57 protein-coding genes and 2 pseudogenes are annotated in these 57,508 nt (G+C 48.8%); 44 read left to right on the top strand and 15 right to left on the bottom strand.

Going from position 1 to position 57,508, the window contains the following annotated elements; all coding sequences use genetic code 11:
* A pseudogene (locus H8711_RS10460) lies at nt 1-678 on the top strand (hypothetical protein); the annotation flags it as partial.
* A gap of 119 nt (nt 679-797) precedes the next feature.
* Here the strand turns inward: H8711_RS10460 and tsaA are convergent.
* The 3 genes from tsaA to H8711_RS10445 all read right to left on the bottom strand — a co-directional run bounded on the left by tsaA (nt 798) and on the right by H8711_RS10445 (nt 2,973).
* Nucleotides 798-1,490 carry a tRNA (N6-threonylcarbamoyladenosine(37)-N6)-methyltransferase TrmO gene (tsaA, locus tag H8711_RS10455; RefSeq protein WP_249283390.1) on the bottom strand — a complete coding sequence of 231 codons (693 nt, stop codon included), beginning with the start codon at nt 1,488-1,490 and terminating at the stop codon, nt 798-800.
* Nucleotides 1,491-1,605: 115 nt separating this feature from the next.
* Nucleotides 1,606-2,679: a hypothetical protein gene (locus H8711_RS10450; RefSeq protein WP_249283389.1), complete on the bottom strand. Its 1,074-nt coding sequence runs from the start codon at nt 2,677-2,679 to the stop codon at nt 1,606-1,608.
* Between the two features lie 105 nt (nt 2,680-2,784).
* Nucleotides 2,785-2,973 carry a hypothetical protein gene (locus H8711_RS10445; protein ID WP_249283388.1) on the bottom strand — a complete coding sequence of 63 codons (189 nt, stop codon included), beginning with the start codon at nt 2,971-2,973 and terminating at the stop codon, nt 2,785-2,787.
* Between the two features lie 90 nt (nt 2,974-3,063).
* Between H8711_RS10445 and H8711_RS10440 the strand changes: the two genes are divergently transcribed.
* Nucleotides 3,064-3,288, top strand: coding sequence for a helix-turn-helix domain-containing protein (locus H8711_RS10440; RefSeq protein ID WP_249283387.1), 225 nt, complete (start codon nt 3,064-3,066; stop codon nt 3,286-3,288).
* A gap of 130 nt (nt 3,289-3,418) precedes the next feature.
* Here the strand turns inward: H8711_RS10440 and mfd are convergent, their stop codons facing one another.
* From mfd to glmU, 4 genes are all read right to left on the bottom strand, one after another.
* Nucleotides 3,419-6,880 (bottom strand): transcription-repair coupling factor, encoded by a 3,462-nt coding sequence (mfd, locus tag H8711_RS10435; RefSeq protein ID WP_249283386.1) that lies wholly within the window; start codon nt 6,878-6,880, stop codon nt 3,419-3,421.
* 29 nt (nt 6,881-6,909) lie between these two features.
* Entirely contained in the window at nt 6,910-7,548 is a 639-nt protein-coding gene (gene pth / locus H8711_RS10430; RefSeq protein ID WP_249283385.1) for an aminoacyl-tRNA hydrolase, read from the bottom strand.
* 81 nt (nt 7,549-7,629) lie between these two features.
* Nucleotides 7,630-8,589: a ribose-phosphate pyrophosphokinase gene (locus H8711_RS10425; protein ID WP_249283384.1), complete on the bottom strand. Its 960-nt coding sequence runs from the start codon at nt 8,587-8,589 to the stop codon at nt 7,630-7,632.
* A 60-nt stretch (nt 8,590-8,649) separates the two neighbouring features.
* Nucleotides 8,650-10,029 carry a bifunctional UDP-N-acetylglucosamine diphosphorylase/glucosamine-1-phosphate N-acetyltransferase GlmU gene (glmU, locus tag H8711_RS10420; protein ID WP_249283383.1) on the bottom strand — a complete coding sequence of 460 codons (1,380 nt, stop codon included), beginning with the start codon at nt 10,027-10,029 and terminating at the stop codon, nt 8,650-8,652.
* A 396-nt stretch (nt 10,030-10,425) separates the two neighbouring features.
* Here glmU and ppdK point away from each other — a divergent pair, with 396 nt between their 5' ends.
* From ppdK to H8711_RS10400, 4 genes are all read left to right on the top strand, one after another.
* Nucleotides 10,426-13,056, top strand: coding sequence for a pyruvate, phosphate dikinase (gene ppdK / locus H8711_RS10415; RefSeq protein ID WP_249283382.1), 2,631 nt, complete (start codon nt 10,426-10,428; stop codon nt 13,054-13,056).
* A 620-nt stretch (nt 13,057-13,676) separates the two neighbouring features.
* Nucleotides 13,677-13,922 (top strand): AbrB/MazE/SpoVT family DNA-binding domain-containing protein, encoded by a 246-nt coding sequence (locus H8711_RS10410; protein ID WP_249283381.1) that lies wholly within the window; start codon nt 13,677-13,679, stop codon nt 13,920-13,922.
* A gap of 298 nt (nt 13,923-14,220) precedes the next feature.
* Entirely contained in the window at nt 14,221-14,565 is a 345-nt protein-coding gene (locus tag H8711_RS10405; protein WP_249283380.1) for a Smr/MutS family protein, read from the top strand.
* Between the two features lie 107 nt (nt 14,566-14,672).
* A complete protein-coding gene (locus tag H8711_RS10400; protein WP_249283379.1) occupies nt 14,673-15,740 on the top strand; it encodes a DUF3810 family protein in 1,068 nt (355 codons plus the stop codon).
* 84 nt (nt 15,741-15,824) lie between these two features.
* Here the strand turns inward: H8711_RS10400 and H8711_RS10395 are convergent, their stop codons facing one another.
* On the bottom strand, nt 15,825-16,256 hold the full coding sequence (locus H8711_RS10395; protein ID WP_249283378.1) for an RrF2 family transcriptional regulator: 432 nt from the start codon (nt 16,254-16,256) through the stop codon (nt 15,825-15,827).
* Nucleotides 16,257-16,484: 228 nt separating this feature from the next.
* Between H8711_RS10395 and H8711_RS10390 the strand changes: the two genes are divergently transcribed.
* The 7 genes from H8711_RS10390 (at nt 16,485) to H8711_RS10360 (ending at nt 25,790) form a co-directional block, all read left to right on the top strand.
* Nucleotides 16,485-17,501: an alpha-hydroxy-acid oxidizing protein gene (locus H8711_RS10390; protein ID WP_249283377.1), complete on the top strand. Its 1,017-nt coding sequence runs from the start codon at nt 16,485-16,487 to the stop codon at nt 17,499-17,501.
* Nucleotides 17,502-18,033: 532 nt separating this feature from the next.
* Nucleotides 18,034-20,316 carry a 1,4-alpha-glucan branching protein GlgB gene (gene glgB / locus H8711_RS10385; RefSeq protein ID WP_249283376.1) on the top strand — a complete coding sequence of 761 codons (2,283 nt, stop codon included), beginning with the start codon at nt 18,034-18,036 and terminating at the stop codon, nt 20,314-20,316.
* A gap of 78 nt (nt 20,317-20,394) precedes the next feature.
* A complete protein-coding gene (locus H8711_RS10380) occupies nt 20,395-21,597 on the top strand; it encodes a glucose-1-phosphate adenylyltransferase (protein ID WP_249283375.1) in 1,203 nt (400 codons plus the stop codon).
* Nucleotides 21,598-21,613: 16 nt separating this feature from the next.
* A complete protein-coding gene (gene glgD / locus H8711_RS10375; RefSeq protein WP_249283374.1) occupies nt 21,614-22,735 on the top strand; it encodes a glucose-1-phosphate adenylyltransferase subunit GlgD in 1,122 nt (373 codons plus the stop codon).
* A 109-nt stretch (nt 22,736-22,844) separates the two neighbouring features.
* On the top strand, nt 22,845-24,269 hold the full coding sequence (gene glgA / locus H8711_RS10370) for a glycogen synthase GlgA (protein ID WP_249283373.1): 1,425 nt from the start codon (nt 22,845-22,847) through the stop codon (nt 24,267-24,269).
* A gap of 121 nt (nt 24,270-24,390) precedes the next feature.
* The gene (locus tag H8711_RS10365) at nt 24,391-25,344 is read left to right on the top strand and encodes an AEC family transporter (protein WP_249283372.1); all 954 of its coding nucleotides are present in this window, start codon (nt 24,391-24,393) and stop codon (nt 25,342-25,344) included.
* A 26-nt stretch (nt 25,345-25,370) separates the two neighbouring features.
* Nucleotides 25,371-25,790, top strand: a complete 420-nt coding sequence (locus H8711_RS10360; RefSeq protein WP_249283371.1) for a PPC domain-containing DNA-binding protein — start codon at nt 25,371-25,373, stop codon at nt 25,788-25,790.
* A 440-nt stretch (nt 25,791-26,230) separates the two neighbouring features.
* Here H8711_RS10360 and H8711_RS10355 read toward each other — a convergent pair whose 3' ends face one another.
* Both H8711_RS10355 and H8711_RS10350 read right to left on the bottom strand, forming a co-directional pair.
* A complete protein-coding gene (locus H8711_RS10355) occupies nt 26,231-26,440 on the bottom strand; it encodes a helix-turn-helix domain-containing protein (protein WP_249283370.1) in 210 nt (69 codons plus the stop codon).
* Complete coding sequence (locus H8711_RS10350; RefSeq protein WP_343274537.1) at nt 26,430-26,852, bottom strand: RNA polymerase sigma factor; 423 nt, start codon at nt 26,850-26,852, stop codon at nt 26,430-26,432. The genes H8711_RS10355 and H8711_RS10350 overlap by 11 nt, the downstream gene beginning before the upstream one ends.
* 809 nt (nt 26,853-27,661) lie before the next feature.
* Here H8711_RS10350 and H8711_RS10345 point away from each other — a divergent pair.
* The 25 genes from H8711_RS10345 to H8711_RS10220 all read left to right on the top strand — a co-directional run bounded on the left by H8711_RS10345 (nt 27,662) and on the right by H8711_RS10220 (nt 49,107).
* Entirely contained in the window at nt 27,662-30,712 is a 3,051-nt protein-coding gene (locus tag H8711_RS10345) for an SrtB-anchored collagen-binding adhesin (protein ID WP_003060618.1), read from the top strand.
* Nucleotides 30,713-30,947: 235 nt separating this feature from the next.
* A complete protein-coding gene (locus H8711_RS10340) occupies nt 30,948-31,274 on the top strand; it encodes a YdcP family protein (protein WP_003059926.1) in 327 nt (108 codons plus the stop codon).
* A 15-nt stretch (nt 31,275-31,289) separates the two neighbouring features.
* Nucleotides 31,290-31,673, top strand: a complete 384-nt coding sequence (locus H8711_RS10335) for a YdcP family protein (RefSeq protein ID WP_003062614.1) — start codon at nt 31,290-31,292, stop codon at nt 31,671-31,673.
* Nucleotides 31,674-31,841: 168 nt separating this feature from the next.
* Complete coding sequence (locus tag H8711_RS10330) at nt 31,842-32,429, top strand: helix-turn-helix domain-containing protein (protein ID WP_003061262.1); 588 nt, start codon at nt 31,842-31,844, stop codon at nt 32,427-32,429.
* Nucleotides 32,430-32,637: 208 nt separating this feature from the next.
* The gene (locus H8711_RS10325; protein ID WP_003062524.1) at nt 32,638-34,032 is read left to right on the top strand and encodes an FtsK/SpoIIIE domain-containing protein; all 1,395 of its coding nucleotides are present in this window, start codon (nt 32,638-32,640) and stop codon (nt 34,030-34,032) included.
* A 183-nt stretch (nt 34,033-34,215) separates the two neighbouring features.
* Nucleotides 34,216-35,412, top strand: a complete 1,197-nt coding sequence (gene mobT, locus H8711_RS10320) for a MobT family relaxase (RefSeq protein WP_003062030.1) — start codon at nt 34,216-34,218, stop codon at nt 35,410-35,412.
* 13 nt (nt 35,413-35,425) lie between these two features.
* A complete protein-coding gene (locus H8711_RS10315) occupies nt 35,426-35,560 on the top strand; it encodes a DUF3789 domain-containing protein (RefSeq protein WP_003061156.1) in 135 nt (44 codons plus the stop codon).
* A gap of 1 nt (nt 35,561) precedes the next feature.
* On the top strand, nt 35,562-35,783 hold the full coding sequence (locus H8711_RS10310; RefSeq protein ID WP_003060793.1) for a hypothetical protein: 222 nt from the start codon (nt 35,562-35,564) through the stop codon (nt 35,781-35,783).
* A 67-nt stretch (nt 35,784-35,850) separates the two neighbouring features.
* A complete protein-coding gene (locus H8711_RS10305) occupies nt 35,851-36,270 on the top strand; it encodes a nuclear transport factor 2 family protein (protein WP_003060053.1) in 420 nt (139 codons plus the stop codon).
* Nucleotides 36,271-36,575: 305 nt separating this feature from the next.
* The gene (locus H8711_RS10295; protein WP_003062492.1) at nt 36,576-37,079 is read left to right on the top strand and encodes an antirestriction protein ArdA; all 504 of its coding nucleotides are present in this window, start codon (nt 36,576-36,578) and stop codon (nt 37,077-37,079) included.
* A gap of 17 nt (nt 37,080-37,096) precedes the next feature.
* The gene (locus H8711_RS10290) at nt 37,097-37,600 is read left to right on the top strand and encodes an antirestriction protein ArdA (RefSeq protein WP_002323345.1); all 504 of its coding nucleotides are present in this window, start codon (nt 37,097-37,099) and stop codon (nt 37,598-37,600) included.
* A 107-nt stretch (nt 37,601-37,707) separates the two neighbouring features.
* Nucleotides 37,708-38,106, top strand: coding sequence for a conjugal transfer protein (locus H8711_RS10285; protein WP_003061368.1), 399 nt, complete (start codon nt 37,708-37,710; stop codon nt 38,104-38,106).
* Nucleotides 38,084-40,534, top strand: coding sequence for a conjugal transfer ATPase TcpF (tcpF, locus tag H8711_RS10280; RefSeq protein WP_003060327.1), 2,451 nt, complete (start codon nt 38,084-38,086; stop codon nt 40,532-40,534). The genes H8711_RS10285 and tcpF overlap by 23 nt, the downstream gene beginning before the upstream one ends.
* Nucleotides 40,534-42,744 (top strand): CD3337/EF1877 family mobilome membrane protein, encoded by a 2,211-nt coding sequence (locus H8711_RS10275; RefSeq protein ID WP_003060083.1) that lies wholly within the window; start codon nt 40,534-40,536, stop codon nt 42,742-42,744. Before tcpF ends, H8711_RS10275 begins: the two co-directional genes overlap by 1 nt.
* Nucleotides 42,741-43,748 (top strand): bifunctional lytic transglycosylase/C40 family peptidase, encoded by a 1,008-nt coding sequence (locus H8711_RS10270; RefSeq protein ID WP_003059774.1) that lies wholly within the window; start codon nt 42,741-42,743, stop codon nt 43,746-43,748. Before H8711_RS10275 ends, H8711_RS10270 begins: the two co-directional genes overlap by 4 nt.
* A gap of 16 nt (nt 43,749-43,764) precedes the next feature.
* On the top strand, nt 43,765-44,676 hold the full coding sequence (locus tag H8711_RS10265; RefSeq protein WP_003062215.1) for a conjugal transfer protein: 912 nt from the start codon (nt 43,765-43,767) through the stop codon (nt 44,674-44,676).
* 144 nt (nt 44,677-44,820) lie between these two features.
* Nucleotides 44,821-45,135, top strand: a complete 315-nt coding sequence (locus tag H8711_RS10260) for a DUF6442 family protein (protein ID WP_003061887.1) — start codon at nt 44,821-44,823, stop codon at nt 45,133-45,135.
* Between the two features lies 1 nt (nt 45,136).
* On the top strand, nt 45,137-45,346 hold the full coding sequence (locus H8711_RS10255) for a helix-turn-helix transcriptional regulator (RefSeq protein ID WP_007286202.1): 210 nt from the start codon (nt 45,137-45,139) through the stop codon (nt 45,344-45,346).
* Nucleotides 45,347-45,360: 14 nt separating this feature from the next.
* On the top strand, nt 45,361-45,690 hold the full coding sequence (locus H8711_RS10250) for a DUF3784 domain-containing protein (RefSeq protein ID WP_003061243.1): 330 nt from the start codon (nt 45,361-45,363) through the stop codon (nt 45,688-45,690).
* Between the two features lie 15 nt (nt 45,691-45,705).
* On the top strand, nt 45,706-45,936 hold the full coding sequence (locus tag H8711_RS10245) for a hypothetical protein (protein ID WP_003060191.1): 231 nt from the start codon (nt 45,706-45,708) through the stop codon (nt 45,934-45,936).
* A gap of 166 nt (nt 45,937-46,102) precedes the next feature.
* Nucleotides 46,103-46,873, top strand: coding sequence for an ABC transporter ATP-binding protein (locus H8711_RS10240; protein ID WP_003061398.1), 771 nt, complete (start codon nt 46,103-46,105; stop codon nt 46,871-46,873).
* Nucleotides 46,863-47,705, top strand: a complete 843-nt coding sequence (locus H8711_RS10235) for an FtsX-like permease family protein (protein ID WP_003060411.1) — start codon at nt 46,863-46,865, stop codon at nt 47,703-47,705. Before H8711_RS10240 ends, H8711_RS10235 begins: the two co-directional genes overlap by 11 nt.
* Nucleotides 47,706-47,725: 20 nt before the next feature.
* Nucleotides 47,726-47,809 carry a 23S rRNA methyltransferase attenuation leader peptide gene (locus H8711_RS10230; protein WP_001814874.1) on the top strand — a complete coding sequence of 28 codons (84 nt, stop codon included), beginning with the start codon at nt 47,726-47,728 and terminating at the stop codon, nt 47,807-47,809.
* 124 nt (nt 47,810-47,933) lie between these two features.
* Complete coding sequence (erm(B), locus tag H8711_RS10225) at nt 47,934-48,671, top strand: 23S rRNA (adenine(2058)-N(6))-methyltransferase Erm(B) (protein WP_001038795.1); 738 nt, start codon at nt 47,934-47,936, stop codon at nt 48,669-48,671.
* Between the two features lie 145 nt (nt 48,672-48,816).
* Nucleotides 48,817-49,107: a topoisomerase C-terminal repeat-containing protein gene (locus H8711_RS10220; RefSeq protein WP_139625495.1), complete on the top strand. Its 291-nt coding sequence runs from the start codon at nt 48,817-48,819 to the stop codon at nt 49,105-49,107.
* A gap of 75 nt (nt 49,108-49,182) precedes the next feature.
* Here H8711_RS10220 and ltrA read toward each other — a convergent pair whose 3' ends face one another.
* Nucleotides 49,183-50,448, bottom strand: a complete 1,266-nt coding sequence (gene ltrA / locus H8711_RS10215) for a group II intron reverse transcriptase/maturase (RefSeq protein WP_346728204.1) — start codon at nt 50,446-50,448, stop codon at nt 49,183-49,185.
* Nucleotides 50,449-51,252: 804 nt separating this feature from the next.
* Between ltrA and H8711_RS10210 the strand changes: the two genes are divergently transcribed.
* The 4 genes from H8711_RS10210 (at nt 51,253) to H8711_RS10195 (ending at nt 53,775) form a co-directional block, all read left to right on the top strand.
* Entirely contained in the window at nt 51,253-51,672 is a 420-nt protein-coding gene (locus tag H8711_RS10210; RefSeq protein WP_003061815.1) for an RNA polymerase sigma factor, read from the top strand.
* A gap of 3 nt (nt 51,673-51,675) precedes the next feature.
* The gene (locus tag H8711_RS10205; protein ID WP_002322727.1) at nt 51,676-51,930 is read left to right on the top strand and encodes a helix-turn-helix domain-containing protein; all 255 of its coding nucleotides are present in this window, start codon (nt 51,676-51,678) and stop codon (nt 51,928-51,930) included.
* A 373-nt stretch (nt 51,931-52,303) separates the two neighbouring features.
* Nucleotides 52,304-52,507 carry an excisionase gene (locus tag H8711_RS10200; RefSeq protein WP_002322728.1) on the top strand — a complete coding sequence of 68 codons (204 nt, stop codon included), beginning with the start codon at nt 52,304-52,306 and terminating at the stop codon, nt 52,505-52,507.
* 77 nt (nt 52,508-52,584) lie between these two features.
* Nucleotides 52,585-53,775 carry a site-specific integrase gene (locus H8711_RS10195; protein WP_003062094.1) on the top strand — a complete coding sequence of 397 codons (1,191 nt, stop codon included), beginning with the start codon at nt 52,585-52,587 and terminating at the stop codon, nt 53,773-53,775.
* Between the two features lie 162 nt (nt 53,776-53,937).
* Here the strand turns inward: H8711_RS10195 and H8711_RS10190 are convergent, their stop codons facing one another.
* The 4 genes from H8711_RS10190 to H8711_RS10175 are packed head-to-tail and all read right to left on the bottom strand — an operon-like array spanning nt 53,938 to nt 56,543.
* Entirely contained in the window at nt 53,938-55,188 is a 1,251-nt protein-coding gene (locus H8711_RS10190; protein ID WP_249283369.1) for a DUF6179 domain-containing protein, read from the bottom strand.
* A 1-nt stretch (nt 55,189) separates the two neighbouring features.
* Nucleotides 55,190-55,663: a DUF6323 family protein gene (locus tag H8711_RS10185; protein WP_249283368.1), complete on the bottom strand. Its 474-nt coding sequence runs from the start codon at nt 55,661-55,663 to the stop codon at nt 55,190-55,192.
* 47 nt (nt 55,664-55,710) lie between these two features.
* Nucleotides 55,711-55,899, bottom strand: coding sequence for a cysteine-rich KTR domain-containing protein (locus tag H8711_RS10180; protein ID WP_249283391.1), 189 nt, complete (start codon nt 55,897-55,899; stop codon nt 55,711-55,713).
* Nucleotides 55,899-56,543 (bottom strand): TetR/AcrR family transcriptional regulator, encoded by a 645-nt coding sequence (locus H8711_RS10175; protein WP_249283367.1) that lies wholly within the window; start codon nt 56,541-56,543, stop codon nt 55,899-55,901. Before H8711_RS10175 ends, H8711_RS10180 begins: the two co-directional genes overlap by 1 nt.
* A 284-nt stretch (nt 56,544-56,827) precedes the next feature.
* On the opposite strand from H8711_RS10175, the gene H8711_RS10170 reads away from it, so the two are divergent.
* Nucleotides 56,828-57,085 (top strand): transposon-encoded TnpW family protein, encoded by a 258-nt coding sequence (locus H8711_RS10170; RefSeq protein ID WP_249283366.1) that lies wholly within the window; start codon nt 56,828-56,830, stop codon nt 57,083-57,085.
* Between the two features lie 4 nt (nt 57,086-57,089).
* A pseudogene (locus H8711_RS10165) lies at nt 57,090-57,347 on the top strand (recombinase family protein); the annotation flags it as partial.
* Between the last annotated feature and the right edge of the window lie 161 nt (nt 57,348-57,508).

The raw sequence follows: 57,508 nt of genomic DNA, 5'->3' as shown, positions 1-57,508 counted from the left end.
ACGACTGCACAGAAGCTGGATAAGGCGGTAGATGCGCTGAAACTGGTGGACGACGACAAGCCGGTTGATCCTCCGAAGCCGAGCAAACCCAACAAGGGCAGCACGAGCCAGGTAGCGGATAGCGACTACTGGGCGGAAGTGGTCGAGAAGATCAATGCGACTGAAAAGGGCGGCAAAGTGAACGCGAAACTGGACGAGGGCGCGATGGTGCCCGCGACAGTGATCGACGCTCTGAAGGACAGAGGCGTGACTGGAATCTTCGGAATCGGCGGAGTGGATCATGCAGTGAACGGCGCGGGCGAGCTGAAGGGCTACAATGCGGCGGCTGTGTACTACACCTCCGACGAGATCAAGGCGATGGCCGGCGGCGCGCCTGCGGTGGTTGCACCGACAACGCCTGCTGCGAACAGCAACCCGGAGACGGGCGGCGAGGTTCCCGCGGCGGTAGCGCCTGCGGCACCCGAGGCGACGGTTCCTGTGGAGCCGGTCGTACCCGAGGCTCCCGCAGTGATCGAGCCTGTGGTTCCCGCTGCACCCGAGGCCCCCGCGGCTCAGGCTGAGGCTCCTGTCGAGACGGCGGAAGCTGGTATGCCGGCATGGGCGATCGTGGCGATTGTGATTGCGGCGGCAACTGTCATCGGCGGCGCTGTGCTGCTGGTTCGGAAACAGAGAAGATAACATATCCTCTCTCGTGGGGTAAGGCAAAGCGTTGCTGTTTCCGCCAACACAAAGATTAATATGGAAAAGGCCGCTGGCTCTCATGCCAGCGGCCTTTTTTGCGGTATCGAAGATTTTTATCAGGGCAGGCGCGTTACCTCGCGGACAGTGAGACACCCGCTTTCCACCGTGAAGCGCACCGCATATCCGGCAAAGTCCAGCCCATATACCCGATCGGGGGAGTTCTGATATGCGGGGCGGGGATCCTGCGCGAGCACAGCGAGCAGGCCGTCGCGCCGGTCCTCCGGGATCTGCTCGAGCAGCGCGGGTGGGAAATCCACCTGCAAGAGATCCTCCTGCCTGGGCAAAACAAAGCAGCTCGTGGCGTCCGGATGGGAATCGGTGTAGGGCAGATAGGGCTTGACGTCGTAGATCGGGCTGCTGTCCATCAGGTCGGCGCCCGAGATGTGCAGCAGCGGCCCCAGCTTGGTGTGCAGCTCGACCCCGTCCAGCCGCACCGAGGACAGCCCGATGGCGTTGGGCCGGAAAGGGGAACGGGTTGCGAACACGCCCATGCGCGCGTTGCCGCCCAGGCGCGGCGGCCGCACGGTGGGCGACCAGTCCTCCCGCATAGCCTTGGAGAACTGCCAGAGCAGCCAGATATGGGAGTACCCCTCCAGGCCGCGCAGGGCGTCGGGATTGCGGAACTCCGGCTCGAACACGACGGTCGCCTTGAGGGCGTCCACCAGGCCGCTTTGGCGGGGGATGCCGAATTTGGAGGGAAAATCGCTGTGGATGCGCGCGATAATCTTCATCGGAACGGTTTCAGGCATAAAGACACCTCACAACATGATATTTTGGCGCAAAAGTAGCGGGCGAATAAGCCGCTTTTACAAAAAGGCCCGGAACACTTGGCTGGTGTTCCGGGCCGTCGCTTTGATGCGGCGATCAGCTTTCGCTGGAGGAGCGCTTCACGGTGAGCTTGAGTTTTTCCGGTTTGTAGAAGTTTTTCGCTTCGGCGTTGTAGTCCACCGTGGTGGCGTCCGCCCAGCTCTGGATGGTGGCGTCAAACTCGTCGCCCTTGAGCATTTGCAGCACGCCGGTGCGGTAGGGCGACATGTCTTCAGCGGTGGTGGAGGAGATGTCCAGCTTTTGCAGGACATACACCATCGAATTCGAGGTGAGCACCTTGACCTCGTTGTTCCCCATCGTTTCGATGGCGTCCATCATCTCCTGGGTGTAGTTGATGTTGCCCTTCTGCATATAGCTGACATGGGAGGTTTCGGTGTGCTCATGGACGGTGCTGGCGTCCTCGCCGCGGCTTGCGGCCTGCTCCTTCTCATACTCCAGGATCACGTCCAGGTAGTTGGAGCCGTCGGAATTCACCTTCCCGAGGATCTCGTTGGCCTTGTCCATCACCTTCTGCTGCGCGGCTTCGTCCTTGGCTGTGCCGTCGGTGTTGTTGAGGCTCATGGTGATGGTGCGCACACGGAAGTAGTTTTCCTGGAATGCCTTCAGCAGGTCGGCGTCCGATACGGGGTTTTTGCCGTTTGTGCCGTATTCGTTTTCAAAGGCCTTGTTGAGCAGGTAATCGTTGTGCGACACCGCAAGGAACGATTCATAGCTCACGCCGTTCTGCTCGAACAGCCCGCCCATCATCTGCCACTGGTAATATACCTGCGCGTCGATCTGTGCGATCTCCTCATCGGTGAGGGCCATGCCTTCTTCCGCGGCCTTGTTGGTCACGGCGATATATTTCTTAAAGTCCTCGTCGGTCTTGTTCTGAATCCACGCCGAACCGGATACGCCGTCGATCTGCTCCTTGAGCACGTCCTTGCCCTGTTTTTCAGTCTTGGATGCGGCCTCATAATAGGCGTTGACCATGTAGTCCAGATAGATGCCGGCGGGAACCTGCTCGCCATTGTTGGTTGCGATCCAGGAGATATTCTTGGAAGCGCAGGCTGTGAACGATACCGCCATCACCGCAGCCAAAAGCGCGGCCGCTGTTTTTTTCAGGTTCATTTGACTTCCTCCCAGTTGAATCCCATTGGGGATAATTTTAGCTTACATACCTCACTATTATACGCAATTTCTTCACAAAAGTCCATAGACAAATTGGAAACGTTCTCATTCGTTCCAATTCGCTTCCCCGCACAGCCCGTCCCATTCGCGCTCGTACTGCTGCAACTGTTCCTCCGGCAGGTCAAGATAAATGCAATCCTGGCAGCTGCCCTGCGCGTCCAGCGAAATTTCATCGAAGGCGCAGGTGCTGGCCCTCCAATAGATACAAAAACAGTTTTCACAGAAAATTGGCATGAAAGCTCACCTCAGGACAATTTTAGAGTTTATAGCACTAAAAGTCAATAGTGCAATAAACTCTAAGGCATACTGTTCTCAGGTGATAGAATGGAATATTATGAACGCATTCGACAGCTGAGGGAAGACCGCGACCTCTCCCAGGAATTTGTGGCTTCACTTTTGCATGTGGCGCAAAAGACCTACTCCGACTACGAGCTGGGCAAAACCCGCATCCCGGTGCCCAGCCTGCTGTATTTGGCGAAATATTATAACGTCAGCATGGATTACCTCTGCGGCATCAGCGATGTCAAAAACGAATATCCGAAAAAATAAGCGGAACCTCAGCGCCGTAAAGCCGGCGGAGGTTCCGCTTATTTGATAAGGTGGTCCGTATCCTATCCACCGGCGATGTTGGCCGCCGCGCAACCCGAGGCACAGGCGTGGCCAACATCGAAAATCCGGTTTATTCCTTGCTCAGGGCATACAGCGTGGTGCGGATGATGTCCACGGGCTTTTCGGTTTTGCCCATCTTCACCGTGATGCTGGGCTTGGCCCCGGCGTTGATGCTCACGCGGCCGCGCAGCAGGGCGGAGAGGCCCGAAATCTTTTTGAGGTCGAGGCGCGAGGGGTAGAACACCATGCTCTCGTTCCGCTGCGAAATCTCGTAGATGCTGTTCTGCGCTGCGATGTTGCGGATGAGGGCTACGTCGATGAGGCCCTTCACCGCCTCGGGCGGCTCGCCAAAGCGGTCGATCAGCTCGTCGGTCACGTCCAGCGCGTCGTCCTCGGTCTGGATGGCGGCGATCTTTTTGTAGATATCGATGCGCTGGGTGAGGTTGTCGATGTAGCTTTCGGGGATGTGCGCGCCGATGCGGATATCGATGAGGCATTCGTCGCTGGTGATCTCCGGGGCCTCGCCGCGCTGCTCCTCCACCGCCTGGGAGAGCAGCTTGAGGTACATATCGTATCCCACCGCCTCCATATGCCCGTGCTGGCTCGCCCCCAAAATGTTGCCTGCGCCGCGGATTTCGAGGTCGCGCATGGCGATGCGGAAGCCCGAACCGAAGGTGGTGAACTCCTTGATGGCTGACAGGCGCTTGGTGGCGATGTCGGTGAGCGCCTTGCCGCGCCGGAAGGTGAGGTAGGCGTAGGCGCGGCGGCTGGAGCGCCCCACCCGCCCGCGCAGCTGGTAAAGCTGCGCCAGGCCGTAGCGGTCGGCGTCCTCGATGATGAGGGTGTTGCAGTTGGGCACATCCACGCCGGTCTCGATGATGGTGGTGCACACCAGGATATCGATCTCGTGGTCGATGAGCTGCTGCCACACGTCCGAGAGCTGTTCCTCGCTCATCTTGCCGTGCGCGGTGACAATGCGCGCGTCGGGCAGCATCTGTTGGATTTTGTAGGCGCAGGAGTCGATCGACTCCACCCGGTTGTGCAGGTAGAACGCCTGTCCGCCGCGCCGCAACTCGCGCTTGAGCGCCTCGGCGACGATGCCGTCGTCATGCTCGATCACATAGGTCTGCACCGGATGGCGGTCCTGCGGCGACTCCTCGATGGTGGACATGTCGCGGATGCCGCTCATCGCCATGTTGAGGGTGCGGGGGATGGGGGTGGCGGACAGGGTGAGCACATCCACGTTGTTGCGCAGCTCCTTGAAGCGCTCCTTGTGCGCCACGCCGAACCGCTGCTCCTCGTCGATGATGCACAGGCCCAGGTCCTTGAACACCACGTCCTTTTGCAGCAGGCGGTGGGTTCCGATGATGATGTCGATCTCCCCGCGCCGCAGCTTTTTGATGATCTCCTCCTGCTGCTTGGGGGAGCGGAAGCGCGAAAGCAACTCGATGTTGATGGGGAAGCCCTGCATCCGGTCGACAAAGGTCTTGTAGTGCTGCCACGCCAGGATGGTGGTGGGCACCAGCACCGCGCACTGTTTCGCGTCCATCACGCATTTGAAGGCGCCGCGCAGCGCCACTTCCGTTTTTCCAAAGCCCACGTCGCCGCACAGCAGGCGGTCCATCGGCGTGGGGCTCTCCATATCGTGCTTGATCTCCTCGATGCAGCGCAGCTGGTCGTCGGTCTCGTTGTAGGGGAAGCGCTCCTCAAATTCGCGCTGCCACTCGTTGTCCGCTGAAAAGGCGTACCCCTTCACAGCCATGCGTTGGGCGTAGAGCTGAATCAGCTCCTTGGCCATATCCGCAACCGCGGCTTTGACCCGCTTGCGGGTGTTCTGCCATTCCACCGAGTTGAGCTTGTTGAGCTTGACAGCGCCGTCCTCCTTGGGGCCGATGTACTTGGAGACCAGGTCGAGCTGGGTGACCGGCACAAACAGCGCGTCGGTGCCCGCGTACCGGATTTTGATATAGTCCTTGACCACCCTGTGGATGTCCCGCTTGATGATGCCCTCGAACACGCCGATGCCGTGGGCGGAATGCACCACCAGGTCGCCCACCGCGAGGTCGGAGAGGCTGCGGATCTGTTCGCCCGCCTTCTTTTTGCGGCGCTTGCGCGCGGCCGAGAGCGGGTTTGCCCCGGATTTTACGTGTGTGATGACCGCAAAGCGGCTGTCGGGCAGCTCCAGCCCGCTGGAGAGGCACCCTTCGGTAATGAACACGGCGTGGGGCGCGATGTGGTCCACACGCTCCACAATAGCGGCGGAGATGCCGTGGCCGGCGAGGTCGTCGCGCAGGGCGGCTGCCGCCTTGCCGGTGCCCGCCAGCACCACGCAGCAGAAGTCGCGCTCGAGATAGGCGTCCACGTCGTCGAACAGCAGCGTGAGGTCGCCGCCCCAGGGGGAGAGCGCGATGCCGTTCACATTGATGAGGTCGCCCAGCCGCAGGTCGGGCACGGTGCGCGCAAAGGTGTCCAGCAGCACGCCGTCATTCTTTTGCAGGATCGAGAGCACCTCAGCGGGCTCCAGCGCGAACCGCTCGCAGCCCTTGAAAAGTATCCCCTCCTCCATCAGGATCGAGAGATCCTCGTAGAACTGCCACATGCTGTTTTTGACCGTTTCGCGCGCGGTCACCAGCTCGCTGACAAACAGGGTCGCGCTGCGCATGTAGTCGAACAGGGTGGCCGGCTGCGAGTAGATCAGCGGCAGGTATTTGTCCAGGTTGTTGAGGGAAAGCCCGCCCTCCAGCCGCGCGATGTCCGCGGCGATCAGCTCTTTGGCTTTCACCCCGGCCTTGCCGCGCAGCGCGGAGGACTGCTGGGCGAGGCGCTTGCACAGCCATTCGGCGCTGGGATAGAGCACCTCCCGCGCCGGGGTGATCGAGGCGGAGCGCATGGTGTCCACGCGCCGCTGGGTGTCCAGGTCGAAGGCGGATACCGTGTCGATCTCATCCCCCCAAAACTCCACGCGGATGGGCGCGGGGCTGTCGGGCGGATAGAAGTCCAGGATACCGCCGCGCTGGGCGAATTGGCAGGTGCCGTCCACCTGGTCGCGCCGCTCATAGCCCGCGTGCACCAGCCGCTCGGTCAGGGCGGCGATCTCGCAGGTGTCGCCGGGCTTCAGCACCAGGGTGTTTTCCCGCAGCACCTCCGCGGGCGGCAGGAACTGCATGGCGGCCTCCAGGCTGGCCACCACAACCGGGCAGTCGCCGTTCAGCACCTGTCCCAGTACCCGCAAACGGGCGTGTTCGTAGTCGCGGCTGCTGCCTTCGATGTCGCGCAGCACCAGCTCGCGCACCGGAAAGAGCAGGGCCGCGTCCTCGCGGCGCAAAAAGGCGTTGATATCCTCGGCCATGCGGGTGGCGGCCGCCTCGTCCGGCGTGACCACCAGCACCGGGCCGGAGAGGGACGCGGTGGCGCAGAGGGCCGCCTTGTGGATGCCCGAAAGGCCGGCGATTTCGACGGGCGCGCGCCCGCTTTGCAGGTCGTCGGCCATGCGGCGGTATTCGGGGGTGGATGCGATGATGTTGTGGATCATATGGTAAGCTCCTTTTCCCGCGGGAAAAATCAGTTGTGGTTGTAGAGGTTCATGGCTTGGTCGATCTGGCCGGAGACGATCTTGGTCACCATATCCAGCGTATTGTCAAATACGGGATTTAAGACCTCCAAATCCTTGGAGGTGAAACGGCTGAGCACCCAGTCGGCCAGGTCGTAGTCGGGGTGCGGCTTTTTGCCCACGCCGATCTTGATGCGGGGGAAATCGTCGCGGCCGAGCAGGTAGAGGATGCTCTTGATGCCGTTGTGGCCGCCGTCCGAGCCCTTGCGGCGGATGCGCACCCCGCCCACGTCCAGCGAGATATCGTCGTAGATGACGAGGATGCGGTCGCTGGGCACCTTGTGGAATTGGGCAGCGTCCCGCACCGCCTCGCCCGAATTGTTCATAAAGGTGGACGGCTTGAGAAAGAGCACCCGGCGCCCGGCGATCATCGCCTCGCCGCACAGGCTTTTGAACTTGATGCGGTCGATCTTGACGCCGAGTTTCTCAGCGCAGCGGTCCACGGCGAGAAAGCCCGCGTTGTGCCGGGTGATCTCATATTTGCCGCCCGGGTTGCCCAGCCCCACCACCAGGAATTCCACCGGGCCGGTGGGGGCGGCGCCGGCGGGCTTTTTTTTGAGTTTTTCCAGTTGTGCGAAAATGTCGATCATATCGTTCCTCCGGTAAACAGGCCGAAAGGGTGGGACGGCAATCCGCCCCACCTGTTTGCAGCGTTTTCAGTTTCGATTGTATCAAATAAAAAGCGACGAGATCGGCTTGTCCGCGTAGATGCGCTCGATCGCCTCAGCAAACACCGGGCCGACCGGCAGCACCACAATCTTATCACTTTTTTTGGATTCGGGCAGGGGAATTGTGTCGAGGATGGCGAGACGCCTGATGCAGCTCTTTTCGATGCGGGCCAGCGCCGGGCCCGAGAGCACCCCGTGGGTGGCGCAGGCGTAGACGCGCCGCGCGCCGCCCAGCTCCAGCACCGCCTGCGCGCCGTTGCATAAGGTGCCGGCGGTGTCGATCAGGTCGTCCACGATGATGGCGATCTTGTCCTTCACGTCGCCGATGATGTTCATCACCTCGCAGACATTTGCCTTGGGCCGCCGTTTATCGATGATGGCGAGCGGCGCTTCCAGCTTTTCAGCGAACTGTCGGGCGCGCCCCACCGAGCCGAGATCGGGTGAAACCACCACGATCTCATCCTTGCGGTCTTTGTACTTTTCCACATAGTAGGGGGCCAACAGGGGAACGCCGCGCAGATGATCCACCGGGATGTTGAAAAACCCCTGGATTTGGGGCGCGTGCAGGTCCATGGTGAGCACGCGGTCCGCACCGGCCGCGGCGATCATGTCCGCCACCAGCTTCGCGGTGATCGGGTCGCGCGAGCGGGCCTTGCGGTCCTGCCGCGCGTAGCCGTAGTAGGGTATCACCGCCGTGATGCGCCCGGCCGAAGCGCGTTTGAGCGCGTCGATCATGATGAGCAGTTCCATCAGGTTGTTGTTGACCGGGTGGCAGGTGGACTGCACCACGAACACGTCCGAGCCGCGCACCGATTCGTGGATTGCCACCGAGATTTCGCCGTCCGAGAAGGTGCCCACGTCGCACCTCCCCAGCGGCAGCCCCAGGCATTTTGCGATCGATTCGGCCACGCCCGGATTGGCGTTGCCGGTAAAAATTTTGATGTCCTTGCCGTGAAGATTCATCCGTTCGCTCTCCCTACGTCAAAAGATACCGGATGCACCGCGCGGTGCGCCCGGTGCGGTTTATTCCCTGGAGCCGCCGCGCGGGTCCCCGCGCCAGCCCTCCTTGTTGACCTGGCGCGCGCGCGCAATCGAGAGGGAGCCCGCCGGCACCGTCTCGGTGATGGTGGAGCCGGCCGCCACATAGGCGCCCGCCTCTACCGTCACCGGGGCCACCAGGTTGGTGTTGCAGCCCACAAAGGCGTCGTCCTCGATCACCGTGCGGTATTTGTGCTTGCCATCGTAGTTGCAGATGATGATGCCGCCCCCCATGTTGATGCGCTGCCCGAGCTCGGCGTCCCCGAGATAGGAGAGGTGCGCCACCGAGGTGCGCTCCCCGATCACCGTGTTTTTGAGCTCCACAAAGTCGCCGATCTTGGCGTTGTCTTTAATTTTGCAGCCCGGCCGCACGTAGCTGAAGGGCCCCAGGCGCACGGAACTGCCGATCTCGGAATCGAACACCTGGCAGGCGTTGACAGTGGTGTTGTCGCCCACCGTGCTGTTTTCGATCAGGGTATTGGGCCCGATGGTGCAGCCCGAACCGATCGTCACCCGCCCGCGCAGGATGGTGCCGGGCAGGATGCGGGTGTCCGGCCCGACCGTCACGTCCGCGCCGATGATCACCCCGTCGCTCACCAGCACCTCCACGCCGTTTTGCAGCGCCGCCTGCAAGGTGCGGGCGCGCGCCACCTCGTTGAGGCGCAGAAGCCCCGCGCGGTCGTTCGCACCCAAAATGACGTCCGGGTCGGCCTGAAAGCCGCCCACCGGCAGGCCGCGCCGCGCGCCGTAGGTCACCGTGTCGGTCAGGTAGTATTCCCCCTGGCGGTTGTCTGTGGTCAGCGCCCCGAGCGCGTCCAGCAGGTAGTCGATCTGGAACCAGTACGCCCCCGAATTCACCTCGCGGATGGGCGCGGTGGCGCTGTCGGTGTCCGCCTGCTCCACGATGCCGCGCACCAATCCTGTGCGCGAATCGCGGACAATTCGGCCGTAGCCGAACGGGTCGGCCAGCTCCGCGGTAATCACGGTCATCGCGTTGCCGCCCTCCTTATGGTGGCGGTAAGAGCGCTCGATCACCTCTGCGCTTAAAAAGGGCGCGTCGCCGCACAGCACCACGCAGTCGCCGCCCCTGCGGCGGGTCAGGTAGTCGCGCGCCTGCATCACCGCGTGGCCGGTGCCGCGCCGCTCGTACTGGATTGCAATTTCCACCCCGGGCACCGCCTTCTGCACCTCGTCTGACCGGTCGGAGCACACCAGGCACAGGTCGTCGATGCCGGCCTCGCGCAGGGCATCGGTGATCCAGTGGATCATCGGCTTGAAGAGGACCTCGCACATCACCTTGGGACGGCTCGATTTCATCCGCTTGCCGTCGCCCGCGCACAGGACCACTGCACATACCTTCTGCAAAATAGCCACCTCGCTGTTACAAAAAATAAGCGGCGCCGCGGCGCCTGGATCGCCAAAAAATGCATGTTTTCGCCGCTGTCTGGTATGAACCGGTGAAAAAACGTCAATCTATACTTATGCGGTTACACATCTATTATTGCAATTTTTATTAGTATTTTCAAGTGTTTCGCCCGGATCGGAAACAATATTGTTGAAATCTATGAATTTGCAAATTTTTTCAAACTTATTGTGGAAAAAATAGCCTTGATTTGGTATACTATTTATACGCCTACTTCCCGGTAGGTGTAACGTTTTGTACGGAAAAAGATTTTAACCCGCGCCCGCAGGGCGGCAGGGGATAAAATTTTTCATAGATGGTTCCGTGTAAGATCCACAAAATTCAGGAGGTAGATTACAATGGGCAAAAAATACGTTTACCTGTTCTCCGAGGGTAACGGCTCGATGAGAGAGCTCCTCGGCGGTAAAGGTGCGAACCTGGCCGAGATGACCAACCTCGGCATGCCGGTTCCGCAGGGCTTTACCGTGTCCACCGAGGCCTGCACCAAGTATTACGAGGACGGCAGAAAGATCAACGATGAGATTCAGGCCGAAATCTATGAGTACCTGGGCAAGATGGAAGAGATCTGCGGCAAAAAGTTCGCCGATCCCAACAACCCGCTGCTCGTTTCGGTCCGTTCGGGCGCGCGTGCTTCCATGCCCGGCATGATGGATACCATCCTCAACCTCGGCCTCAACGACGAGGTGGTGGAGGGCTTTGCCAAATTCACCAACAACCCCCGCTTTGCTTACGACTCCTACCGCCGTTTTATCCAGATGTTCTCCGACGTCGTGATGGAGCTCCCGAAACCGGAGTTCGAGAAGATCATCGACGCGAAGAAGGCCGAGAAGGGCGTCAAAGAGGACATCGAGCTGGATGCCGACGATATGAAGGATCTGGTCGTCCGCTTCAAAGCGTTCTACAAAGAGAAAAAGGGCGAGGATTTCCCCAGCGACCCGAAGATCCAGCTGATGGAAGCGGTCAAGGCCGTGTTCCGTTCCTGGGATAACCCCCGCGCGAACGTCTACCGCCGCATGAACGAGATCCCCTACGACTGGGGCACCGCCGTCAATGTGCAGCAGATGGTGTTCGGCAACTCGGGTGACCGTTCGGGCACCGGCGTTGCGTTCACCCGCAACCCCGCCACCGGCGAGAAGGCGCTGTTCGGCGAGTATCTGATCAACGCGCAGGGCGAGGACGTGGTCGCCGGCGTGCGCACCCCCTCCCCCATCAGCCACCTGAAAGAGGATATGCCCGAGGTGTACGACCAGTTCGCGGCGATCGCCGACCGTCTGGAGAAACACTACAAGGATATGCAGGATATGGAGTTCACCATCGAGAACGGCAAGCTGTTCATGCTGCAGACCAGAAATGGTAAGCGCACCGCGGCCGCCGCGCTGAAAATCGCGGTCGACCTGGTGGATGAGGGCATGATCGACGAGAAGACCGCCGTTCTGCGCGTCGAGCCCAAGCAGCTCGACTCCCTGCTGCATCCCCAGTTTGACGCCGCCAAGATGAAGGCCGCCAAGGTCATCGGCAAGGGCCTCGCCGCTTCCCCGGGCGCTGCCTGCGGCAAGGTCGTCTTCACCGCTGAGGATGCCAAAGAGTGGGCCGAGAAGGGCGAGAAGGTCGTCCTGGTTCGCCGTGAAACCTCCCCCGAGGATATCGAGGGTATGGCGGTCGCGCAGGGCATCCTGACCGTTCGCGGCGGCATGACCTCCCACGCGGCGGTTGTCGCGCGCGGCATGGGCACCTGTTGCGTGTCCGGCTGCGGCGAAATTGATATCGACGAGGAGAAGAAAGTATTCACCCTGGGCGGACAGACCTTCAACGAGGGCGACTACATCTCCATCGACGGCTCCACCGGCAACATCTACGGCGAGGCGATCCCCACCGCCGCCGCTACCATCTCCGGCGACTTCGGCCGCTTCATGGGCTGGGCGGATAAGGAGCGCAAGCTGCAGGTGTTCACCAATGCGGACACCCCGCGCGATGCGAAGCAGGGCCGCGAGTTCGGCGCTGAGGGCATTGGCCTGTGCCGCACCGAGCACATGTTTTTTGAAGAGACCCGCATCAAAGCGATGCGCGAGATGATCGTTGCGGACAATGTCGAGGACCGCAAGAAGGCGCTGGCCAAGATCCTGCCCTATCAGCAGGGCGACTTCGAGGGCCTGTACGAGGCGATGGAGGGCAAACCGGTCACCATCCGCTTCCTCGATCCGCCGCTGCATGAGTTCCTGCCCACCAAGGAGGAGGACATCGCGGAGATCGCCGGCGAGCTCGGCGTCACGGTAGAGAAATTGAAATCGGTCATCGAGGGTCTGCACGAGTTCAACCCGATGATGGGCCACCGCGGCTGCCGTCTGGCTGTCTCCTACCCGGAGATCGCCGAGATGCAGACCACCGCTGTCATCACTGCGGCCATCAATGTGACCAAACGCAGCAGCTTCAAGGTCACTCCGCTCATCATGATCCCGCTGGTTGGCGAGGTCAAAGAGCTGAAGTTCGTCAAGGATGTCGTGGTTGCCACCGCCGATAAGCTGATCGAAGAGGCCGGCATCGACATGAAGTACGAAGTCGGCACCATGATCGAGATCCCGAGAGCGGCCCTGACCGCCGACGAGATCGCGAAAGAGGCCGAGTTCTTCTCCTTCGGCACCAACGACCTCACCCAGATGACCTTCGGCTTCAGCCGCGACGACGCGGGCAAATTCTTGGATTACTACTACGCCAACAAGATTTACGAGTCCGACCCGTTTGCGCACCTCGACCAGAAGGGCGTGGGCAAGCTGGTTGAGATGGCTGCCGAGCTGGGCCGCAAGACCCGTCCCGACATCCACCTGGGCATCTGCGGCGAGCACGGCGGCGACCCGACATCGGTCGAGTTCTGCCACAGAGTGGGCCTCAACTATGTGTCCTGCTCCCCCTTCCGTGTTCCCATCGCTCGCCTCGCCGCTGCACAGGCTGCGATCAAATATCCCAAGGCGTAATCAAAGGCTTACAGTATCGGGGTCGCAGTGCTCTGATGTGAACAGCTAAAGTGAAAAAGAGCGCGATGTCCAAATCCTGGGATTTGAGGTGTCGCGCTCTTTTTGTGTAACATGCGGGGCGATTTTTGGCGAATGTCCATTCACGGTGGACAGATAAGCTCGGCAAAATTGAAAAACAGGGCGAAATAGCCCGCAGCCCAACACTTTACAGTACCTACAGTTGCCTACCCCGGCATCAAGGCCGAAAAGAGCCCTTGGGGATATCGCAGGATGCTCGCAAACAATCCTATGGTTTTCGTCCGTCAAAAAAGGACAAAAAGGCAAAAATATAAACAAATAGTATAATCATCGACTCAAATAACCAAATAAGTAAATGAATTTACACAAAAAAGTAACATTTTGGAAAACAAACCAAAAACTGAATTGACAATCTTTGGATTGTGGGATATTATGTAAATGTTTTACAATTTCTGTCGATTCGCAGACCTGGCCGCTCTGCGAAAAACCAAGAAACGCGTTTTGTTTCCGCCCGCCCTGTACCTGCATTGAGCGGAGGTGCCGGAGAGAAAAACGTTGCGAGTGACGAGGCTTTTAAACATACAGAAGGGAGTTGGGCCCCAATGACGGGAAAATGTTGGACTAGAAAAGTAGACGAATTAGGTAGAATTGTGCTGCCACGTGAGCTGCGAGAGGAAATCGGCCTCCAGGACAGAGAGCCTCTGGAAATTCATTTGGAGCACGGCCAGGTGACGCTTCACAAGAAGAGCGAGCGGTGCGTTATCTGCGGATCGGATCAGGAACTGAGCCCCATCAAAGAGAAGATGATCTGCAAGTCTTGCATCCAGGAACTGAGCGGAGAAAAATAAAACAACGAAACGTAATGCAGAACAAAACAAATACTTGTTGTATTGAAATGAATTTTGTTGAAACGTGAAAAATTTGGCCGTCCATCCATTCCGCAAATTGGAAATTAATTGCCATAACATTCTAGTCCGCTTTATGGTATAATGACTGCAAAGCTACCATAATACCGGTGATGCGCAGGCCATTTGCGCCTTTCCAGCGCTCCGGCTGATAGGCGCAATGAATGCCTTTATGCTTTGTGTTCATGGTATCGCAGTCCTAGAATGGCAATTTTGATTCCAAAAGGGCAGGTGTTCGGCAATGGCAGGATGTCAAATTATCAACATCGAAAGCGGCCGCCCCACGGTGGACGTGGCGCGCGCCCGGCTCAATCAGAGTTTGCGCAATGCAAAGTCCGCGGGCTATACCGTGGCAAAGGTGATTCACGGATACGGCAGCAGCGGAACGGGAGGGGCCATCAAGGCGGATGTGCAGCGGGTACTCCAGCAAAAGCGGTCTGCGGGGCAGATCAAGGCGTATGTAAAGGGGGAGGACTTTTCACCATTCGACGCTTCTGCACGGCTGATCGTTGAGCGCTGTCCGCAGATGGCGCGGGATATCGACTACAACCGCCAAAACCATGGCGTGACCATCGTGTTGCTATGAGGGGGCGGGAGAGAAGCGCCGCCCTAAGCGGGACGGCGGCAGCGGGTGTTTGTGTTGAACAGCGGAAGCCCCCGCGCCGGAAAATTCCCCCGATCAGCTGGCTATTGGTGCTGTTCCCAGTAGCGCTGCTGATGTCGTGGCTTGCTAAAAATACCCCTGAACTTGCCGAACAGGTGTTTGCACTGGGCGTTTACCGCTGGGTTTCCAACGGGTTGAGCCGGGTGACCGGCCTACTGCCATTCTCCCTGTTGGAGTTTGGAATCATCGCCCTGGTCCTGTTGACGGTTGGCGTGATCGTGTGGTTTGTGCGCGGGCTCATCCGAAGGAAAGGATATCGCGCAGCCTTCGCCGGATGGGTGGGTTTCCGTCTGCTCTGCCTGGCGAGCGCGGGTTATTTTGTATTTACCCTGTTGTGCGGGGTCAACTATTACCGCTCTCCGTTCAGCCGCTACAGTGGGTTGGAAATCCGTCCTTCCACAGCGGACGAGCTCGCCGCCCTGTGCTGCGACCTCGCCCAGGAGGCCAACGAGCTGCGCGCACAGATTACAAACCTGGGCGAGGATGGCACTCCGGCGGTGTTCCACGAGGGATATCGCGCAGTTTCCGATCAGGCACGCAGCGCCATGAAGACATTGGCCGCCCAGTATCCTGTGCTGGAGGGGTACTATCCCCCGGTGAAGCGGGTGCTGTTTTCCGGGTTTATGTCGCGCACCCAGCTGACAGGGGTCTACTGCCCATTCACAATGGAAGCCAATGTAAACGTGGCCTGTACTGAGTACACCATCCCCGCGACCATGTGCCATGAGCTCTCCCATCTGAGGGGGTTCATGCGGGAGGACGAGGCAAACTTTATTGCATACCTCGCCTGCATGTGCTCGGACAGCGTCGAGTTTCGCTACAGCGGCACCATGCTGGCGCTGGTATATGCGGGCAATCAACTTTACCGGGTGGATCAGGACCGGTACCGTGAATTGATTCAGAGCTACAGCGAAGGGGTGCGGCTGGATTTGACGGTGGACTCCGCCTATTGGCGGCAGTTTGACGACACGGTGATCAGCACGGTGTCCAACAGTGTCAACGACGCCTATTTAAAGGCGAACGACCAGCATGATGGGGTGCAGAGTTACGGCCGGATGGTCGACCTGCTGCTCGCGCTGTACCGCGAAAACGCTTAAAGACAAAGTAAAGCGCCGGATGGAACTTTTCATCCGGCGCTTTCTCTATGCAAAATTTCGTGGTGAACACAGGTACACGAAGTTTTATGTCTCATTTTTTGCCTGTGGACGCTGAGCGATCAGATCGGCGAGGGTGCGATTGTCCACCACATCCTCCAACGCCTGCCGCATTTCCCGCCACAAATCGATGGTCATACAGCTATCCGCGCGGTCACAGACCGGGCCGCCCGCGCAATCCGCACAATCCACCGGGGAGAGGCTGCCCTCCACCGCACGAAGAATATCCCCCACTGTGATCTCCTGTGGGTCGCGGGCCAGCACATAGCCGCCGCGCGCACCCCGGGTTCCGCGCACCAGACCCGCGCGCGAAAGCCGGATGATGATCTGTTCCAGATATTTCTCGCTGATCTCCTGCCGGGCGGCGACATCCTTGAGTGCAACCGGGCGGCTGCCGCTGTTCATCGCGAGATCGAGCATCAGGCGCAGTCCGTAGCGCCCTTTGGTGGACATTTTCATATGCAATCCTCCACAATAGACTCTAAAGGCGCGCTTTCTCACGCACAACGGGGAAGACCGGGCCAACCGGCACCCCTACCGTATTAGTATAACATGGAGGGCGGCCCTGCGCAAGTCGGGAGAACGGCGCGAAAGCCGGGGAAAGTGACTTGCGGGCGAATTCTGGTTGAAAGATGCCGGGCGGCATAGTACAATGAAAATAAAAGTATGGGAATTGGATGTGACGAAATGACCTACACGGAACTGTTGGAACAAGCGAGAAAAAATATGGACGGCTACTGCCTGGCCTGCCCGGAATGCAACGGTGCGGCATGCAAAAATAAGATCCCGGGGCCGGGCGGCAAGGGGACTGGAGGCGTGTTCCGCCGCAACTTTGAAAAATTGCAGGAGATCAAGATCAACCTCGATACCTTGTATGACGGCGAGCCCACCGATACTTCGGTGGAGCTGTTTGGCCGCACCTTCCGCTATCCGGTGTTCGCCGCCCCGATCGGCGCGATGAAGCTGCATTACGGCCACCTGCACGACGACCTGAGCTATAACGCCGAGCTGGTGGAGGGCTGCTGCTCCGCAGGGATTGCGGCGTTCACCGGCGACGGCATCGACCCACAGGTGTACGGCGGCGCGCTCGAATCGATCAGGAACGCGGGCGGCGTCGGCATCCCCACGGTGAAGCCGTGGGATGTGGGGTTGATGAAGGAGAAAATCCGCATGGCCGAGGCGGCGGGCGCAATTGCTGTAGCAACCGATGTGGACGCCTCGGGTCTGGCGCTGCTCAAAAATGTGCCCACCCCGGTGTCGCCCAAGACGGTGACCGAGCTGGGCGAGGTGGTGGCCTCCACCCGGCTGCCGGTCGTGGTCAAGGGGATCATGACGGTGCGGGGCGCGCTCAAGGCGCTGGAAGCTGGGGCCTACGGCATCGTGGTGTCCAACCACGGCGGACGGGTGCTCGACCAGACGCCGGCCACCGTGGAGGTGTTGCCCGAAATCGCGCAGGCGGTGCAGGGTCGCATGAAAATTTTTATCGACGGGGGTATCCGCACTGGACTGGATGTGTTCAAGGTGCTGGCCCTCGGCGCGGACGCGGCGCTGATCGGCCGGCCGTTCGTCACAGCGGTGTACGGCGGCGGCGCAGCGGGCGCCGTGCTCTATGCGGAAAAGGTGGGCGGCGAGCTCGCCGAAACGATGGCGATGGCGGGCGCCAACCGGCTCTCCGACATCGGCCGCGATATGGTTTGGCTTTAAAACGAAGACCCGGCTGTGGGGGATACCACGGCCGGGCCTTTTTCGCTGAGATAGGCTAAAAATTTTGTTTGTTTTGGGGCTGACAGGGGGATATCCCGAGATGAATATAGCAAATATAGATAGTATATAGGAAAAATGCTTGTAAGGGTTGTTAAAAGGAAAATGTGTGAGGAGAATTTTTCCAATATAATTCACAATAATAATATACATATTTTGTGCAAAAACACGTTTTTTCGCGCGGCTGGTTCGCTCCTTTTCGACCGATCAAACTTGTTATACTAGATTTTATGCGAAAAATGGAAGAAAAATCCAACAATCCGTTCAGAAAAAATTAACATATTTGTGCAATTAAACTAAATTACCAATCGGTTGCAAGGCCGGTTTTACAAGTGTTATACAATTAATACTTGAAAAGAGGCCGGTTTGATGCTATGATTGGTGTAGAAACCATCGGAGGGGGAAAACCTTCGTTCCAATTCGGGCGGAGATGTCCTTCGACAGTGGCCAAGTTTTCAAAGGAGGTATGTTTCCAATGGCCAAAACAGTAAAAAAAGAGAACCTGCCGCTGTACCTGTTTCATCAAGGGACGAACTATAAGACTTATGAATATTTGGGGGCGCATCCGCATAAACAGGGGAGAAGCACCGGGGCGATTTTCCGCACCTGGGCGCCCAACGCCAGGGCGGTTTCGGTAACAGGCGATTTCAACGATTGGAAGCCGGAAGCAAACCCCATGCAGCGCATCAGCGACAACGGCGTGTGGGAAGTATTTGTTCCGGGGGTCAAGGTTTACGACAACTATAAATATTGTATCACCGCCGCGGACGGCAGAGAGATCTATAAGGCCGATCCCTATGCTTTCCACGCCGAGACGCGGCCGGGTACTGCATCCAAGTTTGTGGATATCTCCGGTTACAGCTGGGGCGACGATGCCTGGTACGCCAAAAAGCAGGGGCTCAACATCTACCACAGTCCGATGAACATCTACGAGGTCCATCTGGGTTCCTGGCGCACCTATGAGGATGGCGCCCAATTCGACTACCGCAAGATGGCTGAGGAGCTCATCCCCTACGCCAAGGATATGGGCTACACCCACCTGGAGATCATGCCCATCACCGAATACCCGTTCGACGGCTCATGGGGGTATCAGGTCACCGGCTATTTCGCGCCGACCTCCCGCTATGGCACCCCGCAGGATCTGATGTACTTCATCGACCAGTGCCACCAGGCGGACCTGGGCGTCATCATGGACTGGGTACCCGGGCATTTTCCCAAGGATGCCTACGGGCTGTATGAATACGACGGGGGATATTGCTACGAATACTCCGACCCGCAGAAGCGCGAGCATGAGCAGTGGGGCACCCGCATTTTCGACTACGGGCGCAACGAGGTGCTCTCCTTCCTGATTTCGTCCGCGATGTTTTGGGTGGAGCAGTACCACATGGACGGTATCCGCGTGGACGCGGTGGCGTCCATGCTCTATCTCGATTACGGGCGGGAACAGTGGCAGTGGACCCCCAACGTCAACGGCGGCAAGGAGAACCTGGAGGCCGTGGCATTTTTGCAGAAGCTCAACACAGCGGTGCTCACTGAGCACCCGTCGGCGCTGATGATTGCGGAGGAATCCACCTCTTGGCCGCTGGTGACCAAGCCCCCGATGGTGGGAGGCCTGGGCTTCAACTTCAAATGGAACATGGGCTGGATGAACGATATGCTGGCCTACACCTCGCTCGACCCGATCTACCGCGCCTACAACCACGACAAGCTCACCTTCAGCATGTTCTATGCATTCTCTGAGAACTTTATCCTGCCCATCTCACACGACGAGGTGGTGTACGGCAAGTGCTCGCTCATCAACAAGATGCCGGGCGAATACGATCAGAAGTTCGCGGGGATGCGCGCGTTCCTCGGCTATATGATGGCGCATCCGGGCAAAAAGCTGCTGTTCATGGGCCAGGAATTCGCCCAGTTCAACGAGTGGAACTACCAGACCGAGCTGGATTGGAACCTGTTCGATTTTGAAAAGCACCGCAAGATGCACGATTTTGTCCGGACGATCAACCATTTCTACCTCGACAATCCCTGCATGTGGCAGGTGGAGGACAGTTGGGACGGCTTCCAGTGGATTTCGCACGACGACCACGCCCAGAACATCGTCAGCTTCCGCCGGATCGACGAGAAGGGCAACGAGGTTGTGGTGCTGTGCAACTTCTGCCCGGTGGGCCGCACGGCTTACCGCATCGGCGTTCCAGACGCGGCCAAATACCAGGAAGTGCTGAATACCGACGATGTGGCGTTCGGTGGCGAGGGTAGGCTGAACGAACCGGTGCCGGTCGAGGATATCGAGATGCACGGCTTTGAGCAGTCGATTGAATTCCAGGTGCCGCCGCTCTCCTGCCTGTTCTTTAAGGCGGTACCCGGACGCAGAAAACACACCAAGAAGAAGGGCAAAGCCGCCGTGAAGCCGGCCAAGAAGAACGCCGAAACGGCCGAAGAGAAGCCCGAAAAGAAAGCGCCCGCCAAGCGCGACCGCCCCGCTAAGCCCAAAACGGAGGATGCCGCCGCGGCGAAGGCGGTCAAGGCAGAGGCTGTTTTGGAGGCGGAGGCGCCCAAACCTGCGGCCAAGCCGCGCAAGGCCCCGGTGAGGAAAAAGGCCGCGCCGGAGACGGCCGCAGCCGAGACCGCACCGAAAACAGCGGAAAAACCCGCGCGTAAGCCCCGCAAAAAAGCGGCCCCCAAAGTGGAGCCGGAAGGGACGGAGGCCGCGGGAAAATCCGGAAAGCCTGATAGCAAGCCCGATAGCGAGGCAAAATAATAGAATTCGTACCATGGCGGGCTCCGGAGCGCCCCCAAGCCCGGGAAACCAAACAGTTCAAAATGGGAGAGAGAGTTTATGACGCGCAAAAAGGAATGTGTGGCCATGCTGCTGGCTGGCGGGCAGGGCAGCAGGCTCTACACCTTGACAAAAAATCAGGCAAAACCAGCGGTTCCCTTCGGCGGGAAGTACCGCATCATCGATTTTCCCTTGTCCAACTGCGTGAACTCCGGCATTGATACGGTGGGCGTGCTCACCCAGTACCAGCCGTTGGAGCTCAATGAGTACATCGGCAGCGGGCAGCCCTGGGACCTCGACCGCCTCAACGGCGGTGTGTTCGTGCTTCCCCCCTATCAAAAGAGTTCCGGCTCGGACTGGTACAAGGGCACGGCGAATGCGATCTATCAGAACATCAAATTCATCGACCGCTACGACCCGGATTATGTGCTGATCCTCTCGGGCGACCACATCTACAAGATGGATTACTCCGAGATGCTCAAGACACACAGGGACAACGATGCCGCCTGCACCATCGCCGCCCTGCAGGTGGAGATGGAGGAGGCCTCCCGGTTCGGCATTATGAACACCAACCCGGACGGCAGCATCTACGAGTTTGAAGAGAAGCCGGCCCACCCCAAGAGCAACCTCGCGTCGATGGGGATCTACATCTTTACCTGGTCGAAGCTCCGCCATTACCTCGAACTGGATGAACAGAATCCGAACTCCTCCAAGGATTTTGGCCACGACGTGCTCCCGGCCATGCTGGAGGCGGGCGAGCGGATGTTCACCCACAACTTTGAGGGATATTGGAAGGATGTCGGCACAATCGACAGCCTTTGGGAGGCCAACATGGATCTGCTCAATCCCAAGGTGCCGCTCGACCTCTACGACCCGTCCTGGAAGGTCTACTCCCGCAACCCGGTGAAACCGCCGCACTATGTCGCGCAGGGCGCATTGGTCGAGAATTCGATCGTGACCGAGGGCTGCTTCATCGCGGGCACCGTGGATTTCTCGGTGCTGTTCGCGGGCGCGCGCGTCGAGGACGGCGCGGTGGTGCGCGACAGCATCATCATGCCGGGCGCTGTGGTCAAGCGCGGCGCTGTGGTGGAGTACTCTATCGTGGCGGAAAATGCGGTGATCGGCGAGGGTGCGCGGGTAGGGATGCGCCCCGAGGAGTGCGAGGACAAGGACAAATGGGGCGTTACAGTCATCGGCAGCAAGGTCAAGATCAGTTGCGGCGCGTCCATCGCGCCAAAATCCATGATTGATACAGACGTTTGAAGGGAGGGATGAAGCGATGAAAGAGACAAAGGTATTGGGCATTGTATTTTCCAATATGCACGACGAATATATGGGCGAGATCACGCACAACCGCACCATGGCTTCGGTCCCGTTCGGCGGGAGGTATCGCCTGATCGACTTCACCCTTTCCAATATGGTCAACTCCGGCATCGAGGATATCGGCGTGATCACCAAAAGCAACTACCAGAGCCTGATGGATCATCTGGGCAGCGGCCGCGACTGGGACCTGGCGCGCAAGCGCGGCGGACTCTGCATCCTGCCGCCGTTTTCCAGCGCCAATTCCGGCATCTACCAGGGCCGTTTGGATGCGCTGGCCGGCATCCAGAACTATATCAAGCGCAGCAAGGCGCGGTATGTGGTGATGGCCGACTGCGACGTGATCTGCAACATCGATCTCTCCAAGGTATTGGCGCAGCACCGCGAAAGCGGCGCGGATCTCACCCTGGTCTATAAACGCGAGCGCAGCAAGCTCAACCGCTCGAGCGATACCACCGTGCTCTGCTTCGATGAAAACGGCCGGGTGAACGACGTGCTCAGCAGCCCGGAATCGGACGGCGAGCACTGCTGCTACCTGGATATCGCTGTGATTGAAAAGAGCCGCTTGGAGCGCATCATCGCCGAAGGGGTGGCCCGCAACAAGAAGAGCTTCAAGCGCGACGTGCTGATTGCACAGCACGCAACGCTCGATATCCGCGGCTATGAATACGGCGGCTATGCGGTCAAGATCAACAGCATGAAGTCCTATTATAAAGCCAATATGGATCTGCTCAACCTCGAGGTGATCGACGAGCTGTTCCCGGACAACAAGCCGGTCTATACCAAGGTGCGCGACGAAGCGCCCGCGAAATACGGCCTCAACGCCGTGTGCGCCAACAGCCTGGTGGCCGACGGCTGTGTGATCGAGGGCGAGGTCGAAAACTCCATCCTGTTCCGCGGTGTGAAGGTGGGTAAGGGCGCAAAGATCAAAAATTCCATCATCATGCAGGGATGCGATGTCGGCGAAAATTCCAACCTGGAATGTGTGATTATCGACAAGGATGTGACGGTGCGCGCGGGGCGCAGCCTCATGGGCTACAACACCTACCCGGTTTACATCACCAAGGGCAGCACCGTGTAACAGCGGCGTTTCCTTCGATATGCTTTAGGACCCAGAAGCCCCCTCGGGGGCGCGGACCCGCCCGACCGCGGGCCGCCGATATTTTTCAGAAAGCAGGGGTGGTAACAGTATGAAGATTCTGTATGCAGCCAGTGAAGCGCTTCCCTTCATCGCTTCCGGGGGACTGGCGGATGTGGCGGGCAGCCTGCCCAAGGCGATCCGCACCCGGATGCATGCATGTCGCGTGGTGATGCCGCTGTACGGCGACATCTCGCCCGAGATGCGTTCCAAGCTCAAATATGTCACCAATTTTACCGTGGCGTTGGCCTGGCGCCGCCAGTACTGCGGTGTGTTTGAATGCACGGTGGATGGCGTCATCTATTACTTCCTCGACAACGAGTATTATTTTAAGCGCCGGGGCATCTACGGCTTCTACGACGATGGCGAGCGGTTCGCGTTTTTCGCCAAGGCGATTTTGGAGATGGTCAACTACATCGACTTTGAGCCGGAGATCATCCACTGCAACGATTGGCAGACCGCCCTGGTGCCGGTCTACCTCAACCTGTTCTACCGCAACATCCCCAAATTCCGGCGCATCAAGACGGTGTTCACCATCCATAATATCCAGTACCAGGGCAAATACGGCATGGAGATCGTCAGCGACCTGCTGGGAATTCCACAGTATGCCTCCACAGTTGTGGAATGTGACGGCTGTGTCAACTACATGAAGGGCGCAATCGTCCAGTCGGATATGGTCACCACCGTCAGCCCCACTTACGCGGAGGAAATCCTCGACCCGTGGTATTCGCACGGGCTGGACCCGGTGCTGCGCAACAAGAGCCACCGTTTGCGGGGTATCCTCAACGGTATCGACACCAAGAACTACGATCCGGCCACCGACCAGGTGATCTTCCAGAACTATTCGGCCCAGGAGCCGGAACTGAAAAAGCCCAATAAGGAGGCGCTCCAGAAGGAGTTCGGCCTGCCGGTCAACGAGAACGCCATGCTCATCGGCATCGTCTCGCGCCTGGTGGCGCACAAGGGCCTCGACCTCATCAAATATATCCTGGAGGACCTCCTGCGGCTGGATGTGCAGGTGGCGGTGCTCGGATCGGGCGACTACCTGTACGAGAATTTCTTCACCGAGATGCAGGCGCGCCATCCGGATAAGCTGGCGGTCAAGATCGGGTTCATCCCCAGCGTCTCCCGCCAGGTGTACGCCGGTGCGGATGCCTTCCTGATGCCGAGCAAGAGCGAGCCATGCGGCCTGTCGCAGATGATCGCCCTGCGTTACGGCGCGATCCCGATCGTGCGCGAAACCGGCGGCCTGCGCGATTCCATCCGCGATTTTGGCGGGGAGGACGGCAACGGCTTCACCTTCAAGTCCTACAATGCGCACGACATGCTCGGCGCGATCGAGCGCTGCAAGGCGAAGTTCGATTACAAGCCCGAATGGGAGCAGATGGTCAAACATGCGCTGGAGTGCGACTTCAGCTGGGGCCGTTCGGCGAACGAGTACATCAAAGTATACAAGGAAGTCGTCGGCCAGGAATAATGGCGATCGACCAGAGCGGGGCGGATCAGTGCGATCCGTCCCGCTTTTTGTCATATTGACGCGCGCGGCGAGGGGGCGTAAAATAAAAGAAACAATTCACGCGGGGAAACGGGGCGAGGGCATGGAGAATTTTATCCTCTGCGCAAAGATCATCTTTCCAATCTTTGCTATGGTGGGGTTGGGCTACCTGTTGCGGGTGCGGGGGATCACCAACGACAACTTCATCGAGGTGGGCACCCACATCCTCTTCTATGTGATGCTGCCCTGCTCGCTGTTCATGAACCTCTACGGTTCCGATTTCACCGCTGTGTTCAACCTCCGGCTGGTGCTGTTCGTGGTGGTCACCCATGTGGCCGCAGTGCTGCTGCTTTCGCTCATCATGCCCCGCTTTTTTCCCGACCGCAGCCAGTGCGGCATTGTCATCCAGGGCGCGTTTCGGGGCAATGTCATCTTGCTGGGCCTGCCGCTTGCCGCCAACATGTACGGCGCAGCGGGCATGGGCCCCACCTCTCTGGTGATGGCCTACAGCATCCCGCTTTACAATATCCTCGGGGTGGCAGTGTTGTCGATTTTTTCTGCCGATGAGCGCGACCACAAAATCCATTGGGGTGAGATCCTGCTCAAAATTCTCAAAAATCCGTTGGTGGTGGGCACGCTGGTGGCGGTGCCGTTCGCCCTGTTCCGTATCCCGCTGCCGGAGGTGGTCACCGACACCATCTCGGATATCGGCGGCGTCGCATCGGCCTTCGGCCTGATCCTGTTGGGCGCGCAGATCCGGTTCCCCAGTATGCGCCGCAACAGGCTGCCCATCGCGGTGGCCGTGGTCATCAAGCTGATCCTTTTCCCGGCTGCGGTTCTGGCGCTGGCGGTCGCGCTGGGTTGCTTCTCCGCAGCGGAGCTGGGCGCCATCTTCATTCTGGTGTCCGCACCGATGTCTATTTCCAGCTTTATCATGGCCAGCAGCATGGGGCCGGATGGCGAGCTCGCCGGGCAGATGGTGTTCGTCTCCACGGCGTTTTCGCTGTTCACCCTGCTGGGCGGCCTTTACATGATGAAATGCCTGGGGCTGCTGTAAGCCCGAACAAAAAGGAGTGAGAACGGATGAAATACCGCGTATTGGGCGATACCTATGCGCTGCGGCTGGAGCCGGGCGAGGAGGTAATCGCGTCGATCCTGAGCCTGTGCGGGCGGGAACAGATCACCCTTGCCTCGGTGTCGGGACTGGGTGCGGCCTCCTCCGCGGTGGTGGGGATCTACGACCTCGCGGCAAAGCAGTTTTGTCCCAACCGGCTGGAGGGCCCGCTGGAGATCGCGTCGCTGACCGGCAGCGTCACCGCCTGTGCGGGGGAGCCCTACCTGCACCTGCACGCAGTTTTTGGCGACCGTGAAGGCCGCGCCTGGGGCGGGCACTTAAGCGAAGCCATCATCAGCGCCACGGCGGAAATTTTCCTCCGGCGGTTGGACGGCAGGATCGGCCGCGCGGACGACCCAGCCACCGGCTTAAAGGTGTGGGATCTGTAGACAAAGACTCGGCCCTCCTTGCTGAGAGGTAATCAAGGCGGGAAAGCCCTAAAGGCCACTACCGATAAGGACGTATTGAGAAGCAGACTAACTAAACGTCTGGCAAACAGGTTGCAACAGAAAACGGGCAAGAGGTTAGGCAGCTTCTTGCCCGTTTTTCATATCCTGTGGAACGATAGAACATTGTTTTGCCGCCTCCGAGAGATATTACATTGCCCACTTCATTTCTACATTCTGCAAGCCGCATGAATACAGGCTTTTTATTGCCCTAAATGCCCACGCTGCTAATACCAAGTGTAGCGGATACCATAATAACAGCGGGCGCAAGCGGTTTATCCGTTTGCGCCCGCTTGATTGCCGAACAGCAAAGACAGGAAAATCCGTCAAGGGCGCGAAGCGCAACGTTTATCCTTGACGGATTTTCCTATCTTTGCTACTTGTTACCTGTCAAACCGGAACCGAAACAGGGCTGCAAGCAGGTCAGATTTTAGCTGCTCCTGTATCTCGTCGTTGATGCGGCCTTGAAAGCAGGACAGATATTTGATGTAGCCTGCGTAATGCTGCAATACTGTGTTTACCGCTTCCGGCTCTCCGGCAACGGCCTTTTCAATGACTTCATAGGGCAGTAAATTGTGTCTTTCATTCTTCATTTTTTGGTGCCTCCATTTCTTTTCGCAACAGTCGCAACGCCGCCTTCCGTCTACGAAAGATTGTTGTCCTGCAACGCCCATACATCTTGCCGATTTCCATATCGCTATAACCAAGAAAGAACCTTAAAAATAGGATTTCCCGCCGCTTCTCCGGCAGCTTCAAAAGGGCACAGGCCAACTGCTCGTTTTCTATGGATATTTCTGTACCACGAAAGAGAAAGGCGGTATGGGCTTCCTCGGTATACTCCGGCTCAAAATGGATTTCTTCAAGGTAGTCAAGAGATACTTCATACTGTTGTTTCTTCCGCAATTTCCGGCAGATATTGATGGACGCATGGTAAAGGAAAATTTTACAAAAGGCGTTAAAGGTATATTCGATATGCACTCTGTATTTTTCCATTTCTGTCATCATAACTCACCCCCTTTCTTCCCGGTAGGGGGCCATTACAGCAAACGCCCATGCAGCAAAGGCGGCATGAGCATTTGGGTAATATGAGTTATTAAGACATACTAAATGAACTGACAGTTCATACTCATAGGCGAAAAGTCCCGACGGTGAATAAAGGCTTTTTTTGACCGCAAGCTATTAGGCGGATTACAGTAAATAAAAACGGACACGACGATACCTCCCAGATACCGCCGTATCCTTAAAAAAGGGCGACTTTAATACACCCTCCGTAATCCAATTTTTCAAAAAGGAAAACGGCGGTTTGAAGTTTTCTCTTTACCTTCAAAAAACAAAGGCCGACAATTTTGTGAGCAATCACAAATTGTCGGCCCTGCGTCTTATGCGTCTGGCTCTTTGATAAGATAATTTTACGTTTCTTCCCGTTGAAGTGCGCTTATCACTTGTTCAATTTGTTTCTTTTCTTCCATAGAAAGCTGCTGTTTCCTTTTCTGTAATGCGACAAATAAAAGCTGTTCACTTTCTTATCAAAAAAACACAATAAAAATCTGATTATCCGCTAAAACACAGTATCTATCAGCATTTTCAAGGAAACAAACACATCAATTTACTACTTATTTACTACCATTGAATGAGCCTTGATACGCAAGTTTTCCTAGATATGCAAAGATATGGTACAGCACATCAGTATTGAAACAAGAAAAATTGAATAACTCATAGACTATGGAACGCCTAAAATGACGTTCCTTTTCTATTTTCAGCCGTTCATTATGGACGGTTATTTTATTACCAAAAATGAAAGGAGCATTAGATTTATGAAAAAGATGTTAAAACGATTGTGTACGGGCTTCTTAGCTCTTGCAACTGTCGTTACTGCTTTGCCGACTACACCCGTTCATGCAGAAAGTAAGCAATACTGGACGGAGTCAAAAGAGCGTGTCGGTATCGTTGAAAAAGTAATGAATGACGGTTCGATTGGTTCTACCTTTAATGAGGGACATTTGACCGTTGAGGGCGAGGACGCTTACTGTATCGACATTAACACAGACTTTAAGAATGGCTACAAGACCAGAGCTGACGCAAGCACCCGTATGAGTGCCGACCAGATAAGCGACGTTGCCTTATCTATCGAATATGTAAAACAGTACACAGACAGCCACAACGGAATAAGCAAAAACCACGCCTACCTTTTAAGACAGCTTGTTGTCTGGCAGAGATTAAGCGTACATCTTGGCTGGCAATGCGATAACGTGCGAGCTTCTTATGATGAAATTCCAAAGGCAACGCAGGACGAAGTTTTCGCTGGTGCAAAAGCCTTTGTCAAAGAGAATAAAGGACGCTATGAATGTGGCGGTTATATCTACTCTGGCGAGGGGCAGGAATTGGGACAATTCTGGGCGAAACTCAATGTTGGAAATGCGAAACTTCAAAAGACTTCCAGTAATACCAGCATTACAGACGGTAACGGGAATTACTCTATCGCTGGTGCGACATACGGTGTCTTTGCTGATAAGGACTGCACGAAACAGCTTGCCACCCTTACGACTGATGAAAACGGAAATACAGATGTCGTAGAGGTAACGGCTGACACAGTCTATATCAAGGAATTATCCGCACCAGCAGGATATAAGGTTGATACAAATATATATTCCTTAAAGGTTGAAGCTGGAAAGACAGCGACCTTGAACGTATCAGATACACCAAAGGTAACAGACACTTTGATTGAACTCTTCAAGATTGATATGGAAACACAGAAAGACAATCCGCAGGGGAACGCTTCTTTAGCAGGTGCGGAATTTACATGGAAGTATTATACTGGCTTCTACAATAAAGACAATCTCCCTGCCGAAGCTACAAGAACATGGGTTACAAAGACAATCGCCGAAACAGACAGCGACGGTACAATCCACTATGTTACAAAATTAGCGGACGCATACAAGGTATCTGGCGACAGTTTCTATATGCAGGACGGCAAAGCCGTTCTTCCACTTGGAACACTAACCGTAGAAGAAACAAAAGCTCCAAACGGTTACTTGCTGGACGGTGCATATATGCAGGCTGGCGATAAGTCCGAACAGATTAAGGGCTTATATGTAACACAGATTACCGAGGACGGCGACCTTGCCGTATTGACTGGAAGTAACCAGTTTTCTGTATCAGACAAGGTTATCCGTGGCGGTGTGAAAATTCAGAAACGAGATTTAGAAACGGGCGATACAAAACCACAAGGAAGTGCCACTTTGAAAGATACTGCCTTTGACATCATTTCCTTAAATGATAATGCGGTACTGGTTGAGGGCAAGCTATACAAGAAAAATGAAGTGGTAAAGACAATCCATACAGACATTGAGGGTGTCGCTTCTACGTCTGCTGACCTTTTACCTTATGGAAAATTCCGTATCGTTGAGAGTGAAGCTCCAAACGGATATTTGACAGACGGTGCAAAACCGATTGATTTTGCAATCACAGAGAATGGAAAAATCGTTGATTTAACCGACGAAGCCCATTCTATCTACAATCAGATTAAGCGTGGAGATATTGAGGGCGTAAAAATCGGAGCAGGCACACACAAGCGTCTTGCTGATGTTCCCTTTAGGATCACAAGCAAGACAACGGGCGAAAGTCATGTTGTGGTAACTGATGATAACGGGCAATTCTCCACTTCTTCTGACTGGGCTTCTCATAAGCATAATACCAACGCAGGAAAGACCAGCGAGGACGGTGTATGGTTTGGAACTTCTAAACCAGACGACAGCAAAGGGGCGTTGCCTTATGATACCTACATCATTGAAGAAATGCGTTGCGATAGTAACAAAGGCTTTGAGCTTATCCCACCTTTTGAAATCGTGGTATCAAGAAATAACCTTGTGATTGATTTAGGTACTTTGACTGATGAATACGAAAAAGAAATCTCTATCCATACCACAGCGACCAGTAAGGACGGCGAAAAGACAATCCTTGCAGGAAAAGAGGTAACAATCGTTGATACCGTCAAATTAGACGGACTTACAAAAGGCACAAAATATCAGCTCAAAGGCTGGCAGATGTTAAAGGAAGAAAACACCGAGCTTCTTATCAATGGAAAGCGTGTAGAAAATGACTATACCTTTATCGCTGATGATGAAGCTATGAAAGTGGAAATTACTTATACATTCAATGCGTCCGAGCTTGGCGGTAAAAATCTGGTAACATTCGAGGAATTATACGATTTGAGCAATCCAGAAGAACCCGTAAAAGTTGCGGAACATAAAGACATTGAGGACGACGGACAGACGGTACTTATCACAGAGCGTATCATCAAAATTCATACGACTGCTACCGATAAGGACGGCAACAAAGAGCTTGAAGCTGGAAAAGAGGTAACAATCATTGATACCATAACCTTAGAGGGCTTAGAAGTCGGCACACAGTACAAACTTGTAGGCTGGCAGATGTTGAAAGAAGAAAATGCAGAGCTTCTTATCAATGGAAAACGTGTGGAAAGTGATTACACCTTTACCGCAGACAGCGAAACTATGAAAGCGGAAGTTGCCTTTACCTTTGACGCTACTTCTCTTGACGGCAAACAGCTTGTAACTTTTGAAGAATTGTACGATTTAAGCAATCCAGACGAGCCGAAGAAAGTTACCGAGCATAAAGACATTGACAACGAGGGACAGACGATTACCTTTAAGGAAAAACCCGAAGTCCCAGAAGAACCAGAGAAACCCAAAACACCACAGACACCAGATACACCGCATAAAACAGACAGTCCAAAAACGGGCGATAACACGAACCTTTACGGACTGCTTGCATTATTACTAACTTCTGGTGCTGGACTGGCAGGTATCTTCTTCTGCAAACGCCGTAAAATGAAGAAATCATAAGGCGGTAACGATATGAGAAAAGAAAAATCACGTTCTCCGCCGATACCGTGTCGGCAGACTTCCGCTTATTCTGGCTTGTCTGCTACTTACCTGCAAGAACACGGATAGTCAAGGGTGCGTAAGCATTTATTTTACCCTTTACTATCTGGGGACTTGCTGGTACTTCCCTAACCGCCAGAATAAGAAATCACTATCAAAAACTTATCAAATATAGAAAGAAACGAGGTAAAACAATATGGAAATGAAATATGTCGTGCCAGATATGGCACAGTCTTTTGGAACACTTGAATTTGCAGGCGAAAGCGAGCCTATCTTTGAAAGAGATAAAAATAACCGCAGGGTCTTAGCCAGACGAAGCTACAACCTTTATTCTGATGTGCAGAAAGGCGAAAATGTTGTCGTGGAAATTCCCGTGCAGGCTGGCGAAAAGCATTTCAAGTATGAACAGAAAGTAAAACTTGTCAATCCGAAATTATACGGCAGAGGTTACGCAATTGGGGATATGGGACATACCGATTATGTGTTACTTGCTGATGATATTGTAGCAGTTGAAGAAAAGTAAAGGAGTGAAAATATTATGAGATTATCAAACGGTTTTGTTATTGACAAAGAGAAAACATTTGGAGAATTAAAATTTACAGCAGTGCGTGATGTATTCTTGCAGAATGAGGACGGGACACCGAGTACCCAGCTTAAAAAGCGTATCTATGATTTGAAGTGCAGTCTGCATGGTGGAATTATCCCCGTGTCTGTACCGCCAGAAGTACCAGTAAGGGAATTTCCGTACAATGCAGTTGTGGAGCTTGTCAATCCAGTAGCCGATACGGTATCACGAAAAACCTATACGGGTGCAGATGTGGACTGGTATGTAAAGGCAGAGGATATTGTGTTGAAGAATAAAGGCAATCAGAACGCAGGCAATCCACAGAACCATGTACCGCAAGGACAGATGAAAAAATAAATGTGAGCCCATATTTTTCTTGTAACTTATATATAGAACCGATATAATTAGTTGAAAAGTTCTGTTTTAAGCCATGTAAAACTATTTTGACAAGGGAAAATGGCAATGTCAAAGGCTTTTGACAGACAAAATAGCTATATTCATATACAATAAAGGAGAAGATTCAAGATGGATATTGGATTACAAATCAAAAAATTTAGGGAACAACAAAAAATTTCTCAAGAAGAACTGGCTCTTAAAATATTTGTTTCAAGACAAACAATTTCTAACTGGGAAACAAATAAAAGTTGTCCAGATGTTAAAAGTTTAATTACTTTATCTAATATCTTCAATGTGTCTTTAGATAATTTTATAAAAGAAGATATAAAGGAGATGAGGGAGATTGTAGAAAAAGCAACTATTAAAAAGTTTAATGTGATAAGTGTAGTTTTCCTAATTGAATTGATAGTCGTAGCCATAAGTGCCTATCCTTTATTTAGTATTAAGGGAAATATAGGAATTATTATTTGGTTATGCTTGTTTGCAATAACGCTCTATACGGCAAGTAAGATTGAAAAATTCAAAAAGAGCCATGACATTCAAACCTATAAAGAAATTTTGGCATTTATTGACGGAAAGCAATTAACGCATGATGAAACACAACAAGAAATAGGAAAAAGAAATTATCAAAAAATCATATTTGCATTCATTGCAGGTGTAATCGCACTTATTATATGTTTTGTTGTAATTTTTATTTGCCAGCATTTAACAAATTAAAAGGGAGGAGAAATCATGGAATTTTGGCTTATTATGATTGGCTTTATAGTTATGGGCGGAAGTTGTTCATTAGCAGGTACTTGGTGGGATAGAAAAAATAAAAAAGATAAAAAAGAAGAAAAGAAACAATAAAATTTACACTTTATTGTTGATTAAGCAGTTAGTCTTAGGATTGACTGCTTTTTTCATACCTAGAAAGGATTGATTTATGCGTATGATTTGGAACAAAGGACACCGTATCAGAGCCAGCGACAAGCACCTTGTCTACCACTTTTCCATAGGGACGCTTCTGTTTGTATTCATGGCGGTTCTTCTGCTACTGAACATCAAACAGCTCATGCGTACCGACTGGGAACATTTCAGCTTGTTAGAAAACGGCTTGACGCTTTCCCCTTACAACTTCATAACTGTGCTGATAGCGACTGGTGTTTGTGCATTGGTCGCTTTTCTGTATTACCGCTTCTGTTACGACAGTTTCAAGAAGCTATTGCACCGTCAAAAGCTGGCACGAATGATACTGGAAAATAAGTGGTATGAAGCCGATACCGTACAAGACAGCGGTTTTTTTACTGACCTGCAAAGCAGATCAAGGGAAAAAATCGTCTGGTTTCCAAAGATTTATTATCAAATGGAAAAGGGATTGCTCCATATCCGCTGTGAAATCACGTTAGGAAAATATCAAGACCAGCTTTTACGGTTAGAGGATAAATTGGAAAGTGGCTTGTATTGCGAGCTGACCGACAAGACCTTACATGACGGCTATATTGAATACACCCTGCTTTATGACATGATAGCAAACCGCATTACCATTGATGAAGTATGGGCAGAAAACGGCTGTCTTAGGCTGATGAAAAATCTTGTGTGGGAATATGACGCACTCCCTCACGCTTTGATTGCTGGTGGGACTGGTGGCGGTAAAACTTATTTTCTGCTGACGCTCATTGAAGCCTTACTGCATACCAACGCTGTCCTTTATATCTTAGACCCAAAGAACAGCGACCTTGCAGACTTGGGAACAGTCATGCCTAATGTCTATCACACCAAAGAAGAAATGATTGATTGCGTCAATGCCTTTTATGAGGGCATGGTACGGCGAAGTGAGGAAATGAAGCAACACCCGAACTATAAGACGGGCGAAAACTACGCCTATCTGGGACTTCCACCCTGCTTTCTTATCTTTGATGAATATGTAGCGTTTTTTGAAATGTTGGGGACAAAAGAAAGCGTGAGCTTACTTAGCCAGTTAAAGAAAATCGTTATGTTAGGGCGACAAGCAGGTTATTTCCTTATTGTTGCCTGCCAGCGTCCAGACGCAAAGTATTTTTCAGATGGTATCAGAGATAACTTCAATTTCCGTGTGGGACTTGGGCGTATCAGCGAATTAGGTTACGGTATGCTGTTTGGTTCAGATGTGAAAAAGCAGTTTTTCCAGAAGCGTATCAAGGGGCGTGGCTATTGTGATGTGGGAACAAGCGTCATAAGTGAGTTTTACACGCCTTTAGTCCCAAAAGGACATGATTTTTTACAGACTATCAGCTCTCTTGCACAAGCAAGGCAGGACGGGACGGCGACGTGCGAAGCGAAAGGCGACGGCACGGACTAGCCGTTGCTGGTGTGGCGTCAGCCACGCCAGCAGGTAAAACCCCTCGGTATCTAACAGAGGGGTACGTTTGCAAATAGACAATAGACAAAAAACATAGGAAACATAAGGCTTCTGGCATGGTTTTCTAGCAAAAATCGGCTGTGAAGTCGCCTTAAAAAACTTCACACTTTACAGATTGGGGGTATGGTTCTGAATGAAGAACAACGGATAAAAGAATTACGGGAGAAACGGATTGCTTACGGTATCTCACAAGGCAGGCTGGCGGTGGCTTCTGGTATCACAAGGGAATATTTCAACAAGATAGAAAGTGGAAAAATGAAGCCGTCAAAGGAACTTCTGGAAACTCTGCATAAGGAACTGGCAAGGTTCAATCCAGAAGTACCGCTTACCATGCTGTTTGATTATGTGAAAATTCGTTTTCCCACGCTGGATATACAGCACATCATCAAAGATATATTAAAACTGAATATCAATTATATGCTCCATGAAGATTACGGACATTACAGTTATACGGAGCATTATTCTTTAGGGGACATCTTTATCTATACGTCGGCTGACGAAGAAAAAGGTGTCCTTTTAGAGTTAAAGGGGCGTGGTTGCCGACAGTTTGAAAGTTACCTGCTGGCACAACAAAGAAGTTGGTATGACTTTCTCATGGACGCACTCATAGACGGTGGCGTGATGAAGCGTATCGACCTTGCTATCAACGACCATACGGGTATTTTGGATATTCCAGAGCTTGCGGAAAAATGCAGGAAACGGGAATATATCGGAAAGTCCAGAAGTTATAAGTTTTATCAGTCGGGCGAGCTTATCAAGCATAGAGAGGACGACAGAGAATATATGGGACGCACCCTTTATCTTGGTTCGCTAAAATCAGATGTGTATTTCTGTATCTATGAAAAGGACTATGAGCAGTACGTCAAGTTAGGGACACCGCTGGAAGAAGCCGACATTATCAACCGTTTTGAGATACGGCTTAGAAATGAACGTGCCTATTATGCAGTACGAGATTTGCTGACCTATTATGACGCAGAGCAGACTGCCTTTTCTATCATCAACCAGTATGTGCGGTTTGTTGATGAAGAAGCAGACAAGCGAAAAAATGACTGGAAACTCAATGACCGCTGGGCGTGGTTTATCGGCGATAACAGACAGAGCTTGAAGCTGACGACAAAGCCAGAGCCTTACACCTTAGACCGTACATTGCGGTGGGTACAACGGCAGGTAGCACCGACCTTGAAAATGCTGAAAAGGATTGATAAGGGAAACGGAACAGACTACATGAAAACTATCGAACAGCAGGCAAAGCTCACAGAAAAGCATGAAATGATAATCAAACAGCAGACGACCCCTGCAAAAGATTTAGTAGAAAGTTAGGAGTGATGAAAAAATGTGGGAATTATTGAAAGACTTCCTGCTGGTATCTGTTGGAACGGGTATCGGCGTAGCCTTGATGTGTATTTTAAGTGTTGGCAAAGGAGCTGACTATGAAATGAAGAAATTAAAAGAAAGCGAGGACAAATAACATGAATTTCGGGCAAAATTTGTATCAATGGTTTTTAAGCAACGCACAGAGCTTAGTGCTTATGTCGATTGTGGTTATCGGTATCTACTTAGGGTTCAAGCGTGAGTTTTCAAAACTTATCGGTTTCTTGGTAGTTGCCTTGATTGCTGTCGGCTTGGTATTCAATGCTGGCGGTGTGAAAGATGTACTGTTAGAGCTGTTCAATAAGATTATCGGTGCATAAAATTTTATTGTGGGGCTGATGTATGGGTGCTATAATGTGAAAAAAGAAGTAATCGAGGTGTTCTATTTTGAATGAGAGAGAAAAAATTATTCGTTTATGGTTTGATATGTGGTTGAAACAGCAAGACTTAGGAATAGATAAAATTTTTACAGAAGATGTTGTTTATACGGAAAGCTGGTGTCCTAAATATGAAAATCTTAAAACAGTAAAACATTGGTTTAATGAATGGAATACTCGTGGTAAAGTCATTATTTGGGATATTAAACAGTTCTTTCATAAAGAAAATCAAACTGTCGTAGAATGGTATTTTAAAAATGAAATGAATACGGGAAGCGTTGAAGAATTTGACGGTATTTCCTTAATTGAATGGACAGAAGATAACAAAATCAAATCATTAAAAGAATATGGTTGCAATCTGAATAACTATAATCCATATCAACACAGCGATAACCCTCAATTTAGAGATGAAAAAACAAACTGGTTTTAAAACTTAATCAAATTATATCCATATACATAAAGCAGTTAGTCTTAGGATTGACTGCTTTTTTCTTACCTAAAATCAGATTGGAGTGATGAAATGAGCGATATTTTTAAGGATATGCAGGCAAACGTCGGCTGTGATTATATTTCTAACCTGCCCTCTTACAAGCGTAAAGTGTGGCATGAAATGAAGCGATTACCGCTTACGAATTATGATATAAAACAGTTAGAAGATTTTTCAAAGTATGTGTTTGGTATGTCGTACCAGAGCTTAAAAGATGTGATGAAGCAACAGAAAGGACGTGAGGAACAATGCAGGAAACAAGGGTGCTGGTGGAAACGAGAGGAACAACTGGCGAAGAAACAATATCATACTGGTTCGACCTGCCGATAGATGTTGCCGAGTTTGAAGAAAAGTTAGGTATCGGTGCAGAAAGTGGGGATTATCGTATTATCGAAAAGGTGTTGCCTTATGCTGATGAAGTCCACGAACACACCAGCGTGTACCAGCTCAACGAATTAGATTTTATGTACCGCCAGCTTTCAAGTGATATGCAGGAAGAATATGTATCACTACTTACGGTGTTTGAAAATTTAGAAGCACTTTATATTTGCAGGAACGTGATTATTGTTTATCCCGACTGTAAAAGCATGATAGATGTTGCAAGGCAAAAGCTGATGAACGACCCGATGTTCAAGCATTTATCCGAGGACTGTCAAGAATACTACTTTGACTTTGAAGCCTACGCTTCTCACTTGCAGGAACACGGGAAATTTTTAGTAACAGAACACGGTATCTTTGAACTGCCAGAGTAGGAAATGAGGTGGTGCTTATGATTGATGATATGGCGGTTTATATTGCTAATCTTGGCAAATACAATGAGGGCTATTTAGTCGGTGCTTGGTTCACGTTCCCCATTGACGAGGAAGATGTGAAAGAAAAAATCGGCTTGAATGAACAGTATGAGGAATACGCTATCCATGATACCGACAACTTTCCCATTGCGATTGGCGAGTATGTTTCCATTGAAGAACTCAATGAGATGTATGAAATGATAGAGGAACTTCCCGACTATATTGTAGAGTGTCTGGACGAATTTATCAGCCACTATGGGACGCTGGAAGAAGTCGTGGAACATAAGGACGATATTTACTATTATCCCGACTGTGAAACCATGACAGATGTTGCCTACTACTACATAGACGAATTGCAGGCACTTGGGGACATTCCACCCAGCTTACAGAATTACATTGACTATGAAGCCTACGGGCGAGATTTGGATATGGGCGGTTGCTTTATTGAAACAAGCCGAGGTATGTGCGAGATACCATATTAACGCTGGAAGATCAGCGACAAGCATTGTTGCTACTGACAGCGTATTTCTCTTTAAGGGACAGTCTGAAAATGGCTGTCCTTTTCTATTTTGAAAGGAGCTGAAAGAACTTGAAAAAGATTAAAAGCTACACGGGTATCTGGAACGTGGAAAAAGTCTTGTATGCAATCAATGACTTTAACTTACCCTTTCCCGTTACTTTTACACAGATTACATGGTTTGTGATTACGGAATTTATCATCATTCTGTTTGGGGATATTCCCCCACTTTCCATGATTGAGGGAGCATTTCTCAAATACTTTGGTATTCCCGTTGCTCTCACTTGGTTCATGTCGCAGAAAACCTTTGACGGAAAGAAGCCGTACAGCTTTTTGAAATCACAGATAACCTATGCCCTGCGACCAAAAATCACTTATGCAGGAAAAGCCGTAAAACTGCATAAGCAGATATTGAATGAAACAATCACGGCAGTAAGGAGTGTGAACTATGTTCCCGATAAAATATATTGACAATAACCTTGTCTGGAACAAGGACAATGAGGTGTTCGCCTACTATGAGCTGATACCATACAACTATTCTTTTCTATCCGCAGAGCAGAAATTTATCGTGCATGACAGTTTCCGACAGCTTATCGCACAGTCCCGTGAGGGTAAAATTCATGCGTTGCAGATTGCCACAGAAAGCTCAATCCGCAGTATGCAGGAACAGTCAAAGAAGCTGGTAACTGGAAAATTAAAGGAAGTTGCCTGCCAGAAGATAGACGAACAGACCGAAGCGTTAGTATCTATGATTGGGGACAATCAAGTGGACTACCGCTTTTTTCTTGGCTTTAAGCTCATGGTTACGGAAGAACAGCTCAATCTGAAGAACATCAAAAAATCGGTGTGGCTGACGTTCACAGAATTTCTCCATGAAGTGAACCACACGCTGATGAATGATTTTGTTTCCATGCCGAATGATGAAATCAACCGTTACATAAAAATGGAAAAGTTACTGGAAAATAAAATCTCCCGTCGCTTTAAGGTGCGTCGCTTGGAAATCCATGATTTTGGGTATCTCATGGAACATCTTTACGGCAGGGACGGTATCGCTTATGAAGATTATGAGTACCAGCTACCAAAGAAAAAATTGAACAAAGAGACGCTGATAAAATACTACGACCTTATCCGTCCGACAAGGTGTGTGATTGAGGAAAGCCAGCGGTATTTACGATTGGAACATGAGGACAAGGAAAGCTATGTGTCCTATTTTACCGTCAATGCGATTGTAGGAGAGCTTGATTTTCCGTCGTCTGAAATCTTCTATTTCCAGCAACAGCAATTCACATTCCCCGTTGATACGAGCATGAATGTAGAAATCGTGGAAAATCGGAAAGCATTAACGACCGTCCGCAACAAGAAAAAGGAACTGAAAGACCTTGATAATCACGCCTATCAAGCAGGAAGTGAAACCAGCTCAAATGTGGTGGACGCTTTAGACAGCGTGGACGAGCTGGAAACTGATTTAGACCAGACAAAAGAAAGTATGTATAAGTTAAGCTACGTCATACGGGTGTCTGCACCCGATCTTGACGAGCTGAAACGCCGTTGTGATGAAGTCAAGGACTTTTACGACGACCTCAATGTAAAGCTGGTGCGTCCTGCTGGGGATATGCTGGGGCTTCATTCTGAATTTTTACCAGCCAGCAAGCGATATATCAATGACTATGTGCAGTATGTAAAATCAGATTTTTTAGCTGGGCTTGGCTTTGGTGCGACACAGCAGTTAGGAGAAACTACGGGTATCTATATGGGCTATTCTGTTGATACGGGAAGAAATGTGTACCTGCAACCGTCCCTTGCCAGTCAAGGTGTAAAAGGTACAGTTACCAACGCTTTAGCGTCTGCTTTTGTCGGTTCGCTTGGCGGTGGGAAATCGTTCTGTAACAATCTTCTGGTATATTATGCGGTGCTGTTTGGCGGTCAAGCACTTCTGTTAGACCCTAAAAGTGAGCGTGGTAACTGGAAAGAAACGCTCCCAGAGATTGCACATGAAATCAATATCGTAAATCTTACCAGCGATAAGGACAATGCAGGGCTTCTTGACCCGTTTGTGATTATGAAGAATGTAAAAGACGCTGAAAGTCTGGCAATCGACATCTTAACATTCCTTACGGGTATTTCTTCAAGGGACGGCGAAAAATTCCCCGTACTTCGTAAGGCAGTACGCTCCGTTACCCAGAGCGACAGTCGGGGCTTGCTCCATGTGATAGACGAGCTACGCCGTGAAGATACGCCCATATCAAGAAATATCGCAGACCATATCGACAGCTTCACGGACTACGACTTTGCACACCTGCTGTTTTCAGACGGTACGGTAGAAAATGCTATCAGTCTGGATAATCAGCTCAATATCATTCAAGTAGCCGACCTTGTACTGCCAGATAAAGATACCACTTTTGAAGAATACACGACCATTGAATTGTTGTCTGTGTCTATGCTGATTGTGATTAGTACCTTTGCCCTTGATTTTATCCATTCGGACAGAAGCATTTTTAAGATTGTCGATTTAGACGAAGCGTGGGCGTTCTTAAATGTGGCACAAGGAGAAACCTTATCAAATAAGCTGGTTCGTGCTGGGCGAGCTATGCAGGCAGGCGTTTATTTCGTTACCCAGTCTGCCTATGACGTGTCAAAGGAAAGTCTGAAAAACAATATCGGCTTAAAGTTTGCATTTAGAAGCACGGATATAAACGAGATAAAGCAGACCTTAGAGTTTTTCGGTATCGACAAGGACGATGAGAACAACCAGAAACGCTTGCGTGATTTGGAGAACGGACAATGCTTATTGCAGGACTTATACGGGCGTGTCGGTGTGGTGCAGATACACCCAGTCTTTGAAGAACTGCTACACGCCTTTGATACCAGACCGCCCGTACAGAGAAATGAGGTGGAGTGATGAAAGAAAGGATAAAAGGTGTGTTCACAAAAAAGAAGATTTTCCACTTTCTCAAAATGGCTCTGTTCGTGGTGGCACTCTCCCTTATCCTGCTTTCACTTTTGGGGACGGTGGCTCATGCGACGGGGCTTGTAGACGATACCATAAACGCAGAAAATCTTTATTCAAAATATCCCCTTTCCAACTACCAGCTTGATTTTTTCGTCGATAATAGCTGGTCGTGGCTTCCGTGGAACTGGCTCGACGGTATCGGAAAATCGGTACAATACGGGCTGTACTGCATTACCAACTTTGTCTGGACTATCAGTTTGTATTTGAGTAATGCAACGGGCTATGTGGTGCAGGAAGCCTATAAGCTGGACTTCATCAATGATATGGCAGACAGTATCGGAAAGAGCATACAGACCCTTGCAGGCGTTACCGAGAACGGCTTTTCTTCTACGGGCTTCTATGTTGGTTTCCTGCTTCTCATTATCTTAGTGGTGGGAATGTACGTTGCTTATACGGGACTGATAAAACGGGAAACCAGCAAAGCACTTCACGCTGTTATCAACTTTGTGGTGGTGTTCGTGCTGTCCGCTTCATTTATTGCTTATGCTCCCGACTATATCAAGAAGATAAATGAATTTTCATCAGACATCAGTACCGCTTCTTTGGATTTGGGAACAAAAATCATGCTCCCTAACTCCGACAGCGAGGGTAAGGACAGCGTGGACTTGATACGGGACAGCCTATTTTCTATTCAAGTGGAACAGCCGTGGCTCTTGCTTCAATTCGGGAACAGCAACGCAGAAGAAATCGGGACAGACCGTGTAGAAGCTCTCGTATCGGCAAGTCCAGAGGACGAGGACGGGAAAACCAGAGAGGAAGTCGTGAAAACAGAAATCGAGGACAACGACAATAACAATCTGACAATACCGCAGGTCGTGAACCGTTTGGGTATGGTGTTCTTCCTCTTGTTCTTTAACTTGGGTATCACGATATTTGTATTCTTGCTTACGGGCATGATGTTGTTCAGCCAGATACTTTTTATTATCTTTGCAATGTTTTTACCTATCAGTTTTTTACTTTCCATGATACCGAGCTATGAAAGCATGGCAAAGCAGGCAATCGTGAGAGTATTTAATACCATAATGACACGGGCAGGAATAACGCTCATTGTAACGGTGGCATTTAGTATTTCCAGTATGTTTTACAACATTTCCACAGACTACCCATTCTTTATGGTGGCGTTCTTGCAGATAGTATGTTTCGCTGGTATCTACATGAAGCTGGGCGACTTAATGAGTATGTTCTCACTTAATGCTGGCGACAGTCAAAGCATGGGACGACGCATATTCCGCAGACCGTATCTGTTTATGCGACATCGGGCTAGGCGTATGGAACACCGTATTGCAAGGGCGGTAAGTGCTGGCGGTATTTCGGGCGGTGTAGCTGGTGCGGTGGCTGGAAGTGCCGTTGCTGGCAAGAGAGCCGAAAGAAAAAATACGGCTTCTAAAGAAAATCGGGGCAATACCACTTCCAGCATGGGACAGCGTGCAGGTTCAAAAGTCGGTGCTGTTTTAGATACGAAAAATAAAGTGAAAGACAAGGCAAACGCTGTCAAAGAGAATATCAAGGATATGCCGACACAGACCGCTTATGCGGTGTATTCCGCAAAGGAAAAGGCAAAGTCCAGCGTGTCCGACTTCAAGCGTGGCATGGTGCAGGAACAGCAGTCCAGACAGACGGGACGCTTGGAAAAGCAGGAACAGCGTAAGAAAAATATCGCTGACAAACGTATGGAGCTTCAAAAGGCACAAGAAGCAAGGCAGGTACAGCGAAAGGCTGACGGATCAGCGACAACGGGAGCTACCCGTCCCCATGAGCGACCAGTCACAGCTTCAACCATTCCAAAGCCGAGTGTTGAAAAAATGCAGGAAGTCAAACGCCCAGCCACAGCTCCAACTCCGAAAGCAAGTGAGCCAGTCAAGACAAATGTTATCAAAGAGCGTCCGTTATCTTCTGGTGCTTCTGATAAGAAAGCACCCCAGCCTACACAGACAGTACATAGGCAGAATGTAGAAAAAGTGGTATCGCAGGAAACACGCCAGAATGACACCAAAGACCGCAGGATAAAGGTTCAGCAGACCCAGAGCGTCCAGAAGAACCAGCAGACCATAGAGAAAACCCGTAACCTTGTAACGAAGAAAGGACAGAAGAAAAAATGAAACTGAAACATATCGCTATCATTGGCAGTCTGTTTCCTATCCTCTTTTCTCTGGTGCTTTTCTTTGGCGTCCTCATTAGTGCGGACAGCGACGACGAGAACAGCAATTTTTCTTCTGGCATTACGGGTATGAACCTATCCGCAGAAGTCTTGAAACATCAGCCTATGGTAGAAAAATACGCCAGAGAAAACGGTATCTCCGAGTATGTCAATGTGTTACTTGCTATCATTCAAGTAGAAAGTGGCGGTACGGCAGAAGATGTTATGCAGAGTTCGGAAAGTCTTGGTTTACCGCCTAATTCCTTAGATACGGAAAGCTCAATCAAGCAGGGGTGTAAGTATTTTGCGTCCCTGCTTTCTTCCTGCAAAAATCAAGGTATCGACGACTTGAATGTAGCGATACAGTCTTATAACTATGGCGGTGGCTATGTGGGATATGTGGCAGGAAAAGGAAAAAAACACACTTTTAATCTTGCAGAGAGCTTCGCCCGTGAGAAATCGGGTGGAAAGAAAGTAACCTACACCAACCCGATAGCCGTTGCTAAGAATGGGGGCTGGCGGTATGGCTATGGAAATATGTTCTATGTGGAAGTAGTCAATCAGTATTTAGCAGTTCCGCAGGTATCGGGAGAACTGGCACAAAAGGTAATGAATGAAGCGTTGAAATATCAAGGCTGGAAGTATGTGTATGGTGGCAGTAACCCGAATACTTCCTTTGATTGTTCGGGATTGACGCAATGGTGCTATGGAAAAGCTGGTATCTCCTTACCGAGAACAGCACAAGCACAGTATGACGCAACCCAACATCTGCCACTCTCGCAGGCAAAAGCAGGCGATTTGGTGTTTTTCCATTCCACCTATAACGCTGGTTCGTATGTAACACACGTCGGTATTCTTGTTTCGCCGACACAGATGTACCACGCAGGCGACCCGATAGGATATGCAGACCTAAGTAGTAGTTACTGGCAACAGCACTTAATCGGTGCAGGACGAGTAAAACAATAGAAAGGACTTGAAAAATATGTTTAAGAAGAATAAGAAACAGACAGAAACTATCAAAGAACCAAAAGAAAAAAAGGTGCGTACTGTCAAGGTAGGCACACATAAGAAAACCGTGATTGCGTTGTGGGTGGTGCTTGTCGCAAGCGTGAGCTTTGGGGTGTATAAGAATTTTACGGCTATCGACCAGCACACCACCCATGAAAAAGAAATCATTGAACTTTGCTTGCAGGACACCAACGGGATAGAAAATTTCGTGAAAAACTTTGCGAAGTCCTATTACACATGGGATAACAGCAAAGAAGCTATCGAAGCAAGGACGCAGGCAATCAGCGGTTATCTGACAAAGGAATTGCAGGACTTAAATGTAGACACCATTAGAACCGATATACCGACCAGCTCCACGGTTACAGATGTGATTGTATGGCATATCGAGCAATCGGGAGCGGACACTTTTTCTGCTACCTACGAAGTAGATCAGCAGATAAAAGAGGGAGAACAGACAAGCAATGTGAAAGCAACCTATACTGTAAAAGTCTATGTGGACGCAGACGGGGATATGGTAATCGTTCAAAACCCTACCCTTGCACCAGCAGTTGAAAAATCAGACTATGAGCCTAAGACACCAGAAGCAGACGCAAGCGTGGACGCTGATACGGTAAATGACGCTACCGCTTTTCTGGAAACATTCTTTAAGCTGTACCCAACAGCGACGGAAAAAGAGCTTGCTTACTATGTATTGGGAAATGTGATTGAACCTATCGGCAGGGACTACCTTTATTCTGAACTGGTAAACCCTATCTTTATAAAGGACGGCGACAATGTGAAAGTCAAGGTTGCGGTAAAATTCATTGATAATCAGACAAAAGCGACGCAGGTATCGCAGTATGAGCTTGTGCTACATAAGGATAGTAACTGGAAGATTGTAGGATAAATGATATAGCGTGCATTTCCTATCAGATTTGCACGCTTTTACAAAACGACAAGAAAACTGTGCAAAAATATTGACTTGTAATGACCGAATGCTATAATATAAATGACAAGTGTACTTGGTATTATTTGAAGGGAGCGTTATATAATGGATAAAGAAAAAATACTATCACAAAACAAAAAAGAGAATCTATATCTTGATGAATACGAAAAACATATTAAACTTCAAGGGAAATCTTTTGGCTTAATGTTTGTTTTATTTATCTGCATTTTAATTCTTTTCATTAAAGCAGTTTGTAAAGAACCTTACTATGACATAATGACAATTATTGGGTCTGTGGCATTTGGCTCTATGGGTTATGAAGCACATATTTCAAAAAATAAATCCAAATTTGTTATTGCTTTATTCTTTTTTCTATTTATGGGGTATTACTTTTATAAATTTTTAATGGTAGGTTTATAGAATGGACGAACATTTAATTTTGCGAAACAGATTAAAAACTGTACGAAAAGAAAAAAAATTATCACAAACAGAATTAGCTGAACTAGTCGGGGTTTCTCGGAATACAGTTAGTTCTATTGAAACTGGACAATTTAATCCAACAGCAAAATTGGCATTAGTGCTTTGTATAGCTTTAGATAAAAAATTTGAAGAATTATTTTATTTTGATTAAAGGAGAGAACGATTATGGAATTAGAGGAATTGATTGTTGAAATAGTTATAGGATTGTTTTTACTTTTTACATCTTATCAAATAGGTATAAAAGAGAATATTACTTTATTACATGGTTATCATTATACACAACTTGACCCTAAAGATAAAAAGGTGTTTACAAAAAAAATAGGAATAGGCACTTTACTGGTTAGTATTGGTATTCTTGTTATGCCGATTATCAATTTAATCTCTCATTCTGAATTAGGCTATTACATAGGTCTTATTTTGATTGTTGTAGGAGTGTTTTATATCATATTCATCATTGTAAAATACAATGGAAAACTTATTAGCTTTAAAAAGTAGAATTGAGGTATGAATATGATAGGACTGAACAAAAGAGATATAAAAAAGGCATTGAAAGCTGGTGCAAAAGCTGGCGGTGTATCATTGGCTGATGTTCGGGCGGATATTGAAGCTACGATTGATGAAGCTATGAATAGCACCGACCCAGAGGTGCAGGCAAATTTCAAAAAGTATTTTGGGAATAAACGCCCTACACCAGAAGAATATATTTATATCATTACGAAAAAGACAAAGGCAAAATTATAATAAAAGGGTCGTGGAAATGCTTCACAAAATTGTGATCTGCATTATCACGGCTCTTTTACTCTCTGTTTACTTTCAAAACTGTAAGTGTAATTGAATACTGCCCTTGCTATAATTTAATTGTATTCCAAAACAAATAAATGTGGCAGGAAGAAAGGAGCGATTTTTAATGGAACACATTTTAAATTTAGAGCAAGTAAAAAAATACTACGGGGGTAACTCTGGAAATATCACAAAGGCAGTAGACGGTATTTCTATGTATGTAGATAAGGGCGAATTTGTCGCAATCATGGGAGCTAGTGGTTCTGGAAAGACTACCCTATTAAACTGTATCTCTACGATTGATACTGTAACCAGCGGACACATTACAGTCAATAATCAAGATATTACCAAAATCAAGGATAAAGATTTTGCTGATTTCAGACGTGAAAATTTAGGGTTCATTTTTCAAGATTTCAACCTTTTAGATACTTTAACGATTGGAGAAAACATTTCTTTATCATTGGTTATCAACAAACAGAACCCTACTGATATTGAGAAAAGAGTTCATGCTATCGCCGATAAATTGGGTATTCGTGATATTTTATCGAAATTTCCTTATGAAGTTTCTGGCGGACAAAAACAGCGTTGTGCTTGTGCTAGAGCCTTAATCAATGAACCGAAACTGATTTTAGCTGATGAACCGACGGGAGCTTTGGACTCAAAAGCTTCCAGATTATTACTGGAAACAATGTCTGAAATCAACAAGAAAATGCAGGCTACTATTTTAATGGTAACACATGACCCGTTTAGTGCGTCTTTCTGTGAACGTATTTTGTTCTTGAAAGACGGTAAAATATTCAATGAAATTTTCAGAGGGGAAAAAAGCAGAAAAGATTTCTTCAATGAAATACTGGATATATTAACCTTGCTCGGAGGTGAAGTGGGAAATGTTAGGTAAGTTAGCGTATAGAAATACAAAAAGAAATATTAAAGATTATTTGATTTATCTGATAACCGTTACTGCATCCTTTTCTCTTATATTTGCTTTTAATTTGGTGGCAAATTCTGATGAAATTGTAAAGTTATGTTCCAGTATGGATGCATTTAAGAATTCATTGTTCGCTGTAAATATTCTTATTATTTTTGTGATATGCTTTTTGATCAACTATACAACGAAATTTATGTTTGAAAAAAGAAGTAAAGAATTAGGAACATATATGCTTCTTGGCATTAAGAAAAAAGAAATTGCCCACTTAGTTGTAATTGAAAATATACTGTTGGGAATTTTAGCATTTGTATTAGCTATTCCTATTGGCTTTTTATTCAGCCAGTTTGTGTCGTTAGTAATTGTAAACTTACTGGGTATTCCAAAAACTCTCTTTATTTCTTTGAATTTCGTTTCTATTGGACTATTGATAATTTATTTTTTAACTATTTATGTTTTGGTTTTGCTTAATCTATTAAGAAGAATAAGTAAAATGACGATACGTGATTTTCTTTATTTTGACAAACAAAATGAAAAGAAAATGTTCCGTGACAGTAAAAAAAGAAATGTCATTTTTGTTTTAAGTATTATTCTTGGTGCGATTTCTCTTTTTCTCTGGAATTCACGTTGTACTATGGATAATTTTAATAAGCAAGAAACACTTACTTATTTGATGGTAAGCGTAATCATGTTGATTATCAGCATTTATGGTATATCTACAACTTGTGCAGATATGTTCTTGACTGTTATCTTAAAATTTTGTATAATAGGAATTGAAGTTAAATTAGATGCTAAAAATTTGTAATTAAGAAGGAGGGATTCGTCATGTTGGTATTCCAAATGCGTAATGTAGATAAAACATCTACTGTTTTGAAACAGACTAAAAACAGTGATTACGCAGATAAATAAATACGTTAGATTAATTCCTACCAGTGACTAATCTTATGACTTTTTAAACAGATAACTAAAATTACAAACAAATCGTTTAACTTCTGTATTTATTTACAGATGTAATCACTTCAGGAGTGATTACATGAACAAAAATATAAAATATTCTCAAAACTTTTTAACGAGTGAAAAAGTACTCAACCAAATAATAAAACAATTGAATTTAAAAGAAACCGATACCGTTTACGAAATTGGAACAGGTAAAGGGCATTTAACGACGAAACTGGCTAAAATAAGTAAACAGGTAACGTCTATTGAATTAGACAGTCATCTATTCAACTTATCGTCAGAAAAATTAAAACTGAATACTCGTGTCACTTTAATTCACCAAGATATTCTACAGTTTCAATTCCCTAACAAACAGAGGTATAAAATTGTTGGGAATATTCCTTACCATTTAAGCACACAAATTATTAAAAAAGTGGTTTTTGAAAGCCGTGCGTCTGACATCTATCTGATTGTTGAAGAAGGATTCTACAAGCGTACCTTGGATATTCACCGAACACTAGGGTTGCTCTTGCACACTCAAGTCTCGATTCAGCAATTGCTTAAGCTGCCAGCGGAATGCTTTCATCCTAAACCAAAAGTAAACAGTGTCTTAATAAAACTTACCCGCCATACCACAGATGTTCCAGATAAATATTGGAAGCTATATACGTACTTTGTTTCAAAATGGGTCAATCGAGAATATCGTCAACTGTTTACTAAAAATCAGTTTCATCAAGCAATGAAACACGCCAAAGTAAACAATTTAAGTACCATTACTTATGAGCAAGTATTGTCTATTTTTAATAGTTATCTATTATTTAACGGGAGGAAATAATTCTATGAGTCGCTTTTTTAAATTTGGAAAGTTACACGTTACTAAAGGGAATGGAGATAAATTATTAGATATACTACTGACAGCTTCCAAGAAGCTAAAGAGGTCCCTAGCGCCTACGGGGAATTTGTATCGATAAGGGGTACAAATTCCCACTAAGCGCTCGGGACCCCTTGTAGGAAAATGTCCTAAGTGTGGCAACAATATTGTATTAAAAAAATCGTTTTATGGTTGTTCAAATTATCCTGAATGTAAGTTTACTTTAGCTGAACATTTTAGAAAGAAAAAACTAACCAAAACGAATGTAAAAGAATTACTGGAGGGAAAAGAAACCCTGGTAAAAGGAATCAAAAACAAAGAGAAAAAGCCCTACAATGCCGTTGTAAAAATTGGGGAAAAGGGATATATTGATTTTATCTCTTTTTCAAAAATCGAGTAGGAGGGAAATTTAACTAAATTTCCCGACCTCTCACACCACCGTGCTTACCGTTCGGTACACGGCGGTTCAATCAACTTAACAAGTAACACACCTTTCGGTGTAGTAATCTAACATTGAGACTAATCCAAATGAGGTTAGTCTCTTTATACTTATAGCCTTTTGTATCCATCCATTGTGGGCAAGTCTTGCATATCTGTCTCCGCAATACGCTATTTTAAATGCTGCCCATCTTGGTACATCAAGCTTCATAAGGTTCTTTGCTCTGTTTTGTGGAGTTTTCCAATGTTTCCAAATGCACATACGAAGTCTGTATCTGATGCTACCATCTAGTTCTCGACAAAGTGTTTTCATACTTCCAATTCTAAAGTAATTTATCCAACCTCTGATGAGTTGATTTAATTTCTCCACCTTGTAGCTGTTGCTAACGCCCCAGCTACGGCATGTGAGTTCTTTCATTCTTTTCTTAAACTTCGCTACTGATTTTGCATGTGGTTTTGCCTTAAACTGATGTGCTCTTGTGTCAAAGTAGAACCCAAACCCAAGGTATTTAAGTCCGCTTGGTCTGTCTACTTTACTCTTTGTCATGTTGACCTTGAGACCTAGTTTCTCCTCAATAAATCGAGATATGTTTCTCATTACCCGATTTGCAGACATTTCACTTCCAACCATGATAATACAGTCATCTGCATATCGCACAAAGTTAAGCCCTCGCTTTTCCATTTCCTTATCAAGTTCATTGAGCATGATGTTTGCCAATAACGGCGAAAGATTTCCTCCTTGCGGTGTTCCCACAATAGAATCCTCATATTCATCGTCAATCATGATTCCGCTGACAAGGTATTTCCTTATGATAGAGATAACATCTCCATCTTTTATAGTTCTGCCTATGATAGTCATAAGCTTGTCATGGTTTACCGTGTCAAAGAACTTTTCCAAGTCAATGTCTACAATCCAATCGTTACCATCATTCATCATGTCAAGTGCTGTTAGGATTGCTTGCTGTGCACATCTATTCGGTCTGAATCCATAACTATGTTCATGGAATTGTTCCTCGTAGATTGGTGTTAATACCTGTGCAATGGCTTGCTGTATGAATCTGTCTGTTACTGTTGGTACTCCTAGGTTTCTGACACCGCCATCAGGCTTTGGTATCTCCACTCTTCGTACTGGTTGAGGTTTATACTTTCTTGTCCTCAACTGTTCCTTGATGATTTCGCCGTTCTTTTCAAGATGTTCTTTGAGTTCCGTGTACTTCATTCCGTCCACTCCCTCTGCACCTTTATTTCGTACGACTTGCAGATATGCTCTGTTGAGATTACCGCTAGATAAAATCTGCTCCATTAGACTACTTGTGTCCATGCGTTCTTTCCTTTCCGTCTCGCTTGATTTGACCATCTTTTACCCGATTGGTTACGGCAGATGTTGCCATTTCTGCAATACGAGACATACTCAAACTTATTGATTGTTCGCCCCTTTGCTCCATTTCCATTACAGAAACTTCTTCACTACTATGGGCTCGGCTGACTTCTCACAGTTCGTTGTTACTAGGCTAATGGAACCTCTGTGAGACCTCCACGCTTAAGGTGCACGCTCTTTCTCTCCATATATCCGCCACATTTACTCTGCTACTACAAAAGTGATAGTTATTAGACTTCGTTGCTTTTAGCCAACTTATCTCTCATAGCCTAGCCTTATATGTGATTTCTGTCCGTCGGACCAGAGATTTGCTTACAGCTTCCTTCAGATTCCATCTCACGATGGACACCCTTGTTGTTCAGCTATACACTTCCCACTATCTGGGCGTGTTCGGGACTTTCACCCGTTAGAGCGCGCCCATGGCGCGCAAACTAAACATAAAAGCCCTTTAAAGAGGGCTTTTATATATTAATCACAAATCACTTATCACAAATCACAAGTGATTAATCACAAATCACTTGTGATTTGTGATTCTTAATGATACAATATTACTATGTTTTAGCTTTAAAGGCTCGTACAGACTATATGTTTTGTGCGGGCTTTTTTCATACCCGAAAAAATTTAAAAAATTTTTCAAAAGAGGTCATTAAATCACACCTAGCTGTCCTTATATGGTGCGGAAAGAGGGATAAACACTTTTCAAATCATAAAGGAAAGGAGGTGAGATTGATGAAACCGTCTGACTTCCAGAAAACAGTTCAATGTCGTTTTGAAAGTTGTTTAAAGAAAGTTGTCCGTAGTGTCGTGAAAGATTATTACAAGGAATTAAACCGTCGTAAGAATAAAGAAATATCTTTCAGCGAATTGCCAGATGTCCTTGTTGATAAAATGGCTGTTTGGGACGACTACGAAACAGATTATACAATCTTTTCAGTATGTGGCATTGATATTCGTGTCCTTGATGATGAATTGGCAGAAGCCTTGAAGAAACTTCCAGAAAGAAAACGCAATACTCTGTTGATGTATTACTTCTTGGAAATGACAGAAAGTGAAATTGCCAACTTGCAGAAAATCACGCAAAGCGGTGTATTTAGAAACCGACATCACGCTTTGGAAACTATGAAAAAAATACTCAAGGAGGAACATTAGAAAATGAAACAGTTATTTAAGAAACCGTCTTATTACTTGATTTCATCAGCTATGGACGGAAACGAAAAAGCGATTGAAAAATTACTGGCATTTTATGACCCTTACATATCAAAGTGCTGTTTGCGTTCACTTTATGATGAATACGGCAATGTTTATATCGTTGTAGATATGGAATTAAAAGGACGTATCAGAGAAGCACTTATCAAAATGATTTTAGGTTTTGATATTGAAGATATGGACTTAGAACCAGAAGAATAAGCAGTTTTTAGCGGAGCATGATTTAATATCCCCCTCTTTCCTGCTCTGCCACCTGCTTTTATATGAAAGCAACACGCTTTCACCACAGCTCTTTGACAACTGAATAAAGCAGACAGATACGTTTGTGAGATGGCGAGCCACGGGGACTGTACGCCACGACCTTTTCAAAAGAAAGCGAGCGACCCACGCAGTGATCCGAGAGCGACTGTTGGAAAAGTTGTTTTGCCACGACCTATCCTCACAGAATAATGATACGTCCGCATGGTGCGGTTCTGCCCACAAGAATGGGAATAGTTGAGATACTAATGGAGCTTTCCAAAGCCGTCTGCCTGCTTGTAAAAAACGACACACAGTAAAGGGGGGTGCATAGATTATGAACAATACTGATGTGCCTATTTGGGAAAAATATACGCTGACGGTTGAAGAAGCGTCCAAATACTTCCGCATTGGCGAAAAGAAATTGCGTAAATTAGCCGAAGAAAATCTTGACGCTGGCTGGGTTATCGTGAACGGCAACCGTATTCAGATTAAGCGAAAACAATTTGAAAAAATCATAGATACATTGGACGAAATCTAATGTCATTGAGCCGTAGATATGGTATAATAAATATAGCGTATCACGGCTCGTTCCATGACGGAAAGGAGCTTTACACTATGTCTAATGTAAAACGAAAAGACAGTAAAAATCGCAATTTGCGTAATGGAGAGAGCCAGCGAAAAGACGGAAGATACGTTTATAAATATACCGATATATACGGAAAGCCACAATTTATCTATTCTTGGAAACTTGTACCGACAGACAAGACACCTGCTGGAAAGCGTGATGATATATCGTTGAGGGAAAAAGAAACACAGATTAAAAAAGACCTTAACGACGGTATCGATACAGCAGGCGGTAAAATGACAGTCTGCCAGCTCTACGACAAGAAGAACAGCCAAAGAAAGAACATCAAGAGGGCTACTGAAAAAGGACGACAGTATCTTATGAACGCTCTGAAAAATGACCCATTGGGTATGAGGGCGATTGATACTGTTAAGCAGTCGGACGCTAAAGAATGGGCTATCAGAATGAGCGAAAAAGGATACGCCTATAAAACGATTGATAACTACAAGCGTTCCTTGAAAGCGTCATTTTACATGGCGATACAAGACGACTGTATCAGAAAGAACCCGTTTGAATTTAAGCTAAGTGATGTTCTGGAAGATGATACGGAGCAGAAAGTTATCCTTACACCAGAGCAGGAAGAACGCCTGCTTGCCTTTATGGAAAAGGATAAGATTTACAGCAAGTATTATGATGAGGTTGTGCTTCTGCTGGAAACGGGACTTCGTATTTCTGAATTTTGCGGACTAACGACGCATATTGATATGCAGAACAGAATACTCAATATAGACCACCAGTTATTGAAAGACAGCGAAATCGGCTACTATATTGAAACGCCAAAGACCAAAAACGGAAAACGAGAACTTCCATTGACAGAACGGGCTTATCAAGCAATCCAAAGAATACTAAAGAACAGAGGAAAGGCACAACCGTTGATTGTAGGTGGTTATAGCAATTTCCTATTCTTGAACCGTGAGGGCTTACCTAAAGTTGCAGGAAACTATGAGGGCATGGTGCGAGGACTAATTAAGAAGTATAACAAGTATCACACGGACAAGTTACCGAACATCACACCACATTCATTCCGACATACTTACTGTACGAATATGGCAAACAGAGGAATGAACCCAAACACCCTGCAATATCTTATGGGACACGCTAACATAACCATGACACTTGGCTATTATGCACACGGTACATTTCAATCTGCAAAAGCAGAACTGGAAAGACTGGCTTGTTAATATCGGAGCTTATATTTACTACTCATTTACTACTTTTGGTTGCATTTTCATGCTGGTAAATGCCAGCTTATGCAAGGTATCTTCCAAAAAGAAAATACCGATAAAGCCCTAAAATACGGGATATATCGGCATTTACCAACTTATGAAAAGATAATCAGAAATTTAGTAAGTTTTTCTATCTAAAAAATCATCATTTGGATATTGTGATAGCAACATTGCAAATACTGGTAAAGGAAACCTATTGATTAAAAGGTCAAATTCATCTGCGTAAAGTTCCGTATCAGACAATATATCCAGTAAATCGGCAAGGGAGTGTACCTCATCCAAAATAAGTGCTATTTTTTCTTCGCTGCTGTCTGTCTGCAAAATCCTTTCAACTAATTTTTGATATGCGTTATCGTTCATTCTATCGCCATAGGAAAGGATAATTTGAGGTTCCTGCTCCGGGTAGGTGGGTATCAAAAACACCTTATCAAGCGTTTCCATCTTTACCGCATTTAGAATTGTAGCGGTTAGCTTTGGTATGCACAAAGACGCATACTGTATGGAAATCTGTGGTAAGTCGATTTTTTCATTTAGGCAGAAAAGAGCTTTTTTTAGGCAACTTTGTACTTCTTTTTCCGATTGACCGGAAAACAGCCGATACAAAAAGGAAATATCGTGTTCAGTTAAATCAAGCCGTTTCGGGTTCCGCTCTTGTATCATAAGCCCAAGTGCGGATAGCAGCACTGGCTCGAAAATGTTTAGCGGAACGCTGCGGTAATCCTGTGTAAGCCCACATAACAAATGGTGTATATCCTGCGGCGCAAAGCACACGCAAAATGCGTTTTCCGCTTGAATACAGCGCAAGTATTTTTCGATAAACTCGATCCCCTCTAATTCTGGCCTCCCTAAAAAAATGGGATAGTCAGCCGTTATGTGTATCTCATGGGCGGCAAACTGCGGGCGGTATAATTTGAAAAATCCATTGACACCGTCGGCTACGGTAGAACGGTAATAAACATTTGGCGTATCAAGAAGATGATCTAAAATCCTTTTTTGCAAATGGCGGGAAACAGCCATTTTTCGGCGTACAAGTTTCAGACCATTTTCAAAAAGCAATTTCAACGGTTCCGATTTCAGTACATCTACTGCCTGTTCTGGCGTTTGATATGACTTTAATTGTATGCCAATCACAAACAGGATAGAGGTCATTATATCCTGCGCTTTCTCTGTGGGAATAGAGCTGCTTTCGCCCTTGCTCCACTTATCTGTCTGCTCGGCAAGTATTAAGAGTAAGTCCGTCTGAACTGCGGATAACTCTTTTTCCGACAGCAAACCACAATAGCAGGCTTGCTCTATGAGAGATTGAAAGTAGTATTTCGAGTTTAACATTTCTTCTTTAATCGGGTGAAGTATGTCAAGTGCTTCCATTTCAATCCTCCTTGAATGTTTTTATCGTTTTGCCACAATGAATATGCTCGGACAATCGGAGTGCTTCACCTGCAAGCAATTCCAATGAACCATGACAGCGATTGTTAAAGGCGTTTTTCATAAACTCAATAACGTCATCATCTGAAATGGTGTCCCATGTGTTATTCTTCAAGTCATAGAATAAGCTAATCAATTCATGCAAAGTATCTTCATAGGTGTCTTTGTCAACATAAGGCGAATTACAAAAGGCTAAAATCAGTTTGTCAACAATGCCCCCGTTCAATTCGATACGCTTATTTTCTTTCAATGCGTTTGTGCGTGTTTGTACTAACGCCAATGCCTGTTGTTCGGTTAAAACCAAACCGTATTTCTTGATTTCTTCATTACAGGCAAGTATCTTATCTGTCGCCTGCCGTTCCATAAGAGAACTGTTGATTGCGACAAGTGAAAAATCTGAATTGTAATTATTCATCATATCCCTCGCTTCCCTAAAAAACAGGCAGAGCCGATAATCAAATAGATTTATCGGCTCTGCGTCTGTGCGTCTGGCTCTTTTATAAGGCTCATATTTAATTGTTTCACATTGATTAGCGTTACTTTCTTGCACTTCGGACAGAAAAGAGGATAGTTTATCAAAACCGTATCTTCCCGAACTTGATTACGGGTTTTCCCTCCACATATAGGACATATTAGCCAACTGCTTTTTTTCATCAAATCCGCACCTCCAAAATAGAGTTGATTAGTTGCTTAAAACCATAATCTAAAAGCTCATTCTCAGAGATAGAAAACTGTTTTGATATGAATTGTCCTTTTGTCTGCGCAAGCGTAAGAAACGAAGTAATGCTTGACCACAAAATATAAACGGTCAGCATAGGGATTATATCTTGCCGCACAATACCTTTTTCTTTTCCATCTTCAATAAATGCGGCAAGAATGGTGTTGATTTCTGTTCCTAACAATAGAATGTGCTTAACCGTATCAGAAAGGTTTTCAAAATCAAAATTAGCCGTATTTGCACGATTTACATTGTCGGCTGAATGAGAATATTCGCATTGATATTTGCTCATTGCCATACAGATCGCTTTGTATTCTGTTATAAAATCCTCATTGAGATTGATTGCACTTTCAATGTCCTTTTTTAATTCGATCAACCCCTTTTCGACGATATGGTACAAAATATCATCTTTGCTTTCGTAATAGGCATAAATAGTACGCCGACTGTATTCAGACGCTTTTGAAATATCATCTATTGTTGTTTGCGAAAACCCCTTTTCTGAAAAGAGTTTTTCAGCAGCCTTCAAAATCTGTTCTCTGTGCAATGCCGCAACTGCTTCTTTCTTATTTTCTCTGCCCATGTAAGTAACTCCAATTCTATATAGTATACTATAAATATAACCATATTTTAAAGAGATTTGCAATAGACTTCTGTGAGAATAATAATTTAGAATTGCAGCGCAAATACGCTGCAATTCTTTGCTTCATAGGTAAAGAAACACGCAACAAACGGCCCTGTTCCAGCGGGATATGGAGTGAGAGGAAGGAAAGGGTTTGGGATATTCCCAACAAGCGAAAAAGGGCAAACGGGTACTCGTTTGCTGTGCTTGCTCCCTGCTCAATATCAAGGAAAGGACGGAAAGGAATGGAACAGAAGCGAAAAGAGGAAAGCGGCGGTTTTCTTCCCAAACGGGGCAATCCATTAAGCGAAACTGTCTGCTACAAAATCGGCGGCACGATCTACGAGGTGGAAACCTCCTGCGGCGGCTCTGAACCGCTTTACAGCAAAATGAAACGGCTCATAAAAGCAGAAACCGGCAAAACGCCTGCTGACAAGGAAAAGAAAGAGCGTTATAATGACGGTAGCAACCTGTTTGTCGGGCGTTCATTACAGGAGGAATGAACACATGACGAATACAATTTATCCCGACAACATCACCGCTTTATACGCCCGGTTAAGCCAAGAGGACGCGCTCGACGGGGAGAGCAATTCCATAGCCAATCAAAAGAAAATCCTTTTGAAGTACGCCACAGACAACGGCTTTTCCAATCCGACGTTTTTCATTGATGATGGGGTGTCTGGGGTAACGTTCGACAGGCCCGGTTGGAATGAAATGATACGCCTTGTAGAGAGCGGAAAGGTCAAGACGGTTATCGTCAAAGATTATTGTGCGATAATAGGACTAAATCAGAAAGACCTTGAAAATCAAGGCATTCTGGCTTAGTCCCTTCTTTTTTTGACCGAAAACAAAGGACTTTCACAATAATCAAGCAAGCCGGAGGGTGCTGCTGCACACTTCCGGCAGAAGGAGGATATAGTGGGTGC

The organism is Ligaoa zhengdingensis (assembly GCF_014384885.1).
Taxonomy (GTDB): Bacteria; Bacillota; Clostridia; order Oscillospirales; family Ruminococcaceae; genus Ligaoa; species Ligaoa zhengdingensis.
The sequence above is the reverse complement of the archived record's forward strand: the minus strand, read 5'-3'. Positions and strand labels throughout refer to the sequence as shown.

Excerpts from the sequence above, each read along its gene's own strand:
- tsaA (WP_249283390.1), bottom strand. The coding sequence starts at position 1,490 with ATGCCTGAAACCGTTCCGATGAAGATTATCGCGCGCATCCACAGCGAT.
- H8711_RS10450 (WP_249283389.1), bottom strand. The coding sequence starts at position 2,679 with ATGAACCTGAAAAAAACAGCGGCCGCGCTTTTGGCTGCGGTGATGGCG.
- H8711_RS10445 (WP_249283388.1), bottom strand. The coding sequence starts at position 2,973 with ATGCCAATTTTCTGTGAAAACTGTTTTTGTATCTATTGGAGGGCCAGC.
- H8711_RS10440 (WP_249283387.1), top strand. The coding sequence starts at position 3,064 with ATGGAATATTATGAACGCATTCGACAGCTGAGGGAAGACCGCGACCTC.
- mfd (WP_249283386.1), bottom strand. The coding sequence starts at position 6,880 with ATGATCCACAACATCATCGCATCCACCCCCGAATACCGCCGCATGGCC.
- pth (WP_249283385.1), bottom strand. The coding sequence starts at position 7,548 with ATGATCGACATTTTCGCACAACTGGAAAAACTCAAAAAAAAGCCCGCC.
- H8711_RS10425 (WP_249283384.1), bottom strand. The coding sequence starts at position 8,589 with ATGAATCTTCACGGCAAGGACATCAAAATTTTTACCGGCAACGCCAAT.
- ppdK (WP_249283382.1), top strand. The coding sequence starts at position 10,426 with ATGGGCAAAAAATACGTTTACCTGTTCTCCGAGGGTAACGGCTCGATG.
- H8711_RS10410 (WP_249283381.1), top strand. The coding sequence starts at position 13,677 with ATGACGGGAAAATGTTGGACTAGAAAAGTAGACGAATTAGGTAGAATT.
- H8711_RS10405 (WP_249283380.1), top strand. The coding sequence starts at position 14,221 with ATGGCAGGATGTCAAATTATCAACATCGAAAGCGGCCGCCCCACGGTG.
- H8711_RS10395 (WP_249283378.1), bottom strand. The coding sequence starts at position 16,256 with ATGAAAATGTCCACCAAAGGGCGCTACGGACTGCGCCTGATGCTCGAT.
- H8711_RS10390 (WP_249283377.1), top strand. The coding sequence starts at position 16,485 with ATGACCTACACGGAACTGTTGGAACAAGCGAGAAAAAATATGGACGGC.
- glgB (WP_249283376.1), top strand. The coding sequence starts at position 18,034 with ATGGCCAAAACAGTAAAAAAAGAGAACCTGCCGCTGTACCTGTTTCAT.
- H8711_RS10380 (WP_249283375.1), top strand. The coding sequence starts at position 20,395 with ATGACGCGCAAAAAGGAATGTGTGGCCATGCTGCTGGCTGGCGGGCAG.
- glgD (WP_249283374.1), top strand. The coding sequence starts at position 21,614 with ATGAAAGAGACAAAGGTATTGGGCATTGTATTTTCCAATATGCACGAC.
- glgA (WP_249283373.1), top strand. The coding sequence starts at position 22,845 with ATGAAGATTCTGTATGCAGCCAGTGAAGCGCTTCCCTTCATCGCTTCC.
- H8711_RS10365 (WP_249283372.1), top strand. The coding sequence starts at position 24,391 with ATGGAGAATTTTATCCTCTGCGCAAAGATCATCTTTCCAATCTTTGCT.
- H8711_RS10360 (WP_249283371.1), top strand. The coding sequence starts at position 25,371 with ATGAAATACCGCGTATTGGGCGATACCTATGCGCTGCGGCTGGAGCCG.
- H8711_RS10355 (WP_249283370.1), bottom strand. The coding sequence starts at position 26,440 with ATGAAGAATGAAAGACACAATTTACTGCCCTATGAAGTCATTGAAAAG.
- H8711_RS10350 (WP_343274537.1), bottom strand. The coding sequence starts at position 26,852 with ATGATGACAGAAATGGAAAAATACAGAGTGCATATCGAATATACCTTT.
- H8711_RS10345 (WP_003060618.1), top strand. The coding sequence starts at position 27,662 with ATGAAAAAGATGTTAAAACGATTGTGTACGGGCTTCTTAGCTCTTGCA.
- H8711_RS10340 (WP_003059926.1), top strand. The coding sequence starts at position 30,948 with ATGGAAATGAAATATGTCGTGCCAGATATGGCACAGTCTTTTGGAACA.
- H8711_RS10335 (WP_003062614.1), top strand. The coding sequence starts at position 31,290 with ATGAGATTATCAAACGGTTTTGTTATTGACAAAGAGAAAACATTTGGA.
- H8711_RS10330 (WP_003061262.1), top strand. The coding sequence starts at position 31,842 with ATGGATATTGGATTACAAATCAAAAAATTTAGGGAACAACAAAAAATT.
- H8711_RS10325 (WP_003062524.1), top strand. The coding sequence starts at position 32,638 with ATGCGTATGATTTGGAACAAAGGACACCGTATCAGAGCCAGCGACAAG.
- mobT (WP_003062030.1), top strand. The coding sequence starts at position 34,216 with ATGGTTCTGAATGAAGAACAACGGATAAAAGAATTACGGGAGAAACGG.
- H8711_RS10315 (WP_003061156.1), top strand. The coding sequence starts at position 35,426 with ATGTGGGAATTATTGAAAGACTTCCTGCTGGTATCTGTTGGAACGGGT.
- H8711_RS10310 (WP_003060793.1), top strand. The coding sequence starts at position 35,562 with ATGAATTTCGGGCAAAATTTGTATCAATGGTTTTTAAGCAACGCACAG.
- H8711_RS10295 (WP_003062492.1), top strand. The coding sequence starts at position 36,576 with ATGCAGGAAACAAGGGTGCTGGTGGAAACGAGAGGAACAACTGGCGAA.
- H8711_RS10290 (WP_002323345.1), top strand. The coding sequence starts at position 37,097 with ATGATTGATGATATGGCGGTTTATATTGCTAATCTTGGCAAATACAAT.
- tcpF (WP_003060327.1), top strand. The coding sequence starts at position 38,084 with ATGTTCCCGATAAAATATATTGACAATAACCTTGTCTGGAACAAGGAC.
- H8711_RS10275 (WP_003060083.1), top strand. The coding sequence starts at position 40,534 with ATGAAAGAAAGGATAAAAGGTGTGTTCACAAAAAAGAAGATTTTCCAC.
- H8711_RS10270 (WP_003059774.1), top strand. The coding sequence starts at position 42,741 with ATGAAACTGAAACATATCGCTATCATTGGCAGTCTGTTTCCTATCCTC.
- H8711_RS10265 (WP_003062215.1), top strand. The coding sequence starts at position 43,765 with ATGTTTAAGAAGAATAAGAAACAGACAGAAACTATCAAAGAACCAAAA.
- H8711_RS10260 (WP_003061887.1), top strand. The coding sequence starts at position 44,821 with ATGGATAAAGAAAAAATACTATCACAAAACAAAAAAGAGAATCTATAT.
- H8711_RS10255 (WP_007286202.1), top strand. The coding sequence starts at position 45,137 with ATGGACGAACATTTAATTTTGCGAAACAGATTAAAAACTGTACGAAAA.
- H8711_RS10250 (WP_003061243.1), top strand. The coding sequence starts at position 45,361 with ATGGAATTAGAGGAATTGATTGTTGAAATAGTTATAGGATTGTTTTTA.
- H8711_RS10245 (WP_003060191.1), top strand. The coding sequence starts at position 45,706 with ATGATAGGACTGAACAAAAGAGATATAAAAAAGGCATTGAAAGCTGGT.
- H8711_RS10240 (WP_003061398.1), top strand. The coding sequence starts at position 46,103 with ATGGAACACATTTTAAATTTAGAGCAAGTAAAAAAATACTACGGGGGT.
- H8711_RS10235 (WP_003060411.1), top strand. The coding sequence starts at position 46,863 with ATGTTAGGTAAGTTAGCGTATAGAAATACAAAAAGAAATATTAAAGAT.
- H8711_RS10230 (WP_001814874.1), top strand. The coding sequence starts at position 47,726 with ATGTTGGTATTCCAAATGCGTAATGTAGATAAAACATCTACTGTTTTG.
- ltrA (WP_346728204.1), bottom strand. The coding sequence starts at position 50,448 with ATGGAGCAGATTTTATCTAGCGGTAATCTCAACAGAGCATATCTGCAA.
- H8711_RS10210 (WP_003061815.1), top strand. The coding sequence starts at position 51,253 with ATGAAACCGTCTGACTTCCAGAAAACAGTTCAATGTCGTTTTGAAAGT.
- H8711_RS10205 (WP_002322727.1), top strand. The coding sequence starts at position 51,676 with ATGAAACAGTTATTTAAGAAACCGTCTTATTACTTGATTTCATCAGCT.
- H8711_RS10200 (WP_002322728.1), top strand. The coding sequence starts at position 52,304 with ATGAACAATACTGATGTGCCTATTTGGGAAAAATATACGCTGACGGTT.
- H8711_RS10195 (WP_003062094.1), top strand. The coding sequence starts at position 52,585 with ATGTCTAATGTAAAACGAAAAGACAGTAAAAATCGCAATTTGCGTAAT.
- H8711_RS10190 (WP_249283369.1), bottom strand. The coding sequence starts at position 55,188 with ATGGAAGCACTTGACATACTTCACCCGATTAAAGAAGAAATGTTAAAC.
- H8711_RS10185 (WP_249283368.1), bottom strand. The coding sequence starts at position 55,663 with ATGATGAATAATTACAATTCAGATTTTTCACTTGTCGCAATCAACAGT.
- H8711_RS10180 (WP_249283391.1), bottom strand. The coding sequence starts at position 55,899 with ATGAAAAAAAGCAGTTGGCTAATATGTCCTATATGTGGAGGGAAAACC.
- H8711_RS10175 (WP_249283367.1), bottom strand. The coding sequence starts at position 56,543 with ATGGGCAGAGAAAATAAGAAAGAAGCAGTTGCGGCATTGCACAGAGAA.
- H8711_RS10170 (WP_249283366.1), top strand. The coding sequence starts at position 56,828 with ATGGAACAGAAGCGAAAAGAGGAAAGCGGCGGTTTTCTTCCCAAACGG.